We start from the raw sequence: 56614 nt of genomic DNA, 5'->3' as shown, positions 1-56614 counted from the left end.
ACTGCCCGTGTAGCGGCTGCCGTCGGGGTCGTTCCAGAAGCGGATCGGCATGGACGGCATGGGGTTGGTGACGACGAGCTCGCCGACCTCGCCGATGAGCGGTCTGCCCTGCGGGTCCCAGGCCTGGAGGTCGGTGCCGAGGCAGGCGGCCTGGAGTTCGCCGATGTGGACCGGGAGGGTGGGGACCGCCCCCGCGAAGCAGCTGCAGACGTCCGTACCGCCGCTGACCGAGGCGATCCAGAGGTCGTCGCCGACCGCCTCGTGGAGCCAGCGGAAGCCGTCGGGCGGAAGCGGGGAGCCGGTGGTGGCGACGCACTTGACGCGGGAGAGGTCGTGGTCGCGGGCGGGGTGGACGCCCGCCTTGCGGCAGGCCATGACATAGGCGGCGGAGGTGCCGAAGAGGGTGGTGCCGGTGCGTTCGGCGATGCGCCACTGCGCGTCGGTGCCGGGGAAGCCGGGGCTGCCGTCGTAGAGGACGATCGTGGTCCCGGTGAGCAGGCCGGAGACGAGGAAGTTCCACATCATCCAGCCGGTCGACGTGTACCAGAAGAAGCGGTCGCCCGGGCCGAGGTCGCAGTGCAGACCGAGCTGTTTGAGGTGCTCGATCAGGATGCCGCCCTGGGACTGCACGATGGCCTTGGGGAGCCCGGTGGTGCCCGATGAGTAGAGCACCCAGAGCGGGTGGTCGAAGGGGACCTGTTCGAACACCGGCTCCGCTTCGCCGGATGTGACGGCCGACCAGTCGAGCGCGCCGTCCGGGGCCGGGGTACCGAGCAGCGGGATGTGGATCACGGCGCGCACGGTGGGGAGTTCGGCCCGGACCTCGGCGACGGTGTCGCGCCGGTCATGGGTCTTGCCGCCGTACCGGTAGCCGTCCACGGCGAACAGGACGACCGGCTCGACCTGCTGGAAGCGGTCCAGCACACCACGGGCGCCGAAGTCGGGGGCGCAGGAGGTCCAGACCGCGCCGACCGCCGCGGTGGCGAGCAGCGCGGTGACGGCCTGCGGGATGTTGGGCAGATAGCCGCTGACGCGGTCGCCTGGGCGTACGCCCAGGGCTCGCAGTTCGGCCGCGAGCGCTCCCACCTGGCGGCGCAGTTCGGACCAGCTGACGGGCTGTGGACCCTGGCGCTCGTCGACGTACAGCAGGGCGGGCTCCTGTGCGCGTGCCGGGTCCGCGGCGGTTCGCAGGGCGTGCTCCGCGTAGTTGACGGTGGCTCCGGGGAACCACTGGGCGCCCGGCATGGAGCGGTCGGCGAGCACGCTCTCGTACGGGGTGTCGAACCGGATGCCGAACCAGTCGGCGACCGCCTGCCAGAAGGTGGCGAGCTCCTCGACCGACCAGCGGTGCAGGGCCTCGTATCCACCGTCGGCGGGTGCACCGTACCGCTCGGCGGCCCACGCCTGGAAGCGGGTGATCCTGGCGCCGTCGATCCGTTCCTGGCTGGGCTGCCAGAGGGGCGCGGCGTTCGATGGGTTCATGGGGCGGCTCCCGGGCTGTACGCGTGGTGTCGCGTGTGGGCGCGCACGTGCGAGGGGTGTGCGCGTGACACGGCTGGCAGCGACGATGCCATGTGATCGTCCCGCGCACCAGGGCGGGCCTGCGGCGCCGGCATCGTGAACATCTGGTCAAGGACGAGGTGAACGACGGTTGAACGAGCCTCGCCCGCCGGTTCCGGGGTGGCAGGGTGATCGTCATGGACGGTCGCGGCCTGGTCCGCTCGGTGAAGGCGTTCGGTTCGGCTCGTGGGCGGCTCGCCCTGCGCACCGCGCTGCGCGGACGGCGCGCGGACGCGGCTGAGCTCGCGCCGCGCGGCCGCGAGCGGGCGCGGGTGCCCGGTGCGGTGACCGGTGTGGAGCACCGGCCGGGCGGCGGTGTCATCCGGTTCACCCGCTCCGAGCTGCTGGTACGGGTCGCGGTGGGCGGGGCGGTCTTCTGGGGGTGGGACGGCGCTGAGCCGGAGCCGTCGTACGCGCTGGCCGACGGGTGTCCCGATGCGGATCCCCGGGCGGTGCTCGAACCGGACACGGCCGGCGGGTGGCGGGTGGTCTCGGAGCGGCTGACCGTCGTGGTGTCCCGGCAGGGCGCGGTGGAGCTGCTCACGCCGGGCGGTGTGCGGATCCGCCGTGAGCTGCCGCCGCGCTGGTGGGAGCCGGTGTCGGGTGGCGCGGCCCGCTGGGTGCAGCGGGCCGAGGTGCCCGCCGACGCGCGCTTCTTCGGTCTCGGCGGGCGGGCGTCGGGGCCCCGGCTGCGGGACGGCACGTACCGGCTGTGGAACACCGATCCGCGCGGTGGCTTCGGACCGGGCGACGATCCGCTGTACATCACCATGCCGGTCCAGCTGGTGGTGGCCGACGCCGGGGCCCATCTGGTCTTCCACGACAACACCCGGGACGGCCTGGTGGTGCTGGCCGAGGGCCGGGAGGGGGCGGGATCGGGACATGACAGGCCGGGCTCCAGTGAGGTGCGGATGGCCGGCGGCCCGCTGCGCTGCTGGGTGGTGGCAGGCACTCCGGCGCGGGTCCTGCTGGGCTGGACGGCGCTGACCGGCCGGCCCGCGCTGCCGCCGTCCTGGGCGCTGGGGCCGCAGCACGCCCGGTGGGGTTTCGGCAGCGCCCGGGAGGTGCGCAGGGTCGTCGCCGGATACCGGGAGCACGGGCTGCCGCTGACGGCGCTGCATCTGGACATCGACCACTACGACCGGCACCAGGTGTTCACGGTCGACAGCGGGCGGTTCCCGGATCTGCCCGGACTCGCCGAGGAGCTGCGGCGGGACGGCGTACGGCTGGTCTCGATCGTCGATCCGGCGGTGAAGGCCGACCGGCGCAACCGCGTGTACGGGGAGGGGCTGGCCGCTGACGCCTTCGTCAGGGATGCCCGGGGCGCCGCGGTGCGCGGGGTCGTGTGGCCGGGTGAGTGCGTCTACCCCGATTTCACGGCGCCGTGGGTGCGGGACTGGTGGGGCGGGCTGTACGCGGAGCGGCTCGCGCAGGGGTTCAGCGGTTTCTGGCACGACATGAACGAGCCCGCCTCCATGCTGCCGTTCGGGGATCCGACGCTGCCGCTTTCGTCGCGGCACGATCTGGAGGGCCGTGGCGGCGACCACCGGGAGGCCCACAACGTCTACGGTCTGGCGATGGCGCGGGCCGGTTACGAGGGGCTGCGGGCGCTGCGCCCCGACGAGCGGCCCTTTCTCTTCTCCCGTTCCGGGTGGGCGGGGATGCAGCGGTACGGCGGCACCTGGTCGGGCGATGTGACGACCGGGTGGGCGGGGCTGCGTGCCTCGCTCTCGCTGGTGCTGGGGCTCGGTCTGTGCGGGGTGCCGTACTCGGGCCCCGACGTGGGCGGCTTCGACGGCAGCCCCTCCCCCGAGCTGTATCTGCGCTGGCTCCAGCTGGCCGCCTTCCTGCCGCTGCTGCGCACGCACTCGGCGATCCTGGCCGGGCGCAGGGAGCCGTGGGAGTTCGGCGCGCGGACACTGGAGCACGCGAGGGCGGCGCTCATCGAACGGGAGCGGCTGCATCCGTACTTCGTGACGCTGGCGCATGTCTCCCGGCTGACCGGCGCCCCGTATGTGCGGCCGGTCTGGTGGAGCGCGCCGGAGGACCGCGCCCTGCGGGACTGCGACGACGCCTTTCTGCTCGGTGACAGTCTGCTGGTGGCGCCGGTGCTCGACCGGGGCGGCGACCGGCGGGCGGTGCGGCTGCCGCGGGGGCGCTGGTACGACACGGCGACCGGTGCGGCGTACGAGGGGCCGGGGCAGGTGGTGCTGGAGGCGCCGCTGTCACGGGTGCCGGTGCTGGCGCGGGCCGGTGCGGTGATTCCGGTACGGGTCGATGGCGGCGGTACCGGGCTGGAGGTCTGGGCGCCGGCGGCCGGGCGTACCGGGGGCGGGGTGGTCGTGCGGGACACCGGCGACGGGTGGGCGGAGCCGGAGGTCGAGCGCTACACGGCCTCGCTGGAGGACGGGCGGGTCGTGGTCGGGCGCGTGGTGGCGGAGGGCGAGGTGGAGCCGGGGTGCCCGGTGCGGGTGCGGGGGCTGGGGGCGTAGGGCGGGGCGCGGCAGCGGCTTCTGGCCGTTCCGTGGAGTTCAGCGGTGATCCGGGGCCGGCCGGGCCTCAGCCGTACTGCCCGGCGAACCAGCGCCGTACGACCGCGGTGTGCAGCGGGAAACAGAGGTCGGTGGGGGCCCGCAGGATGTGCCGGCCGGCTGTCTCGTCGGTGGGAACGGACGGCGGGAGTGTGTCCGCCGCGCACTCCGGGAGCAGGCCGAAGAGCAGCAGATGCCCGTCGGGTGAGCTGCGTGCGTCGGCCAGCCGTACGTCCTGCTGCCGGGCGGCGATGCCGGTCTCCTCACGCAGCTCGCGTACGACGGCGTGCTGCCATGTCTCGGTGCCGTCGACGAAGCCGCCGGGCAGGGCGATGCCGCCGGCCTGCGGTTCGTTGGTCCGGGTGATGACGGTGAGCCCGGCGCCCCGCGCGTCCCGTACCGGCAGCAGTGCCACGGCGACGGGCAGCGGGTTGCGGTAGGCGGTGGTCCCGCAGGACGGGCAGGTCCGGGGCCATCCGGCGGTGGCGAACGGGGCGCCACAGGCCGAACAGTGGGAATCCCTGGGGGGCTTGGCGGCAGGCTGCTCGTTCATGAGCGCGGACTGTAGCCGACCGAATCCCTTTGCGCACGCGGTCGTACGAAGGGTCGGGCGGCGCGGTCACCGACCATGATGGGGCGGTCGTCGAAACGCCGTTCAGAACACGTGGGGCGGGGTGGTGGACGCCGGTACACCGGCGTTGAACCGGGTGTCGACGAACTGGGAGAACCTGAACGGCTTCGGTATCAGCTCCAGGCGAGCGAACTCGTCCGCGATCTGCTGCTCCGATGCGATGGCGGCCCGGTCCAAGGCGACCCGTACCGTCGTGCCCGACGTCCGGCGCACCGCGTCCAGCGCCACCTTGTACGGCACTCCCGTGTCCTTCGACCACACCTTCGCCCACTGCTGCGGGTGCTGGTAGACCCACTTCCGGGCGCGCTGCAGCCGCTGCAGGTAGTCCTTCATGGCCGCCGACTTCCCCTTGTCCGCCAGCGCCGAGGGGGCGGCGACATCGAAGGTGAGGCCGTTGACCAGGCCCTGTCCGCTCACCAGGACCCGGGCGTTCCCACCGTCCAGCGCCTGCGTGGTGGTCGGGTCGGCCGCCGCCCAGGCATCGACGTCTCCCCGCTTGAAGGCGGTCTTCGCCTCTGCGGACTGGAGGTAGTCGGCCTTCACGTCCTTGACCGGCATTCCGGCCTTCTTGAGGACGGAGAGCAGCAGGTCGTGCCCGGTGGTGCCCTGCATCACCGCGATCTTCTTGCCCTTGAGGTCCTGGACCTTCTTCAGCGGCGAGTTCTTCGGCACCAGGATGGCCGTACCCGCGACCGAGCTGTGCATCGCGCCCACGACCGTGATCTTCGATTTGGACGCGGCGGCGAACACCGGCGGTGTGTTGCCGGTCCAGCCGAGGTCGACCGCCTTGGCGTTGACGGCTTCGAGGAGCAGCGGCCCGGAGGCGAAGTTCGACCAGTGGATCTTGTACGGCAGGTTGTCCAGTTCGCCGGAGGCTTCCAGCATGGCCCGGTCGCCGCCGGTCTGGTCGCCGACGTTGAGCGTGGTCCCGGTGTGTGCCGGCTTCCCTCCGCACGCCGCGGTCAGCAGAGCGAACGGGATGAGCAGGGCGCCGAGGCAGCGTCGTTTCACGGGGAGTCCTTCTTCGGGTCGAGTGGAGGTGTCCGGGGGGCTGTTGGGGGGAATCAGGAGGGGGTCGGGGTCGCCACCACGCCGAGCCCGGTCAGCAGCCCGGCACGCAGCAGGGTGAACTCAGGCGCTCCCACGTCGCGGGGGCGCGGAAGGGCCACCGGTTGCACATGGGCGATGACGCCGTCCTGCATCACCAGGACCCGGTCGGCCAGCAGCAGCGCTTCCTCCACGTCATGCGTGACGAGCAGCACGGCGCAGCCCCTGCGCTGCCACACCTCGGCCACCTGCTGCTGCGCTCTGATCCGGGTGAGTGCGTCGAGTGCGCCGAACGGTTCGTCGAGCAGCAGGAGGTCCGGTTCGCGGACCAGCGCCCGTGCCAGTGAAGCGCGTTGGGCCTCACCCCCGGAGAGCGTCTTGGGCCAGGCATCGGCCCGGTGCTCCAGGCCGACCTCGGCCAGCGCCCGTACCGCGGTCTCCCGGGCGGGGCGGCCGGGCAGGCCCAGCACGACGTTGCGCCACACCCGTTTCCACGGCATCAGGCGGGGCGCCTGGAAGGCCACCGCCCGGCGGCGGGGCACGAGCACGGTGCCGTCGATGTCCCGGTCGAGTCCGGCGAGTATCCGCAGCAGTGTGCTCTTGCCGCAGCCACTGCGCCCGAGCAGAGCCACGAACTCGCCGGGCCGTACCGCGAGTTCCAGCTTGTCGAGGACGGGCCGGCCGTCGAAGGACCGGGTCAGACCGGTGATGTCGACGACCGCCCGGTCGGCGGTCAGTTCCCCGTGAACGTGGGTCGCCATTGCAGCAACAGCCTTTCCAGCGTACGGACGACGAGATCGGCGGCCAGGCCGAGGAAGGCGTAGACGATCAGGCAGACCACGATGACGTCGGTGCGGTAGTACTCGCGGGCCTGGTCCATCAGGAAGCCGATGCCGTCGCCCGCGTTGACCGTCTCGCCGAAGACCAGGGCCAGCCACGCCGAGCCCAGCGCGAAGCGCAGCCCGGTCAGGGCTCCGGGCAGCGCTCCGGGCAGCACGACATGGCGGATCAGGCCGAAGCGGCCCAGGCCCAGCGTGGCACCGGCCTCGATCAGTTGCTCGTCCACGCCCCGGATCCCGGCGTGGGTGTTGATGTAGAGGGGGAAGGCCGTGGCGAGGGCGATCAGCGCCACCTTGACCGTCTCGTCGATACCCAGCCAGACGATCAGCAGCGGGATGAGCCCGGCGAACGGCACCGCGCGCAGCATCTGCACCACCGCGTCGATCAGGTCCTCGCCGATCCGCAGCAGCCCCGACAGCAGCCCCAGCCCGCCCCCGGCCGTCACACCCAGCACCAGTCCGACGGCGACGCGTTGCACCGAGACCGCCATCGCGGACGGCAGCGTGCCGTCGGAGATCAGCCCGCCGGCGGTACGGGCGATGGTGCCGGGGGAAGCGAGGATGTCCGACGGGAGTGCCCCGGTGGCGCTGAGCACCAGCCACAGGATCAGCAGCAGCGCGGGCCCGGTGGCACGTCGGAGCCAGCGTGGCAGGCTGCGGCGCCGGGACGATGCGGAGACGATGGGTTCCAGGTCGACGCCCGCCGCGCCGAGTGCGGCTGCCCCCTCGGCTTCAGGAGCCTGGGCCGAAATGATGGGTATGCCCTTTCCAGGGATTTTTTCGTTGGTACTCATGAGGGCTCCACGTCGGTACAGGAGGGCGCGGACCCGCGGCGCGGCGTGCGCGGGCGGCTGCCGGGGTGCTGACGGCGGAGTGCCGTCGCGGCCCGGGGCGCGGACGGGGAGCGGTGGGGAGCCTGGAGGCGTCGGCAGTCGCGGCAGCGTACGGGGAGGTCACGCTCAGCGGGTCAAAGTGACCGCCCGTGGAAAACATCTGGTAAATGCGACATGAACACGGGGCAGAAGCTAGCAGATGGGAACCTCACGCGGTCAACGGTGTCTCGCCCATCGGACGACACCCGGCGTCCATGGGACGGGATGGTCCGGTGCCGGATACCGGAGGAAGAGGCCGGACGGCCCCGGGCCAGGGGGCACGGCCTGCGAGTGCATCGGGAGACGCACGGCCGAGGTGGGATCCCGCGGTTACGGGTGGGGCGCCGCGGCTCGGACAGCGGGGATCCCTGGCAGGCCCACGAGCGATCCGTCGCGCGCGGACCGGAGCCGATCACCCTTCCCCTCCGGGCCGTTCACCTGATAGATGGAATGCCCATGACACGACTGACCCGCACCGTACGGTCCCTGGCCGCCGCCGCCCTGCTCGCCGTCGTCTCGGCAACGCCCGCCGCCAGGGCGCAGCAGGAGCCGCGGGCGCCGCGGGACTTCGTCGCGCTGAGCGCCGTGGACCCGACGATCATCCAGGAGATGCGGTATCCGTACGAGCACAACTTCACGGGTGCCCCGGTCGACGGATACGAGCAGCCGCTGTGCATCCTCACCCGCCCCGCCGCACAGGCCCTGCACCGGGCCCAGACGAAGCTGCTGCGCCGCGGGTATTCGCTGAAGGTCTACGACTGCTACCGGCCGCAGCGGGCCGTCGACCGCTTCGTGCGCTGGGCCGAGGACCCGGACGCCCTGGCGATGAAGGCGGAGTTCTATCCCCGGGTCGACAAGTCCCGGCTCTTCGCCGACGGTTACATCGCCGAGAAATCCGGCCACAGCCGCGGCAGCACCATGGATCTCACCCTGGTGAAGCTGCCTGCCCTGCCGACCCGCCCGTACCACCACGGCCAGCGGCTCGCCCCCTGCTACGCCCCGAAGGCGCAGCGCTTCCCGGACAACTCGATCGACATGGGAACCGGCTTCGACTGTTTCGACACCCTCGCACACACGGACGCCCCTCGGATCAAGGGCGTCCAGCGCGCCCACCGCGACATGCTGCGGACCGCACTCGACGCCGAGGGCTTCGTCAACCTCCCCGAGGAGTGGTGGCACTTCACCTACCAGCCGGAGGCGTACCCGGACCGCTACTTCGACTTTCCGGTCAGCCGGCGCTCGGTGGCCGGGCATCGCTGATGCTGCACGAAACCGGTGTCGCGCATGCCCCGTTCGGCATTCGGCAATAACCTGGAGGCATGGCCGAACTGGAGACCCGCGAGCTTGAGTACTTCATCGCCCTGGCCGAGGAGCTGCACTTCGGCCGGGCCGCCGAGCGGCTCTCGATCGCCCAGCCGGCGCTGTCGAAGGCGATCCGGCGGATCGAGAACCGGCTCGGTGTCCCGCTGTTCGTACGCTCCAGCCGCCATGTCGGACTCACCCCGGCCGGGGAGGCGTTGCAGGAACACGGGCGGCACGCGCTCAACGCGGTCGGCGCCGCCGCCCGGAACGCCCGGCGCGCCGGCGACACCGGGGACCAGCTGCGGCTGGTGCTCAAGCCGGGCGGTGACGCAGGGCTGCTCTCCGGGATCCTGGCCGAGTACGCCCGCCGGCCCGATGCCCGCCGGGTGGACATCCTGTTCAGCGGGCCCGCCGACCGGACCGGCTTCCTGCGTGACGGGCGGGCCGACGTCGGTCTGCTCTACGCCCCGTTCGACGAACTCGGCGGCCTGGCCCACGAGACGCTGCACACCGAGGACCGTGTGGCGGTCCTTCCGTCCGCGCACCGGCTGGCCGGGCGCGCCTCGGTACGGATGTCCGATCTGGCGGATGAGACGCTGCCGCGCTGGAAAGGGCTGGCCGGGGACGACGGCACGGGGCCCGAGGTGGCCGATGTGGTGCAGATGCTCCACATGATCACGGCGAACCGGATGATCGGGATGCTCCCCCGCTCACTGGTGGAGCCGGTCCCGGACGGCGTGACGCTGGTCCCGGTGACCGACGCCCCGCCCAGTCGCCTCGTGCTCGCCTGGAACGAGCGGGACCGCCGGCCGCTGGTCGCGTCCTTCGTGGCCGCCGCGCTCAGGGCCGCGCCGTCAAGGGAGCCGGCCGGAGACCGGCGCGGCTGACCTGCCGCCGGGCCGGTCCCGTACCCCCTTTACGTCCTCCCCGGCCGGCCGGGGGCCTTCCCGGCCGGCCACCGGGGTCACTTCCGCCAGAACAGATGGTGGGTCATCCCGCTCGGGCTGGGAACGACGTCCAGATGGAACCGGTCGCGCAGCTCGTCGGGGGAATCCCAGAGCCGCAGTCCTGACCCGAGCTTCACCGGCGAGACCGCCACATGCAGGGTGTCCACGAGGTCGGCGTCGAGGAACTCCCTGATGGTGGTGACCCCGCCGCCGAGCCGGACGTCCTTGCCCTGCGCGGCCTCCTTTGCCTGCTCCAGGACGGTGGCGGGGTCCGCTTCGACGAAGTGGAACGTGGTGTCGGAGAGTGTGAACGAAGGGCGGTGGTGGTGGGTCAGTACGAAGACCGGGGTGTGGAACGGGGGCTCGTCACCCCACCAGCCCTGCCACTCGTGGTCCTGCCAGGGGCCGCGCTGGGGGCCGAACTTGTTGCGCCCCATGATCTCGGCGCCGATGTTGTGCGCGAAGTCCCGCGTCAGATAGTCGTCCAGGCCCCGGCTCCCGCCCGGCTCGGTGCGGTTCGGCCAGCTCGCCGTGGCACCGGCCCAGGAGAACAGCTCCCCGGGATCGACATGACCGAACGGCCTTTCGAGCGTCTGGTCCTCGCCCGCGGCGACTCCGTCGCTGGAGACGGTGAAGTTCTGGACTCTCAGTAGCTGGGGCACGGTTCCTCCGGTGTGCTGTGTGTTGTCGGTATCGATAGTGAGACTCACCCGGGCGGGAAAACTCATCGCCACGTCGACGGCGGAGTAGCAGCAGAGTAAGGGAGCGGGGAGTAACGGGGTGGCGGAGTGACGGATGCCCCTTCTCCCGGTGCGCCCATGGCGCCTACCGTCTCCCCATGACGCAGCAGACATGTGATTCGTACGAGGAGTTCTGGCCCTACTACGTCGCGATGCACTCCCGGGCGGCGACCCGGTGGGTGCATCTGGCCGGCACGCTCACCGGGCTCGCCGTGACCGCCTACGGGCTTGCGCGGGGCCGGAAGCGGTATGCGGCCGCGCTGCCGCTCATCGGGTACGGGACCGCGTGGCCCGCGCACTTCCTCATAGAGGGGAACAATCCCGCGACCTTCGGCCACCCGGCCTGGTCGCTGCGGGGCGACGTACGCATGATCCGGACGATGCTGGCGGGCCGGGACCACGAACTGGCCGCCACCGCCGCGAAGTGGCTGGCGGAGAACGGCTGAACCCTGGGGCGCGGAGACGGGCCGAACCTGGGGGCACCGGAGAACGGCCGACAGGTGGCTCGCGGCGGCGGCCGGCCCGTGGCACACTTCTGACGTTCCGTCAGTTTGCTGATGCCGGGAGGGGTTTTGACGCGCACGCGCACACCCGTGGTGGCCGGATGGTTCACGGCCGAGGCCGGGGATGAGGACTTCCGGCTGCTGGGCACCCGGTGCTCGGCCTGTTCCGCCGTCTTCTTCCCGCGTGAGGACACCTTCTGCCGCAACCCGGGCTGCCCGGGCGGGGAACTGGTGGAGGTCCCGCTCTCCAAGCGGGGCCGGGTCTGGTCGTACACCGACGGCCGTTACCGGCCGCCCGCGCCGTATGTCTCGGACCCCGGCGTCGCATGGGAGCCGTACATCCTGGTCGCCGTCGAGCTGGCGGCGGAGGGCATGGTCGTGCTCGGGCAGGCGTCGCCTGGGGTGTCACTCGCGGATCTGGCGGTCGGCGCCGAGGTGGAAGCCGTACCCGGCGTGCTCAACGAGGACACGGACACCGTCTGGACCACCTGGCACTGGCGGCCGGTGCGGACACCGCGGGCGCGCTCATGACCGGCGACATAGCGGTCCTGGGGGCCGGGATGCACGCATGGGGCAAGTGGGGGCGGAGCTTCGTCGAGTACGGGACGGCCGCGGCCCGTACCGCGCTCGCGGACGCCGGGATCGGCTGGCAGGAGGTGCAGTCGGTCGTCGGCGCGGACACGGTGCGCTGCGGCTATCCCGGCTATGTGGCGGGCGCCACCTTCGCGCGGGCGCTGGGCTGGCAGGGAGTCCGCGTCACCAGTGTGTACGCGGCCTGTGCGTCCGGGGCGCAGGCCATCAGCACGGCCAGGGCGCAGATACTCGCCGGGATGGCGAACGTGGTGCTGGTGGTCGGCGCCGACTCCGCGCCGAAGGGGTTCTTCGCCCCTGCGGGCGGTGAGCGGCCCGACGACCCCGACTGGCTGCGCTTCAGGGTGCTGGGGGCCACCAACCCGGCGTACTTCGCGCTGTACGCCCGGCGCCGGATGGCCGTCCACGGCGACACCCTGGAGGACTTCGCGCGGGTGAAGGTGAAGAACTCGGCGGCGGGCGCGCTCAACCCTGGCGCCCGCTACCGCAAACCGGTCACCCTCGATGACGTGGCCGCCTCACCCGTGGTCGCCGACCCGCTGCGGCTCCTCGACATCTGCGCGACCTCCGACGGCGCGGCCGCTCTCGTGCTCACCAGCATGGAGTTCGCACGCCGGCACGGGGTGGCGCACCCGGTCCGTATCCGTGCGGTCTCCACCGTCACTCCCACGTACCCCAGGACCGTACTCGACCTGCCGGACATCGCCACCGACTCGGCGACCGCCGTGGCAGCCCCGGCGGAATCCTTCCGCGCCTCCCTCGCGCGTGCGGCGTACGAGGAGGCGGGGATCGGCCCGGAGGACATCTCACTGGCCGAGGTCTACGACCTGTCGACCGCGCTGGAGCTGGAGTGGTACGAGGACATCGGGCTCTGCGGGGCGGGCGAGGGCGCGACACTCGTACGGGAGGGCGCCACCGCGCTCGGCGGCCGGGTCCCGGTCAACCCCAGTGGGGGTCTTGCCTCCTTCGGTGAGGCGGTGCCCGCGCAGGCCATCGCCCAGGTCTGCGAGGTGACCTGGCAGCTGCGCGGCGGGGCCGGCGCCCGCCAGGTGCCGGGGGCACGCGCCGCGATCACCGCCAACCAGGGGCTGTTCGGGCACGGTTCGTCGGTGATCGCCGTCCGCTGAGCGGGGCCTTCCGCAGCGCTGAACCGGCGGCGGCGGGCACGCGGGCTCCTCAGGTGATGGCCTGTGCGGGGGCCTCAGGTGATGGCGTGCGCGCGGGGCCTCACGTGATGGCGTGCGCGCGGGCTCCGGAAGCGAGGGCCATGGCGTGCTCCACGACGGAGACCAGTACCTCCTTCACGGTCTCGCGGTCCCGCGCGTCACACATCAGGACGGGCACGCCGGGGTCGAGGTCGAGGGCGGACCGCACGGTGTCCCCGGGATATCGGTCCGCTCCGTCGAAGCAGTTGACGGCCACGGTGAACGGGATGGAGCGCCGCTCGAAGTAGTCGACCGCCGCGAAGCAGTCCTCAAGACGGCGGGTGTCGGCGAGCACGACCGCCCCGAGTGAGCCCTGCGCCAGCTCGTCCCAGAGGAACCAGAAGCGGTCCTGCCCCGGAGTGCCGAACAGATAGAGGACGAGGTCCTCCTTGAGCGTGATGCGGCCGAAGTCCATGGCGACGGTGGTGGTCGTCTTCTGCTCCACCCCTTCGGTGGAGTCCACCGGGCGGCCCGCCTCGCTCAGCGTCTCCTCGGTACGCAGTGGCCGGATCTCGCTGACCGCTCCCACCAGAGTGGTCTTGCCCACGCCGAATCCGCCCGCCACTAAGATCTTGAGGGTCACCGGCTCGACGAACTGCTGGTTGCGGCTAGAGCGCCCGAAGGCCATTGATTACCTCGCGAAGAATGCTGACGTCCGGCAGTTCCGCCGGCGGTACGGGCTGGGTGACGCGGACGAGTTCGTCGTCGACGAGGTCGCCGACCAGGACCCGTACCACTCCCACGGGCAGGTCGAAGTCGGCCGCCAGTTCGGCGATGGACTGCGGTGCGGTGGCGCACCGTTCGACGATGTCCACATGTTCGGGTGAGAGCCGCTGGTCCCTGCCCGGGTCGTCGGCGGCCGGCTCGGGGACGACCAGCGCGATCAGGTCGAGGCGGTGGCCGGGGCCGGCACCGGTACGGCCGCGTGTCATGGCGTACGGACGGACCACGGGCCCCGCGTCGTCGTCGAACCAGTGGTGCGCCGGTGGCCGGCCCACGTCACTCATGGCGTCACCCTCACCCTCCCGCGGTGAGCCCGCTCCGCGGGGCCGTCGCGAGGTGGGCACCGACCCGCTTCACCATGAGTGTCATCTCGTACGCCACCAGGCCGACGTCGGAGTCCGCGTCGGACAGCACGGCGAGGCAGCTGCCGTCGCCCGCCGCCGTGATGAAGAGGAAGGCTTCGTCCAGCTCCACGACGGTCTGGCGGACCTTTCCGGCCTCGAAGTGGCGCCCGACGCCCTTGGCCAGGCTGTGGAAGCCGGAGGCGACGGCTGCCAGATGCTCGCCGTCCTCCCGGGTCAGGTCCTTCGATGTGCCGGTCGCCAGACCGTCCCCCGAGAGGACCAGTGCCTTGCGGATGCTGCCGACCCGGTCGACGAGTTCGTCGAGGAGCCAGTTGAGCTCTCCGGGGCCACCTGGTCCGTGGTGTCCTGCTGCGTTCGGTACGGTCATCGACCGGTCCCCTCCGATGCGTTTCCTGGTGCCGTGTCGGCCGGTCCGGTGCCGACTGCGGCTGATTCTGCCGAGTCCTGTGCGGAGTTGTCGCGGCGCCCCCGCTGCCAGCCCCGCTGGAGCGATGCCATCCTGCTGCGTACTTCGTCCGGGTCGCGCTCATCGCCGTCCGCCGCCGCCGGTTCGGCAGCGGGTGCGGGCGCGCCCCTCAGCTGCGGGGCCAGACTCGCCTGGCGTACCCGGCGGGGCAGTCCGTCGGGGCCCGCGGCCGGGGGGCCGGTGCGCGGCGGGCCGGGGTCCCGGGGGGCGGACGGCCGCGCGGGCGGCTGCGGTGCGCTCCGCCAGGGTTCGGGCTGCGGCGGCTCGCTCACCGGGGGGCCGGTGCGCGGGGGCTCGGGCTGCCGGGCCGCGCCGCTCATCGGGGAACCGGTACGCGGGGGTTCGGACCTCCGGGGCCCGGTCGCCGTCTGTTCGGGGATGTCGACCCGGCGCCCGTGGTCGGATACGAGAGTCGGCTGTCCTGGTTTGCGGCGCCGGGGCAGTCCGACGGGGCCGGCGGGCCGGGTGACGCCCTGCTGCGCCGCCCCTTCGTCGGGGGTCTGCTGATGCTGATCGGGGGCCGGGGCGACCGCACGGTGGCGGAAGATCCCGCCCGGTGTGCTGTCCTCGTCCGCCAGGTCCGCGGTGTCGTCCAGCGTCAACGGGTCGGCCGGCGGCTCCAGTTCGACCGGCCCGTCGATCACCGACACGGGTGTGCGGCCCGCGGCGGGCACCGGCGCGAGCCCGGAGCGCGATCCGGACCGGTGCCCGGACCGCCGGTCGGCGCGGAACCCGGCGCCGTCGGCCCCGGAGCCCTCGGCCGTGCCGTCCTGGTCGGACCCCTCGGAGTCCGGCGCGTCGGTGAGCAGCGCCACCGGGATGAAGATGACGGCGGTGGTGCCGCCGTACGGCGAGGGCTGGAGCGAGACCCGGACGTTCTGCCGCTGCGCGAGCCTGCTCACCACGAAGAGGCCCAGCCGGTCGGTGTCGGACAGCTCGAACTCGGGGGTCTCCGCGAGCCGCAGATTGGCGTCGAGCAGCGCGTCGGGCGCGAGACCGAGCCCACGGTCGTGGATCTCCAGGGTGAAACCGTTGGCGACCCGCTCGCCCAGCACCTGGACCGCTGTGTGCGGAGGCGAGAACACCGTGGCGTTCTCCAGGAGTTCGGCGATCAGATGGGTGAGGTCGGCGACGGCGGGGCCGCCAACGCCGATCCTCGGCAGCCGCCTGACCTCGATCCGCTCGTAGTCCTCGACCTCGGCGACCGCGGCGCGTACGACATCCATCAGCTGGACCGGCTTGCGCCACTGCCGGGAGGGGGCGGCTCCGGAGAGGATCACCAGCCCTTCGGCGTGGCGGCGCATACGGGTGGTGAGGTGGTCGAGCCGGAAGAGGTCGGCAAGCTCCTCGGTGTCCTCCGTACGGCGCTCCATGCTGTCCAGCAGCGTCAGCTGGCGGTGCAGCAGGACCTGGTTGCGCCGGGCGAGGTTCACGAAGACGTCGGAGACCCCGCGGCGCAGGTCGGCCTGGCGCACGGCTGCTTCGACCGCCGCGCGCTGGACGGTGTTGAGGGCAAGGCCGACTTGACCGACCTCGTCCTTCGCGTATTCGAGGCGGGGTGCCTCGGTCTCGATGTCGACCTGTTCGCCGGCGGCGAGCCTGCGCATCACGGCCGGCAGCCGCACCCCGGAGACCTCATGGGCCTCCTTGCGCAGCCGGCTGAGGTCGCGGACCAGTTCGCGTCCGATGCGTACGGACACCACCAGCGAGACCAGCAGTCCGCCGATGCCGAGCAGCGCGGCGACACCGGCCTTGGCGAAGACCCGGAGGACGGCCGGCCTCACCCGGTCCCGGAAGTCCGCGCGGGCTGTGTCGCCGAGCGTGTCGAGGTGGCTGAGTGTCCGGCCCGCGTCGGTGGTCCAGCGGGACGCGGAGCCGGAGATGGTGGTACTGCCGGAGTTCTTGCCGAGCACGGTGGACTCCGCGGTGCGCACCGGGATGGTCGAAGGGCCGCTCCAGTAGGCGCTGAACACGTCGCCGTCCTGGTCGGGCAGCGAGGGCAGGCTGACCGTGTAGTACATCGTGCGGGCAGTGACCAGGTCCGAGATGTCGCGCAGATCGTGGGGGTCGAGCCGGCCGGATGTGAGGGCGGAGCCGAGGAGCGCGTCCTCACGCGAGAAGGCCTCACGGGCCCTGCTGACGCCGACCAGGCCCCGGGCCTCCTTGTCGAGGCCGGAGTTCTGCAGGGCGGGCAGGTCGACGAGGAAGTCGAGCACCTGGTCGCAGAGCCGGTTGTACTGCTCGTACGCCTCGCGGCGGGTCACCTCGTGGTTCCCCGCGTTGTGCCGCAGCGAGCCGAGCCCGGCGAACCCGTCCAGCACGGCCCGCAGCTGCCGTCCGGACTTCCCGCCCAGTGCGGAACGGGCGTCGCTCCGGTCCGCGCCGCGGCGCACCGCGGCCAGGCTCGCGTCGGTCCTCGCCCGCTGGGTGCGCAGTTCGGACTGGACGTCGGATGCTCCCGGGTCGACCAGCTGGCGCAGGGTGAGGGAGCGTTCCTTCTCGACATCCTGGAGTGAGACGCCGAGCGGTTCGGCCACTCTCTTGTAAACGGTGCCCGCGCGCATCAGTTGCAGGGCGTCCCGGCCGGTGAGGTAGACGGAGAACGTCCAGATCGCCGTCAACGCGACAAGTGGGACCAGCAACAGCGCCACGATCTTCCTGCGGATGGACTTCCCGCGAAAGCGCATGGCCTCCCCCAGCTCAACCCCGCCCGGCGGGGGTGGTGTTCCGTCAACAAACGGCGTGAGCCTACTACTGCGGCCCAGGCTACTCGAAGGGACGTCCGGGCTATTTTCAGCCGCCTGCACGAGAGTTGATCACCCCATGTCCTGGTATCCCAGCAGATCGTCTTCCCTGATCCGACGAGAGAACCCTGGCAGGACGGCACTTTCCACCCGTGTGCGGTTGGCTGGATTTCCATGGATGGCGGGAATCTTTTACGGGAGTTGTTCGTCATTGCGTACGAGGGGCGCACCACGGGCGGGGACGCTTGAACCGACCCAAGCCGGGCATCCGTTCTGGAGTCGGACAGCGCCGAGGCGTGAAGGTCGAGGGTGAAGTGAGCATGGCCATCGAAGAGGGCGAGGCGCCCCTGCGGACGTTGTGGACCGAGGAGCCCGTCGGGCGCTACCGGCTGCCGGATCCGGTGCGCGGAAGCGCGGTGCGTGCCGTGCTCATCGTCTCCGTGACACTGATACAGGCCGTGACGGCCTTCCTCTCCACCGTCTCCGGCTCCTGGCTGGCCTTCCCCATGGTGCTGAGCAGTGTGGCGAGCACGGTCGTCGCGACCTGGGCGGTGCTGGACGTCTGGATCACCCGGCAGGTGTGGAACCAGCGCCACGGGGTGACCTCCGCGCCCAGCAGCACCGCCCGCCGGCTCCGTAAGGAGCGGCGAGCGGCTCGGCGGGCGGCCCGCCGGCAGGAGCGGGACACCGAGCGGATACCGGCGAACCAGGCGAACCGCACCAGTCGGCTGTCGCCCCAGGCCTGAACCGCCGGGTTGTATGGGGCTTCGCGGACGGGACGGGGAGTAAGCGCCTTGGCCTAAGCGCCTTGGCCCGGCTCACCGGCCGTGACCGACGCACCGCCCTGGGCGGACGCACCGCCCGGAACCAGCTCACCGCCCGGAACCGGCTGGCCCCGCCGGAACATCCGGGTCGCGGTGATTTCGCCGTGCACCTGCTCCCCTCCGGGGTCCAGTTGCGGGAGGCCGGGCCGCAGATGCTCCTCCACGCTGATGTACTTCAGCCCCGCCCGGAGATCCGCGTCATTGCGCAATCTGATGACCAGGGGGAATTCCGCGAGGGCCGTGGTGTCGAACAGTCCCGTCGTATAGAGCAGCTGGACGCCGAGCGCGTCGGAGACCGCGCGCTGGAGTTCCAGCAGATAGGTGGCGTTCGCCCGGCCGATCGGGTTGTCCAGGAAGAGGGTCCCCGCGTGCCGGTGCCTGTCGCGGCCCCGGTCGTTGCTGCGCAGGGCGGCCATCGTGCAGTAGAGGGCGATCGCGGCGGTGAGCAGCTGGCCGCCGGAGAAGACGTCTCCCATCTGCCCGACCGGCACGCGCTCGGCCCGGAGCACGGCGTCCGGCTTGAGGATCTCGACCGCGACGCCCTTCGGTTCGAGCGCCGCGTGGACGGCCCGCAGCAGCAGTGACATCCCGTCCCTGCGCAAATCGGAGTTCTTCTTCAGAGCCGCACGGGTCGCCTCGTCGATGACCTCGCCGAGCCGCTCCGCGAGGGTGGCCTGGTCGGGCTCGTCGAAACGGATCCGCAGGAACTCCTGGCCCGACCACTCCCCGAGCCCCTCGGGCAGCCGGGAGAGCCGCTGGGCGGAGCGGAGAGTCGTGAGCGCGGACTCCACCAGGCCGCGCAGCCGGTCGACGATCGACTCGCGGTTGCGCTCCAGCTGCTCCAGCTCATCGGTGAGCACCCGCAGCCGGGGGGCAAAGGCCGCCGCCCACTTCTCGGCGTGCTCGGGCAGCGCGGCAGCGGGCAGTTCACGGATCTGCTGGCGTGCCGGGGTGCGGACCTGCTCGTAACGGGTGGCGTTGGCATGGCGTACGAGGATGTCGCTCGCCTCCCGCACCGCCGACTCGGCCGCCGACAGATCACCCGCGCAGCCGCGCAGCGAGCGGCGGGCGTCGGCGGCCGACTCGCGGGCCTCCTCCTGGCTGCCGGGGTAGGGCTCGGGCGGCGCCGGTTCGGTGCTCTCGTCGTCCTGGTGCGGGTCGCGGAGCAGATCCCGCAGCAGGGCCGCCGATTCGTCGAAGCCGCCCGCGGCGTCCTCCGACGCCCGGTGTGCGCGCAGCAGTTCGGCGTGGGCCGCCCGGGAGGTCTCCAACGCATCGGTACGGGAGGCCAGTTCGGCGGTGGCCTTGCGGAGCAGGGCCTGCGCCGCGTCCGCGTCGGCCGGGACCAGCTCGCCGGGCAGTTCGGTGTGGGCCTCCGTACCGTCGGCGGGGGCCAGCCGCTCGGCCTCACCGCGCAGCCGGCCCAGCTGTTCGCTGGCGGCCGACGCCCGGGTCTCCAGCATCTGGACGAGCGACTCCGCACGGGCGGCCGCCGCCTGCCGTGAGGGGCCGTCCGCGCCGTCGGTGGATTCGAGCAGCTGGGCGGCGCGGGTGCGGACCTTGTTGGAGAGCCGGTCGAGCTCGGCGCGGGCCGCGCTCTCGTCGCTCTCGGCCCTGGCCTGCTCGGCCCGCAGATCGGCCCCGACGCCGACCTTCTCGTACAGCTGCGAAGCGGCCCGGTACGCCTCTCGCAGAGCGGGCAGGGCGGAGCGCTGCGCGCCCTCGTCCGGTGCGGGCAGGTCCTCGGGCACCCCGGCGATCTCGGACCGTTCGGCCCGCAGCGCGCGGGCGGTGCGCCGTGCGTCGTCGGCGGCGCGCTGGGCGGCTCTGCGGTCCTCGTCGGCCGCTCGGGCGCGCTCCAGGCAGGTCGCGGCGCGGGACTCCGACTCGGCGGCCTCTTCGCCCAGTTCGCGCAGGGTGACCTGCCAGCCCGCCCGTTCGCGGAGGCGGAAGGCGAGCCCGGAGAGCGCGTCGGCGACCCGCCGGGCGCGCTGGGCTGTTTCCTGGCGTTCGTCGCGCACCCGGCCGGCGTCGGCAGCCGCCTCGTCCGCCTCGGTACGGTCGGTACGCGCCTCCTCCAGTGCGGTGGCGGCGGCCTCGGCGGCCTCCTTGGCACTGCTCGCGACCGCCTCCAGCTCGGCGAGGGTGCCGGGCGGGCAGGCGGACCGCCAGGAGCCGAGCCGGGCGGCGAGGGTCCGGTCGCCACTCAGCCGGGCGGCGAGCGTGCGGATCTCCTCGTCGCGCCGGCCCGCGCGGGTGCGCAGCGCCTGCCGCTCCTCATCGGCGGCATGCTCGTCGTGCATGGCCGGGTTCGGCCGTACGAGGAAGACCTCGGCATCCGACGTACCGGACGGCCCGGGCCCCGGGACCGGGGCGAGCAGCGCGGACGCGGTGCCCACGGCGACCGCGGAGCGCGGCAGCAGGGCGGCGCCGCCGAGTACCGCACGGGCCCTGCCGTGTGCGGCCGGATCGGTGATGACCACACCGTCGACCAGTTCGGGCCGGGCGGCCAGCACCGCCGCGTGGTCCGCGGGGTCCACCGACTGGGCGAGATAGCGCCATCCGGGCAGCGCCGGGATGCCGTGTTCGCCCAGGAACTCGACGGTGGCCAGCACATCCGGGCCCGGGGGCAGCAGCCCGCCGTCGCCCAGGGCGCCGAGGATACGGGAGTCGTCCGCGGCCGCCGTGCGCAGTTCGAAGAGCTGCCGTTCGGCCGATGCGACGCCCCCGTCGAGCAGTTCCCCCAGCTCTTCGGCGTTGCGGTCCAGTTCGGCCGCGGTGAGCGGACCGCGCGCCAGGGTGTCCGGGTGGCTCTCCGGCTCACGGGCTGTGGTGCCCGCGGCGGCCGGGGCATCGTGCGGTCCGCCGGTTCCCGGCTCTCCGCTCGTCGTGCTGTCGGCCGTGGCCGCGGTGACCGCGTCGCGTGGCCGGTCCGCTGCCGGTGCCCCGCCGTTGCGGGGCTGCGGCAGCCCCGCGACCGTGGTCACCGTCGTCGGCAGGCCGAGCAGTTCGGCGAGCCGGGGCTCCGCCGCGATGGATTCGGCGGTGCGCAGCTCCGTCTCGTAGGCGCGCTCGGCGGCGCGTGCCGCGTCCGCCGCGCGGGCGGCGGCGAGGTCGGTCCTGCTCTCCCGGGAGGCCGCTTCCCTGGCCTCGTCCGCCGTGCTGCGGGCCTGCTCGCGGGCCGTGTCCCAGGCGGCGACCGCCGCCTTCTCCGCGTCGCTGGCCGCCAGGGCGGCGCGCGCCGGGTCCGCGTCGGGCGCGGTGTCGTCGAGCCAGCCCGCGCGGACGGCCTCGGAGGTCTCCTGGGCGACCTCGGTGAGGCGCTGGCGCAGATGCCCGGCCTCGCTGCGGGCGCGCTGGGCCTCGGTGGCGGCCGCCGTCGCGTCGCGGTGTGCGGCCTCGCCGGCCGTCTGGAGCTCCGCCGCGCGCTCCTCCTCCTCGTTGGCGAGCTGTTCGCCGCTCTCGGCTGCCGAGTGGAGTGCGCGGACCAGGTCGGCCGCCGCGGTGCTGCGGGCGGCCAGGGCCGGGGCGGCGTCCCGCTCGGCCTCCCTGATGGCGACGGCGACCCGGGCCGACCGGTCGGCCGCCGCCCGGTGGCGCAGCACCGCCTCGGCGGCCTGCCACGCGGAGTGGAAGGTCCGTGCGTCGGCCAGCTCCCTGCGCTGCGCCGCGGCGGACTTCTCGGCGACGGTGAGCGCCAGCGAGGCGTGCCGGTAGGCCAGTTCGGCGGCGATCAGCGCGCTGCGGCCACGGGCCTCATCGGCCCGGGTGACGGTGTGGGCGGCGGACGTGACCTGCTGGGCCAGGTCGGACGCACGGCCCCGCTCGTCGGCGGCGCGGGCGGAGAGCCTGCGGGCGAGGGTGCGGGTACGGCGCTCGGCGCCCGCGTGAACGTCCCGGGCCCGCGAGCGTGCCGAGGCGGCGTCGACGATACGGCCGAGCAGATCGACCGAGCCGGCGGTGAAGTCCCGTTCCGCGGTGAGTTCGGCGCGGCGGCCCAGCTTGCTGCCGAAACTGCCGACGAGGTCGGCCAGGCCGTCCGTGTCACGGGTGTCGGTGACGGCGCGCAGCAGCAGATCGGTGAAGTCGGAGTCCTTCTTGACGGCGAAGAGACCGGCCGCCTCGCCCTCGTCCGCGTTCATCTCGCGCTGGTAGCGGAAGAGTTCCGGGTCGAGTCCCAGCTCGCCGAGGTGCTCGTTCCAGCGGTCGTGGATCTCCTCCCAGTGCACGTCCAGGTGGGGATAGAACTTGCCGGCCTCGGTGATCGCGTCGCGGAAGCCCTTCATGGTGCGGCGCCTGCCGCGCGCCCCCGACACTCCTTCCACCGGCGGCCGTACGGTGGTGGCTTCGGCGACCGGGAGTGAGTCGAGGCTCAGCCCGGGGCCCGGCCGGAACGAGTACCAGGCCTCGGCGAACTTCCGGGGGTCGTTGGAGACCTGCCGGCCCCGCCACTCGCTGGCCTTGCCGACGACGACGAGTTCACCGGTGAGGGTGTGCTGCCACTCCAGGGCGACATGGCCGCAGTCGTCGGCGAGCAGGAACTTGCGCAGGACGCCGGAGCTGGCGCCGCCGAGCGTGTTGCGGTGGCCGGGCAGCATCACCGAGAAGATCAGCTTCAGCAGGACCGACTTGCCCCCGCCGTTCTCCAGGAAGAGGACGCCCGCGGGCGCGGGACGGCGCGGCGGCCCGACCGGCTCCTCCTCGAAGAACTCCGCCTGGGCCGGGGCCGGGTGGGGGACGGGCGCTCCCACTCCCCGCAGGTCGAGCACGGTGTCGGCGTAGCGGGCACCGGCAGGTCCGATGGAGTAGAGGCGGACCCGGGACAGCTCGTACATGGCGGCGGACTCTCGTCGTTGTGGTGCGGGATCTTGCTCGGGGCTGTTCGGGCCTGGCCCGGCGCTCTCTCGGCCGGCCGGGCGCTGTTCAGGAGTGGAAGGGCAGTCCCGCGTCGGCGGTGAGTTCGAGGTCGTCCGCACCGGAGGGCGGCAGCAGCGTGGCCGAGCCGTCGGTCACCGGCACGACCCCCAGGTCGAGCAGCTCGGCCAGGGCGGCGCTGCCCGCCATGTCGCGCACCTGGAGCTGGTAGCGGGCGGTGGTGCGGTACGCGCCTCCGGCGTCGTCACCGGTGCGTTGCAGGAATCCCGAATCCGTGAGGAAGACAACGGCCTTGGCGACGATGCCGGTGGTGGATCCGGCCAGCCGCCTGGCGTCCTTGGTGGCTCCGGTGGAGCTGCGCCTGGCATAGATCCGCCAGGCGGATTCGAGCCCGGGGGCGTCGGTGGCCGGGTCGCTGTTCTCGCCCTGCTCCTCGGCCCGTTCCTCCAGGCGGCGGCACGCCTGGCGGACGAACGCGTCGACGCCGTTGACCGTGATCCGGCCGATGTAGCCGTCGTCGGCGAGGTCTTCGGGGCGCGGGAAGGCCATGGCGGCGACGGCGAGATGGGCCAGTCCGTGCAGGAAGCGGTCGGCGGAGTCGGCGGCGGCGCGGCGCGCGTAGTCCCCCATGCGTACGGCGAAGACCGAGTCCTCCCCCGCGGCGACCGCCATGCCCGCCCGGGTCGAGACCTCCAGGACCACCAGGCCGAGCCCGGTGGCGACGGCGTCGGCGAGCCGGGCGAAGGCGGGCGCCTCCCGGTAGCGGCGCAGCAGCTCCCCGTACTCGGCGTCGCGGGCGGGCAGCAGCTTCGGCTGGAGTCCGAAGGCGACGAGCCGCGCGGCGTCGGCTGCGTCGGCCGGGGTCACCGCCGGGCCGGCCGGCGGCGCGGTGGTGCCGGCCGGGTCGGGCTCGCTCCACGCGGTGTGCTCGGCGTGGGTCTCGCTCACAGCTGCTGCTCCTCGGTCGGTGTCTTTCGGCGCTGCCCGGGGCCCGGCGGGCGGGCTTCCGGACCTCCCGGCTTCCTGGTCCGGGCCTTCCCGGCGCCCGGGGCGGAGGGGGCGGCCCCACGGCGGTTCATGCGGACTCCGTACGGCCCGCGGCCATGCCGACGGTGTCCAGGAGGGCCGTCCCGACGATCAGATCCGCGCCGCCGAACTCGCAGTCGTCCAGCTCGGTGCCGTCGTCCACGGCGAAGAGCAGGCGCTCCTCGCCCTGCCGGTAGGCGGTGCCGACCGGCGGGCTCGCCGCGTGGAAGGCCAGCAGGGCGACCAGATAGGGCAGTTCGGGAACGGGCAGACGGCGGGCTTCGGCCAGCAGCCCGGAGAGGCGGCGCGGGGCGTCGTGCTCCAGGTCGAGCAGGTCCGTCGCGGCTGCCAGCTGCTCCTCGCTGAAGCGGCTGTCGTCCGGTGTGGCGATCAGGTCGGGCTCGGGCATCTCGGCGCCCAGGTGCTCCCGCTCGGCGGGCGGGGTCAGCAGAATGTCGGCCAGGTCCCCGACGCGTACCGCCACGGGTGTCCGCAGGCCGGTGCCCCGTGCGAAGAACGCGTCGGTGACCCGGATGGCCTGCTCCAGCGGGAGCGGCAGCACGGGGGCGACGAGCTGTCCGTAGAGGTCGAGTCCGGAGGTCGCCGCGGGCGGGGCGAAGGCCTGCCGGTCCTGCTCGGCACGGAAGAGCGGTCCCGCTTCGAGGAGCCGCGACTGGAGCTGGGTGTGGCGGCGGATGCAGTCCTTGACGATGTCGACCAGCTCGGCCGCGCGCCGCTTGTGCTCGGGCTCCTCCGTCTCGTCCCTGGCCTTGCGGATGTTGGTGAGGATCGCGTTCTCATGGCGGTAGCGGTCGGCGACATGGCCGAGGGCTTCGTCGATCATGTCGGGGACGGTCCTGAGCCAGTCGACCGCGCGGACATTGCGCCGGGTCGCCTCCAGCGTCCTGCGCAGGGTCTCCGCGTACTGCACGGTGCGGTACCTGGCCTGCTCGGCCGCGAGCTGGGCGTCGGCGAGCCTGCCCCGGCTGATCAGCACCTCCAGCTTCACCTCGGCGGCGATCTGCGCGCTGGTGACGTCCGTGTCGAGGGCGCCCACCAGGACGTTGACCGCTTCGTCCGTGGTGCGCAGATAGACCGTGCCGCCCTGGCCGGGGACTTCTTCGACCAGCTTGAAGTCGTAGTCGCGGCGGACGTACTCGCCGTCGGGGCCGAAGGTGCCGTAGACCGCGCGGAAGCCGCGGTCCACGCTACCGACGTTGATCAGGTTCTCCAGGACCCAGCGGGCGACCCGCTCGTGCTCGTCGGCCGGGCGGCGCGGGGCCTGGGCCGCGACGCGCGGCAGCAGCCTGGCCACTATCTGGTCGTGGTCGGCTCCCGTGTCGAAGTCCATGTTGAGCGTGACCAGGTCGATCGCGGCGAGGGCCACCTCGGCCATCGCGTAGACCGTGTACTCGCCGGCCAGATTGGCCTTGCGCACATCGAGGTCGTGCAGCGGCGCCGTGCAGGCGAGCGCGCGCAGCCGCCGCGCCAGCCCTTCGTCGGCGGCCGGGCCCGGTGCGGGGCGCGGCCCCGCGCTGAGCTGGGGCGGAACGAATTCCGTCGGGGCAGGCGAAGTCACGCTGCACAGATTAGGTCCTCCCACTGACAACGGTCGAAACGGCGCGGATGGGGCGCCTGTCCACCGGGCCCGCGCGGACCCTGGCGGCTAGGCTTCATGTCCCCCCGGAGGGAGCCCGTATGAGCCCGACCGCACCGCCCTCACCGACCGCACCGACCGCCGCCGCCCCGGCCGTGGTCGATCTCAACGCCGACCTCGGCGAGGGGTTCGGCCGCTGGACGCTCACCGACGACGAGGCGCTGCTCTCCGTCGTCACCAGTGCCAATGTCGCCTGCGGCTTCCACGCGGGCGACCCCTCGACCATGCGCCGGGTCTGTGAACTGGCTGCCGCCGCCGGTGTACGGATCGGCGCCCAGGTCTCGTACCGCGACCTGGCGGGTTTCGGGCGGCGGGCGATGGATGTCCCCGCCGATGAACTGGCCGACGAAGTCGCCTACCAGATCGGCGCGTTGGACCTCTTCGCGCGGGCCGCCGGCAGCCGGGTCTCGTACGTCAAACCGCACGGCGCGCTCTACAACCGCACCGTCCACGACGAGGAGCAGGCGGGCGCGGTCGTCGCGGGCGTACGGCTTGCCGGGGGCGCTCTGCCGGTGCTCGGGCTGCCCGGCTCCCGGCTGCTGGCGGCGGCATCGGACGCGGGGCTGCCCGCGGTGCCCGAGGCCTTCGCGGATCGCGCGTACACCGCGCGGGCCACACTCGTTCCGCGCGGTGAGCCGGACGCGGTGGTGCACGACCCGGAGACGGTGGCCGCCCGCGCGCTGGGCATGGTCCGCGACCGTTCGGTGGCGGCGGTCACCGGGGAGCGCGTCACCGTCGACGCACGGTCGCTCTGTCTGCACGGCGACACCCCGGGAGCCGCCGGCACCGCGCTGCGGGTCCGCCGTGAACTGCTCGCCGCGGCGGTCGTCCTGGAGCCCTTCGCATGAGGGCCCGGGTACCCGGCACGGCGCCCGGACCGCACGGACGGCCGCTCCGGTGAGGGTGCTTCCGGTGGGGGAACACGCCCTGCTCGTCGAGTTGGCTTCGGCCTCCGACACGGAGGTCTTCCACGCGGAGCTGCTGCGCCGGCGCGACACCGGCGACCTGCCCCCGGTGACGGAGATCGTGCCGGCCGCCCGGACCGTACTGCTGGACGGTCTGGCCCACCCCCGGGAACTGGCCGCCCGGCTGCCCACCTGGACCGTTGCGCCGTCCGCGGGGAAGGGCGGTCCGGAGATCGAGATCGCCGTGCGCTACGACGGGCCCGATCTGGCGGAGGTGGCGCACCACTGGCAGTTGGCGCCCGAGGAGGTGCCCGGCGTCGTCGGCGGTCTCGTGTTCCGGGTCGCCTTCTGCGGTTTCGTCCCGGGCTTCGGCTATCTGTCCGGGCTCCCCGACCGGCTCAGGCTGCCGCGTCGGGCGACGCCCCGTACGGCTGTCCCCGCCGGTTCCGTCGCGCTCGCCGACACCTATGCGGGCATCTACCCCCGTTCGTCCCCCGGCGGCTGGCAGCTGATCGGCACCACCGACGCGGTCCTGTGGGACGAGGACCGGGAGCCGGCGGCTCTGTTGGTACCGGGCGCGCGGGTGCGGTTCACCACCGAGGAGCCGGTATGAGTACGCCGGGCAGGCGGGATCAGGGTGCCGCCGACCCGAAGACCGGAGTTCCGGAAGCCGGGGCTCCCGGCGCGGAGGATCCGGAAGCCGGGGCTCCAGGGGCTGGGTTTCCGGACGGCGGGGTTCCGGAGGCTGGGGTTCCGGATACCGGGAGCCCGGATCCTGGCTTCCCGGCGGCTCTGGAGGTCGTACGCCCCGGGGCGCTCACCACCGTGCAGGACCTCGGCCGCCCCGGCTACGCGCATCTCGGCGTACCGCGCTCGGGCGCCCTGGACCCGGCCGCGCACCGGCTGGCGAATCTGCTCGCCGGGAACACGGCGGACGCCGCCACCCTGGAGACCACTGTCGACGGCACCGCGGTGCGGGTCCGTACGGATGTCACCGCCGCCGTGACCGGCGCCCCCTGCCCGGTACGGATCGACGGCAGCCCCGCGGCGTGGGGCGCGCCGGTGCGGGTGCCCGCGGGGGCAGTGCTCGATGTGGGGCCGGCCGTCGGGGGGCTGCGCAGCTATGTGGCGTTCGGTGGTGGTATCGCCGTGCGGCCGGTGCTCGGCAGCCGGGCCACCGATGTGCTCTCCGGGCTCGGGCCGGCGCCGCTGGATGCCGGGCAGTTCCTGCCGCTCGGCGTCCCGGGGGAGACGCCGGACGCGGTGGACGCGGCCCCGCTGCCCGCTCCCCCGGCCGAGTTGGTGCTTCCGCTGATCCTGGGCCCGCGTGCGGACCGGATCACGGATGCGGCGCTGCGGGCCCTGCCGGAGAAGGGCTACCGGGTCTCGGCGGCGAGCAACCGTATCGGCCTGCGCACCGAAGGCCCGCCGCTTGAGCGTTCGGGCGGCGCCGAACTCCCCAGTGAGGGAATGGTGCTGGGCGCGGTGCAGGTACCGCCGGACGGACTGCCCGTGCTCTTCCTCGCCGATCATCCGGTGACCGGGGGCTATCCGGTGATCGGTGTCGTACCCGAGTACCGGCTCGGCGCGGCGGCGCAGGCGGTGCCGGGGACTCCGGTGGTGTTCGTTCCCGTACACAGCCATCCGGCTCCGCCGCCCGGCGCCCCTGGCCCGCAGCGGAGCTGACCGGGCCGACCGTCTCCCCACGTCGGCACGTTCCGGAGGAGTGCGGACGGACGGGCGGGCATTCGCGGCCGCGTCGGACGGCTCCCCCGGCACCGGGCCACTGGACTGCGGCCGGGTCGGTACCGGCCGTCAGACCGCGGTCCCCTCCGTACCCACCGTCAGACCGCGGTCCCCTCCGTACCGATCCGGCTGCGGACCGCGGTCTGCACCTCGGCCTCCTCCGCGGGATCGGCGGCCAGCCGCCGGAGGCGGTCGACCACCCGGATGTCGCCGGTCGCCGCGTGCAGGGCGGCCACCTCGCGGGTGGTCTCCTCGCAGTCCCACAGGCATTCGACGGCGAATCCGGCGGCGAAGGACGGGTCGGTGGCGGCGAGTGCGCGGGCCGCGCTGCCGCGCAGATGGGAGGAGGCCGTCTCGCGGTACACATGGCGCAGGACCGGCGCCGCACAGCCGATGCCGAGCCGGCCGGCCCCGTCGACGAGCGTCCAGAGCAGGGCCGCGTCGGGGCCGTCGGCCCGCACGGTCTCGCGCAGCGCGCCCAGCACGAGTGGTGCGTCCTGGGCTCCGCCGCGCCCGGCGAGTACACCGGCGGCGGACGCCCCCAGGGCGTCGGGGCGCTGCACCCAACGGCGCGCGCGCTGCACCGCCTCGTCGCCGCACATCCGCTCGAAGGCGGCGACGGCCGTCTCCGCGACCGTACGGGAGGGGCTGTCCACCGCCGCTTCGATCAGGTCGAGCACCGCCGGGTCACGCGCTTCGGCGAGATAGTGCAGCGCCGCACAGCGGGCTCCGTCGGTACCGCTGCGGGCGGCCTCCACGATCGCCGCCCGGTCGCCGGGGCCGGCCACGGCGGTGAGGCAGCGGGCGGCGGGCAGGTGCAGTTCGCTGCCGCGCTCCAGGCCCTGCTGCGCCCAGTCGAAGACGGCCTGCACGCTCCAGCCGGGGCGGGGGCCCGTCGGACGCATCTGCCGCTGCCAGCGGTCGAAGGAGCCCTGCTCGCCCGCGGCCCGGATCCGGGCGCCGACCGACTCGCGCGGGTCGTCGGCCCACAGCCGCCAGGGCCGGGGCTCGTAGGCGTCGCGCACGGCTGCGGCCAGTGCGGCATCGCCCTGCGGAGTGGCGGGGAACCGGCCGAGCACGGGCACGGCCAGGGCACGCAGCCCGGTGTCGTCGTCACGCAGGGCGAGTTCGTCGAGCGCCCAGGCCCAGTTGGCGCCGGTCGCCGCGTACCGCCGCAGCAGCGCGAGGGCGTCGCCCCTGTCGTACGAGGCGAGGTGCCCCAGCACGGCGAGCGCCAGCCCGGTCCTGCTGTCCTCCGTGACGATGTGGTCGTCCGGGAGGAAGAGGTGCCGCTCGATCTCGCCGAGTCCGCCGTCGAGGTCGAGGTAGAGGCGCGCGTAGTAGAGCGAGCGGTTCTCGACCTGCCAGTCGTGGCGTGGGTCGCTCAGGACGCAGTGGTCCAGGGCGGCCAGCGCTTCCCTGCGCGGTGCGGCGAGCGCGTGCAGCGTGCCGTCGCCGCGGCCCCGCTGGAGGAGGCCGAGCAGGGTGCCGCTCGGCGCTATGACTGGATCGATCATGGAAGAGGCCTCACATCAAGCTGTAGACGCAACCGGGACGGGGGGATTACCTGGCCACGCAACAACATGTCCGGCCGCCCGTTGCCATCTGCTTGGTGCAGTTCATCTTCCTCTGCCTCTCGTCGGTGGTCCGATGTGGACCCGCGACGTCATGATGACCCAGCCATATCGCCACCGCGACCACATTTACGACAGGCCGGTCAACGTGCGCCGAACAGCTCCACCAGCTCTGTCTTCCCAAACATCCGCGCGGTATCCACCGCGGACGGAGTCCCGGCCTCCGGATCGGCCCCGCCGGCGAGCAGGGCGCGGATCACCGCGTCCTCCCCCTTGAAGACCGCCCCGGCCAGCGGGGTCTGCCCCCGGTCGTTGGCCCGGTCGGCCTCGGCGCCACGGGCGATGAGGGCCTCCACCGTCACCGCGTGACCGTGGTAGGCGGCGAGCATCACGAGCGTGTCCCCGCGGTCGTTGGTGAGGTTCGCCGGAACCCCCGCGTCGACATACGCGGCGAGCGCGGTGGTCTCCCCCTGCCTGGCGAGGTCGAAGACCTTCGTCGCCAGCTCGACCACCTCGGGGTCCGGAGCCTCGCTCATCGCGCGTACCGCCTTCCATGCTGACCGCCATGACTGCCATGACTGTTTGTGACTGCTGTGGCTTTTGTGACCGACGTGACCGGCGCGGCGTGTGCGGCATGCCAGCCGTACGAGTGAACCGACAGGTTACTGCCAGCCCCCCGTGCCCGGCCCGACCCGTATACCCACGTCGGCCAGTCAGGTGAATTAGGGGCCATTTCACCCATTTGCACCTTTTATCGTATAGATACTTTCTGTGAACCTGGAAGAACTCATGGTGACTGTCCCCCCAACCAGGAGAACACTCATGATCCTTTCCATCTCCGGCGTCGTACTGCTGGGAGTCATCGCCTTCCTCTTCTTCAAGAAGGACGGCCTCAAGGCGTCCCACGGACTCGTCTGCGCCCTCTTCGGTTTCTATGTCGCGGGTACCGCCATCGCGCCGAGCATCACCGCCGGCGGGGCGAGCCTCGCCAGCATGCTGGGCGGAATCAAGTTCTGACCCTCGGCAGCCTCTTCCCCCACCCACCCCAGGAGACAGACGTGGCCCGGCGACCACTCCCCCGCATTCTGAGCAGCAGCAGCGCATCCCTCACCCGCAGCCGCGAGATCGCGCGGACGGCCGCCGACAGCGCCACCGACGTCCTCCACCCGCTGATCACCATCGGACGCGGCCTGCGCAGGCTGGCGGCGTCCGGGCGGCAGCGGTGGGCCGCGACACCCAAGGACCGGCGCGGTCCCGCGCTGTTCCTCGTCGCGGCCTGTGTCCTGGTGGTCGCGCTCATCCCGTACGGGCCGCTGCTCGCCCTGATCACGGTGATGGCCGCGGCCGCCTGGAAGGGGCACGAGCGGACCGTGGCGAAGACCGGGCCCGACGAGGCGGAGACCGCCCGGCTCAAGGCGCTGTACGAAGCGCTGGTGCCCTACTTCTCCGTCCCCGACGACCCGGCTCCCCTCTACAGCCACGGGGGCGCCTGGGACGAGGCGTTCAGCGACTTCACCTTCGACGGTGACGGGCGGCTCACCGCGCTGCACGTCGCGTACCCGGCACACTTCACCGACGGCGAGGCCGAGTCCCGGGCCCGCATCGAGCAGCTTCTGCACGCGAAGTCCGGGCGCGGACGCGAGTACCGCTTCGACTGGGACGAGGAGGGCAACCGGCTCGTGATGAGTGTGCTGCCCGCCCTGTCCACCACGATCGCGGCTCAGCCCTTCGTCACCGGGCCCGGCGAGACGGTGCTCGGCTTCACCGACCAGGACGCGGTACGGCGCACCGTGCCGGTGCGGGACGGTACGGAGCAGAGCGACGCCCCGCCCGTCATCTGGCGTACGGGCCCGCGTTCGACCGAACCGCACCTGCTCGTCGCGGGCGAACCGGGCAGCGGGACCACCACACTGCTGCGCTCGGTCGCCCTGCAGGCCCTGCGGTGCGGCGATGTGGTGATCATCGAGGGCAGCGGGACCGGCGAGTACGCCTGTCTCACCGGTCGCAGCGGGGTGCTGGCCGTCGAGTGCGGGCTCTCCGGGGCCCTGTCCACGCTGGAGTGGACGGCGCACGAGACCGAACGGCGGCTGATCGCGGCCAACCGGGCCAGGCAGTCCGGGCATCCCGCGCCCGACGACACCAGGCGCCCGCTGTGGATCCTCTTCGACCGGCCCGGCGTACTCGGTCATCTGGCGGCGGCCGACGGGCGCACCGACCCGCAGGAACTGCTGCAGGTCCCCCTGCGGCACGGCAGGGCGGCGAGCGTCACGGTGGTGGTGGCCGAACAGCTCGACTCGGTGGACGCCCTGAGCGACGCCGTACGGCACCACACCCGCGCCCGGGTCGTACTCGGACCGGCGCCCGAAGACCGGCTCGGGGACCTGCTCGGCGCGCCGCCCCGGACCACTCCGGCCCCCGGCACCCCGCCGGGGCGCGGCTATGCGCGGCTCGGGGCGGGCCCGGTGCTGCGGCTCCAGGTGCCGGCCACGCCCGACCCGTACGACGACGCGACCAGCGAGGCGCACCGCAAGGCCGTACTGGATCTGCTCCCGGACCGGCCGGGGGCGGCGGAGCAGGCTCCGGTGGAGGCCGCACCCATGGAGAAGGCTCCGGTCGGGACGGCACCCGTCGAGACGGCGCCGCCGGCCGCCCACCGGCCCATGGAGGCGGCGCCGGTGGCGGCCGAGGGCTGACAGGGCCGACGGGGCCGTCCGGGCTGTCGAAGCCGACAGAGCCGACGGGGCTCGGGCGGGCCGCCGGGCTCGACGGGACCGGAAGACTTCGGGCGACAGTGCCTCAGGCGACGAACGTCCGCGGGGCGTCCGCCCCGGTGCCCGTGCCGGTCTCGACCAGCCGTGCGGCGGCCGCCAGCCGCTGGGCGGCCTCATCGGCCACCCGGCCCCCCACGGTGAACGGCAGCCGTACGTACCCCTCGAACGCCCCGTCGACCCCGAACCGGGGCCCGGACGGCACCCGGACACCCACCCGTTCGCCGGCCTCGGCGAGCCGGGAGCCGGAGAGCCCGCCGGTGCGCACCCAGAGCGTCAGCCCGCCGTGCGGCACATCGAACTCCCAGCCGGGCAGCTCCCTGCGGACGGCGCCGACCAGTGCGTCCCGGTTCTCCCTGGCCTGTGAGCGGCGGATCCCGACGGCCTCCTCCCAGCCCCCGGTACTCATCAGCCAGTTGACGGCCAGCTGTTCGAGGACCGGGGTGCCCAGGTCGGCGTAGGCCCGTGCCGAGACGAGACTGCGGATCACATCGGGCGCGGCGCGCACCCAGCCGATCCGCATACCGGCCCAGAACGCCTTGCTCGCGGATCCCACCGTCAGCACCGTGCTGCCTGCCGGATCGAAGGCGCAGACCGGGCGCGGCATCTCGGTCTCGTCGTCGAGGAGCAGCTCGGTCATGGTCTCGTCGACGACCAGGACCGTGCCGGCCGAGCGGGCCGCGTCCACCAGGCCCCGCCGCTGGTCCTCGTCGGCGAGTGCGCCGGTCGGGTTGTGGAAGTCGGCCACGACATAGGCGATACGGGGGGCGGCGTCGCGCAGCACCTGCCGCCACCGGGGGACGTCCCAGCCGCTGAGCCCCTCGGCCATCGCGACCGGCACCAGCCGGGCCCCCGCCTCACGCATCAGCTGGAGGATATTGGCGTACGAGGGCGACTCGACGGCGATGCGCTCGCCGCGCCCGGCGAAGAGGTGGCAGATGGCGTCCATGGCGCCCATCGCCCCGGTGGTCACCATGATCTGCTCGGGCATGGTCGGGATGCCCTGCTCGGTGTAGCGGTCGGCGAGCTTCTGGCGCAGCGCGGGCAGCCCCGCGGGGTAGTCGCCGTGCGTATGGGCGTACGGCGCGAGTTCCTCAAGGGCTCCCTGGACCGAGCGGGTCAGCCAGGGCTCGGGGGCGGGCAGCGCCGCGGTGCCCAGGTCGATCACCGAGCCGAGGGTCTCGGGGGGCAGTGGCTCAAGGCCGCGGGCGGGCAGCGGGTTGCCGGCCGGGACGGCGGTCCAGCTGCCCGCGCCCCGGCGGGACTCCAGGAAGCCCTCGGTGCGCAGCGCCTCGTAGGCGGCGGCCACCGTGGTACGGCTCACCGCCAGCGCGACCGCCAGTTCCCGCTCGGCGGGAAGCCGGGCGGCCACCGGTACCCGGCCTTCGAGGACGAGCACCCTGATGCCGTCGGCGAGCGCCCGGTAGGCGGGCGGCCTGCGTGTGCCGGGTCCTGCCGGGCGCGACTGCTGGCTGCTGAGCTGGCGGGCCAGCTGGGCCGCACCGACCGCCGAAGTCCACTGCGTCATGGAATTCAGTCCACCTTCCCCGAATTGGCCATGGTTGGCCTCGCATTCCAAGCCACAGAGTGTCACGCACCAGTCCACCTGGTCCACTGCGACGACCCACCACCACGGAGGCCCCTATTGTCCAGATCACCCAGGGATGTCACGCGCAGGCTCGTACAGCTCTACGTGGGTCTGGCGCTGTACGGCGTCAGCTCGGCCCTTCTCGTCGACGCGGGCCTCGGCCTTGAGCCCTGGGGTGTGCTGCACCAGGGGCTGTCCCGGCTCACCGGTCTGACGATCGGCACCGTTTCGATCATCGTCGGGGCCGCCGTACTGCTGCTGTGGATACCCCTCAGGCAGCGGCCCGGACTCGGCACGGTCTCCAATGTCTTCGTCATCGGCCTCGCCATGGACTCCACCCTCGACCTGGTCCCCTCCGTCCACGGCCTCCCGGGCCGGATCCCGCTGATGGCCGCGGGCATCCTGCTCAACGGCGTGGCCACCGGCCTGTACATCTCGGCCCGCTTCGGCCCCGGCCCGCGGGACGGTCTGATGACCGGGCTGCACCGCCTCACCGGTCTCTCCATCCGGCTTTCGCGCACCGCCATCGAGATCGCCGTCGTCGCCACCGGCTTCGCCCTGGGCGGGACCCTCGGGGTGGGCACGGTGGTGTACGCCCTCGCCATCGGGCCGCTCGCCCAGCTCTTCCTGCGCCTGTTCGCGCTGCCCGATCCGGCCGCCGACCGGCCGTCGCTGGCCGGCGCCGCGCCGCAGGCGATACTTCCCGAGTGACGAGGACCCGACACCCCTATCTGGACCACCCGGGCCCGATCCCGTTCGCCCACCGGGGCGGCGCGGCGGACGGCCTGGAGAACACCGCCGCGGCCTTCCGGCGGGCGGCCCGAGCCGGTTACCGGCACTTCGAGACCGATGTGCACGCCACCGCCGACGGCCGGCTCGTCGCCTTCCACGACGCGACGCTGGACCGGGCGACGGACGCCCGGGGCCCGATCGCGGCCCTGCCGTGGAGCGAGGTCGGGCGGGCGCGGGTGGCGGGCACCGAACCACTGCCGCTCCTCGCGGATCTCCTGGAGGAGTTCCCCGACGCCCGCTGGAACATCGACATCAAGGCCCCGGCCGCGCTGGCCCCGCTGATCGCCCTGATCCGCTCCACCGACGCCTGGGACCGGGTCTGCGTGGGCTCCTTCTCGGAACGGCGGGTGGCCGCTGCGGCCCGCCTGGCCGGGCCGCGGCTTGCCACCTCGTACGGCATGAGCGGCATCGCGGCGCTGCGGCTGCGCTCCTACGGCGCCCCGGCCGCACTGCGCCCCGGGGCTGTCTGCGCCCAGGTTCCGGAGTTCCACGGCCGGATCCGGGTGGTCGACCGGCGCTTCGTCCGTACCGCGCACGGCCGCGGGCTCCAGGTGCACGTCTGGACGGTGAACGACCCCCGGCGGATGGCCGCCCTCCTCGACCTGGGCGTGGATGGCATCATGACCGATCATCTGGAGTCGCTGCGCACGGTTCTCACCGAGCGGGGGGCGTGGAACTGACGATCAGGGAGCGCGGTTTGAGCGCCGGCACCGCGAACGGCACAGCAGACACGGCAGACAGCGCCGAGGGGGCCACCGCGGCCGACCGGAGGCGCGAACAGCACGGCTGGTACTTCTACGACTTCGCGTCATCCGTCTACTCGACCAGCGTCCTCACCGTCTTCCTCGGCCCCTACCTGACCTCGGTCGCCAAGGCCGCCGCGGACACCGGGGGGTACGTCCATCCGCTGGGCATCCCGCTGCGGGCGGGGTCCGTGTTCCCGTACACCGTCTCGGTCTCGGTGATCGTCGCCGTGCTCGTCATGCCGCTCGCGGGGGCCGTGGCCGACCGGACGGGGCGGAAGAAGCCACTGCTCGCGGGAGCGGCGTATCTGGGGGCCGCGGCCACGACCGGGATGTTCTTCCTGGACGGCGACCGCTATCTGCTGGGCTCGCTGCTGCTGATCGTGGCCAACTCCTCGCTGGCCGTCTCGATGGTCCTCTACAACGCCTATCTCCCGCAGATCGCGGAGCCCGAGGAGCGCGACACCGTCTCCTCGCGCGGCTGGGCCTTCGGGTACACATCGGGCGCCTTCGTCCTGGTGCTGGACCTGGTGCTCTACACGGGCCACGCGCGTTTCGGGGTGGCGGAGTCCACCGCCGTGCGGATCTGTCTGGCGACGGCCGGTGTGTGGTGGGGGGCCTTCGCCCTGATACCCCTGCGCAGACTGCGGGACCGCCGGACGGGCCCGGCCCGGGAGCGCGGGGCGGTCGGCGCCGGGTGGCGCCAGCTGATCGGGACGCTGCGGGACATGCGCCGCTATCCGCTGACACTGTCGTTCCTGCTCGCGTATCTCGTCTACAACGACGGTATCCAGACGGTGATTTCGCAGGCTTCCGTGTACGGGTCCGAGGAGCTGGGCCTCGGCCAGACCACCCTGATCACCGCGATCCTGCTGGTGCAGGTGCTGGCGGTGGCGGGCGCGCTCTCCATGGGCCGGCTGGCGCGTACGTACGGCGCGAAGCGCACCGTGCTCGGCTCCCTCGCGGTATGGACGCTGATCCTCTGCGCCGGGTACTTCCTGCCCGCCCGCGCACCGGTCTGGTTCTTCGCGCTGGCGGCGGCGATCGGCGCGGTGCTCGGCGGCAGCCAGGCGCTCTCGCGCTCGCTCTTCTCCCATCTGGTGCCGGAGGGCAAGGAGGCCGAGTACTTCTCGGCGTACGAGATGAGCGACCGCGGGCTGAGCTGGCTCGGCCCCCTGGTGTTCGGCCTCGCCTACCAGCTGACCGGCAGCTACCGCGCCGCGATCATCTCGCTGGTGATCTTCTTCGTACTGGGTTTCTTCCTGCTGGCACGGGTACCTGTGAGGGAGGCCGTGGCAGCGGCCGGAAACGCGGCACCGCAGCGGGTTTAGGCATTGAAGTGAAAGGCCGGTAGTGTACGCCTTTGGCTCACCGGACGGACCGTTACTGCGGGATCATCAGCCGAAATCGCAGGGTGACATCTCTGAGCAGATGTGACAAAGAGGGCACTGGTGGGTACAACAAGGGGCGGCACGACGGGCGACGTATGACCCGCAACGGGAATCTTTACCGCCGACCGGACGTTGACCGGATGACGACGACAGCGACACCTGTCCTGTGGGCGACAAGCCCGGGAGGCACGATTCATGAGTGAGCGAGCTCTTCGCGGTACGCGCCTCGTGGTGACCAGCTACGAGACCGACCGCGGCATCGACCTGGCTCCGCGCCAGGCGGTGGAGTACGCATGCGAGAACGGACATCGATTCGAGATGCCGTTCTCTGTGGAGGCGGACATTCCGCCGGAGTGGGAGTGCAAGGCGTGCGGCGCCCAAGCACTCCTGGTAGACGGGGACGGCCCTGAGGAGAAGAAGGGCAAGCCCGCGCGCACGCACTGGGACATGCTCATGGAGCGGCGCACCCGCGAGGAGCTGGAGGAGGTGCTGGCCGAGAGGCTGGCCGTCCTTCGTTCCGGCGCCATGAACATTGCCGTGCATCCGCGCGACAGCCGCAAGTCCGCGTAACGCCCAGGCGTTCGCGTACCGCACCACCGGATCAGGGGCTGAGGGCTCCGGCACACTTCAGGGTGTGCCGGAGCCCTCAGCTCTTTTCTGCGGGGCCTCGGCGCTCTTGCCTGCCGGAGCCCGCAGCTCTTTTCTGTGGGAGCCCTCAGCTCTTGCCTGCCTGGCTTCCGGCTGATCCGCCCCGTCTGCGGTCCGGCTCCGCTCTGCGCCGGTCAGGGCGTCAGCTCGGGACGTCAGCTCAGGGCGTCAGCGGCGGGCGCGGGCCCCCGTCGTCCCCGCGGGGGTCCGGCCGCTCGTCGTCCTTGATGACCTCGCCCTGGACGACCTTGCCGTCCGGGCGGTGCATCCGCGCCTGCTGGAAGGCGTCGCCGACCGTGCCCGGTGCGGCCCTGCTCATCCGGCGCTCCAGCGTCCGCTCGGTGTACCGGCTCAGCGCCGACCGCAGCGGCGGCACCAGCAGGACCAGCCCCACCACGTCGGTGATCAGCCCCGGCAGCATGATCAGCAGTCCGGAGAGCATCAGGAAACCGTTCCCACCGCTCTCGCGCTCCCCTGCCGGATCCGCCGCCCCCGACTGCTGTCGCTGGACCGTCTCCGTCAGATTGCGGAAGGCCCGGCGCCCGGCCCGCTTGACGACGGCGGCACCGAGCACGAGACCGCCGACGAGCAGGAGGAGAACGGTGAGCCCGCCGGCCACGTCGGCCACCAGGATCAGCAGCCAGATCTCCAGGACCACCCAGACGGCGATGCCCAGCGGTACGAAGGTGCGCGCCCGGGAGCGCCTGGGAGCGGTCGGGGGCTGTGTGCCGGTCGTCATGTTCCCAGTGTGCCTGCAGGCGCGCACGGATGACGTGCTGGGGAGATCAGGACGGCTCACGCCCCAGCAGCCGGCCGACGCGCGAGCCGACCCCCCAGGCCGTCACCCGCCAGAGCGCCTCGACCACGATGTCCTTGCTCATCTTGGAGTCGCCGATCTCGCGCTCGACGAAGGTGATCGGCACTTCGACGACATGACAGCCCGCCTCGACGGCCCGCCTGGCGAGATCCACCTGGAAGCAGTACCCCTGGGACGACACCTCGTCCAGGCCCAGCTCTTCCAGGGTCTCCTTGCGGAACGCCCGGAAACCACCGGTGACATCGCGGATCGGTACGTCGAGGAGCAGCCGCGAGTACGTGCTGCCGCCCCGCGAGAGCAGTTCCCGGGACTTGGGCCAGTTGACGACCCGTCCGCCGGGCATCCACCGCGAGCCGAGCACCAGGTCGGCGCTCTTCAACGCGGTGAGCAGCCGGGGAAGTTCCTCCGGCTGGTGCGAGCCGTCCGCGTCCATCTCCACCAGGACGCCGTACCCGTGCTCGATACCCCAGCGGAAGCCCGCGAGGTAGGCGGCGCCGAGTCCCTCCTTGCCCTTCCGGTGCAGGACCTGGACCTGCGGGTCGTCCGCTGCCAGTTCGTCGACGATCTTCCCGGTGCCGTCCGGGCTGTTGTCGTCGGCGACCAGGATGTCCGCATCCTGGACCGCGGCGCGCACCCGGGCAACGATCGGCTTGATGTTCTCGGCCTCGTTGTAGGTCGGAATGATGACCAAGGCCTTGCCGAGCGGACCGAACCGCCGCTCACCGCCGTCGTTCACTACTGCCCCTCACTGTGTCCCTACGCCTGGCCATCACCTTATCCAGCGTGGAGGGGCGGAACGCAGCCGCGTCGGCGGGGCAGGGATCCCGGGGCGCCGTCGGCGAACTGCCCGGGAGGGCGGGGAACTTCGGATCGGGGCCCGGCGTCCTTCGGGCCGACCTGGGGCCCGCTGGCTGCGGGTCGACCGAGAGCCGTTGTCTACTGAACGTCCGGGCCCCACCCGGGTCGCACCTGCCCGCGAACTCCTGAGGAGCAGGGCGGACCCCCTTCCGGCTGAAACCTCCCTCGCCCCCGAGGCGCGGGCGCTGAACCTGGCTCCCGGTGGTGGCGCGCCTTCCGGCGTACCGCCCCATGACCCAGCGGCGTTCGACGACTGCGTGGAGGTTTGCCGGTCGGACGTCCTGTGGTGGACTCGGCCGAACCTACCCGCCGGTGGCCGCTTTCTGTCAATACTTGTCCGACCTGCGGTGTTCTGGTGAATGGGCAGGTCAGTACGGATGAGCCGCAGGTGGCGGGGAAGAATTTCCGGCATCGATCGGCCGCACGAAATGCTGCGATGTCACTCGTTCGGCCTCACGAAGACAGTCTGTCCGGAGACCACCGTCCGCAGGCAGACCGGGAGTTCGGCGCCCGGCGTGAGGTCGGGGAGCCCCGGAGTGCCGGAGCGCGGGTCGGTCGACCAGCGGGCCACCCGGTCGTCGGGGGCCTGCACCACCAGATCGGCGGTGCGCCAGACCGCGTAGTCGGCGGGGGCGCCGGGCACGAGGGCGCCGGTGTCGTCCCGGCCGATGGACCGCCAGCCGCCCCGGGTGTGGGCGGCGAACGCGGCGCGTACGGAAATCCGGTGTGCGGGGGTCCGGTGGAAGGCCGCGGCCCGCACACTCCCCCAGGGATCGAGCGGGGTGACCGGGCTGTCGGAGCCGAAGGCGAGCGGCACACCGGCCCGCAGCAGGGCCGCGTACGGGTTGAGGGTGCGGGCCCGCTCGGCACCGAGCCGCTGGGCGTACATCCCGTCGTCGCCGCCCCACGCCGCGTCGAAGGCCGGCTGCACCGATGCGGTGAGCCCCAGCTCCGCGAAGGCGGCGACGGTCTCAGGGGTGAGCATCTCGGCGTGCTCGATCCGGTGGCGGGCGGCGCGCACCCGGGCCGGGCCGAGCTTCTCGGCGGCGGCCCGCACCCCGTCGACGACCGCGGTGAGTGCGGCGTCCCCGATGGCGTGGAACCCCGCCTGGAGCCCGGCCTCGGTGCAGGCGGTGACATGGGCGGCGATGTCGGCGGCGTCCAGGTGCGCGGTGCCGGTGTGCGCCTCGTCCGCGTACGGCTCGTGCAGGCAGGCGGTGTGCGAGCCGAGCGAACCGTCGACGAAGAGGTCGCCCGCCGCACCGATCGCCCCCAGCTCCGTGATGCGCCGGGCGTCCTTGGCGTCGGCGACGCGCTCGGCCCAGTAGCCGAAGACGCGCGGCCCCTTCTCCTGTCCGGCGAGGGCGAGCAGGCCGGTGAAGTCGTCCTCGTCGGAGATGTCGGGCCCGCCGCACTCGTGGAGCGTGCCGATACCGAGCGACGCGGCATGGGCGCGGGCCGCGCGCTGGGCCTCGGTGCGCTGCTCCGGAGTGATCTGTGCGTGGGCAGCGGCCCGTACGGCGTGGTGCGCCGCGCCGGTGAGGGGGGCGTCCGCCCGGTAGCCGGGCAGCGAGGTGATCCGCGGGACCAGGTTGAGCAGGGCCGTGGAGACCACGGCCGAGTGGACATCGACCCGCGGCAGATAGACCGGCCGGCCGCCGGCCGCCTCGTCGAGAGCGGTACGGGACAGCTGCTGCCCGTCCGGCCAGCCGGACGAGTCCCAGCCGTGGCCCAGCAGCACCCCGTCGTCCGGACGGACCGCCGCGTGCTCCCGTACGAGACGCAGCGCCTCCTGTGCGGTGCGGGCCGCCGACAGGTCGAGGCCGGTGAGGGCGAGCCCCGTGGACGTCGTGTGGACATGCGCGTCGGTGAACGCCGGGGTCACCAGGGCCCCTTCGAGGTCGACGGTCTCGTCGACCCCCTTGGCGAAGGCGTCGGCCGCCCCTTCGGAGCCCACCCAGGCGACGTGCCCGCGTTCCACGACCATCGCGGTGGCGAAGGGGTCGGCGGGGCTGTGGATGTCCCCACCGCGCAGCAGTACGGTGCGGTGGTCGGCCTGGGGGGCGGTGCTCTCGGTCATGGAGAACAGTCTCCCGCCTGCGGGGCACCGGTCGCGCAGGGGGCCCGTGCACGGGGGCGGAGCCCGCTCAGATCTCCGGGGGGCGCGCCTCGTACGGGGTGGAGAGCACGACGGTGGTACGGGTGGAGACGCCTGCCAGGGAGCGGATCCGCGTCAGCAGGTTCTCCAGGGCCAGCGGGGTCGGGACACGCACCTTGAGGATGTAGTTCTCGTCGCCCGCCACGCTGTGGCACGCCTCGATCTCGGGGACGCCGGCGAGCCGCTCGGCGATGTCGTCCGGTGCGCTCGGATCGAAGGGCTTCACCGAGATGAACGCGGTGAGCGGCAGCCCGACGGCCTCCGGGTCGACCACGGCGGCGTAGCCGCGGATGACTCCGCGCTGTTCGAGACGGCGTACACGCTGATGCACCGCCGATGTGGACAGGCCGGTGGCCTTGCCCAGGTCGGTGTAGCTCATCCGCCCGTCCTTGACGAGCAACTCCACGATGCGGCGATCCAGCTCCTCCATACGGATCAACCTATGGCCCCGGCCCCCTCCGGCACAGCCGGAGAGGGCCGGTAAGGGTCCCCTGACGGCTGCATGTGACGAAGGCCACAGGGCTGACGCGGTGTCGGCGGGGAACGCGCGATTACCGCGGACGCCGGGCGGGAAGTGCTTGCTGTGGTCGAGACCACACGTTTCTGGTCGGCCCACCCGAGGGGGAGAAACTCCATGCACAAACTGAAGAGCGCCGATGCCATCGAGCCCGCAGAGCTCGCGGCCATCGAGAACGATCCGGGGCTCGCGGCCTACGCCACCTTTGAGATGTACCGGGTGATCTGCCCGGACTGCGCACAGCCGATCGCCCTCCTCGCGGGCGAGGTCGTGCTGCCGGAGCACGCGCTCTGCGCCAGCCCCTGGGACCCGTTCGGGCTCACCGCGTGCGCGGGTACCGGCCGTGCGGCGTCCGACGCCAGGCCGGCCGACGCGACGCTCCGGGCCCAGGAGCAGGACACCGCACTGCTGCTGACGCTTCCTCAGGGGCTCGACTGGCGCAAGCAGCCCTTCTCGCACGTCGGCGGGCCCGGCTCACGCCCCGTCAAGGCCGTCCGTCCGGTGCGCGAAGCCGCCTGACCAGTCGTACTCCCCCCGTACCAGGGCCTCCAGGGAGGCCCGGTGCAGGATCATGGCATCCGGGTCCGCGGGGACCCGGACCTCGCCGAAGTACACCTGCCGGTAAGCGATCCGCAGCATCACGATGGCGTGCCGCAAGGCCGCGTAGAGCAGGTGGAAGTCCATGTCGCGCGGGGTGTGGCCGGTGAGTTCGGCGTAGCGCCGCTCCGCGTTCTCCCGGCGCAGCAGTCCCGGGAGCCCGGGCAGCCCGGATCCCTCGGTGAGGTCCTGGAAGAAGCGGTGCAGATAGACGGTCCAGCCGAGGTCCAGTTCGCAGGGGCCGCAGGCCGCCATCTCCCAGTCGAGCACGGCGGCGGGCTCGAAGCCGTCGTAGACGATGTTGCCGATCCGGGCATCTCCCCAGCAGAGCACGGCGGGTCCCTCGTCCCCGGGCCAGAGCGCCTCCAGCCGCTCGAAGGCGCGCTCGATCAGCGGTGACGGCGGGAGCCCGTCCACCACCCAGGCGTAGTAGGCCCGTTGCTCGTCCACATGGCGGCGCAGCGGGCCGCCCTCCCCCGGTGGAAGCAGGAACTCGGCCCGGCCGGAAGGGAACTGACGGTGCAGCTCCGCGAGCACCCGCAGGGTGGACTCCTCCAGCGCGGCGCGCTCCGCCTCCGTCGCCGCGTACAGCCAATTCCCTTCGTACGTATAGGGCATGACGTCGGGCGGGACCCTGCCGTGGGCCTGTTCCATCACGAAGAACGGCGCGCCGAGCGGCCCCGGATCCGTCTCCAGCCACAGGACGCGCGGAACCGGTACGGCGGTGTGCTCGGCGACCAGGCTCATCACCCGGTACTGCCGCTCCATGTCGTAGGAGGGGAAGACGGTGTAGGCGGCGGGGTCGGCGGCCAGCCGCAGGGCGCAGGAGGTGACCGGGGCCGCGGGGGCGGTGATGTCGAAGAGGAGGGTCTCGCTCGACATGCCGTTGGACGCCGGGGTGCGCAGATCGCCGATGCGGGCGCCCGGCAGGCGGGTGTCCAGCCAGGCGGCCAGACTGCGGGCCAGCTCCTGCGGGTCCCGGGTGGTGGTGCGGGGGCGTGGTGCCGTGGTCATGGCGGTGCTCCTCGCTCAGGAAGGGGCGGCCGGGTCAGGGGGCGACCGACGCGTACCCGGTGAATCCGCTGGGGTCGTGACGGCCGAAGCTGCCGTGCTCGAAAATGCCGTGCCCGACCTGTCCGTCGAGGGTGAAGCGGGCGGCGTGGTCGGTGACGCCGTAGACGGTGGCCGGATGCGCCGCGGGGTCGCTCATGTCGTAGCTGCGCCGGTCGGTCCAGCCCCTTCCCTGCCAGGTGCCGTGCTGCCAGTCGGCGGCCGGCGGGTAGCCCGCGCCGAGCGCCAGCGGGGACGAGCAGAGCGTCTCCGCGGTCAGCTTCATCGGCCGGCCGTCCGGGCCCGTGAGGTGGACGACGGCCCGTTCGGGGTGGCGGGTGCCGTGGCGGTAGTTGATCTCCGTACGCGGCCAGCCGAGCTGGGTGTCGTGGCCCCCTTCACGGACCAGGAGCGCCTCGTTGAGCGTCCGGTAGCCGTCGGCGTCCTCCTGCGCGATCACCAGCACGAAGCGGTCGTCGAAGCGGACCGGGATCCAGAGCCAGTGAAACCCTTCGGGCCGGTACTCGGCCTCGGCACGTCCGCCCTCCTCGCCCGGGATGGGCCGCACGCCCCAGCTCCGGTCGCGGGTGCCGGTCCACTCCCCGGGCACGACCGGTATCTCGTCGCCGCCCGCGCGTATGACACCGGAGCAGTGGCCCGCCTGTACGAAGCGGCGGCCTTCGAGCATCAGCCGCTCGCCGCGCCGCTGCACATGGTGCGGTTCCCAGACGGCCGGGAAGTCCGCGGTCCACTCGATGTCGTACGAGAGCGATTCCGGGTCGGCGGGGTCGGCCGCGCAGTGCAGGGTCAGCCGTTGCAGCGGGATGTCGACGGTGATGCGCAGCGGGCCGACGGAGAGGTTCATCCGGTCGTCGGTGAGGGCGTCGGACGCGCGCACGGCGTGCAGCCGGTCACCGGTGCGCAGCGTCGCGTACGCGTCGATCACCCCGGCGTTGGGATAGACGCCGAGCCCCGCGACGAGCAGCGCCCTGCCCCGGTGGTCGAAGACATGGAAGATGCAGCGGTCATAGGCGTTGCGGTCGCCCGTCGCGACGTGCTTCATGGACAACGGCACCTGGTGGACGGGGTATTCGTCGAGCGCGATGGGTCGGTCGTCGGCCACGGCATCCTCCTGCTGAGGGGAATGTGACGGTACGTCAGAACGTCGTGGACGGCCAGACCCGGGCCGGACGGGATCACCACGGCCTCGGACCCCGGACCGCCTCGGCTTCGAGAACGATCACGGGTGTGCGCGGCCCGGCCGTGGACCCGGGTCCACGGCCGGCCATGTCCGGGACCTAGCATCGGGAGGAACACCAGCGGGGGCAGGCAGGGCAGGCAGGGGACGATGGCGCGACAGGATACGGCGGCGGACGAGGGCGCCTCCCCGCCCGGCGGAGTTCACCGGGTGGCGGACACCCTCGGCTATCTCGCCGGACGCTGGCGGGTCGAGCGGACCGTGTACGACCTGTCCCAGGACCGGACCGGCACATTCCGGGGTACGGCCGACTTCACCTGGGGCGAGCACGGCGCCGGACTACGGCACGTCGAGCACGGCGAGTTCACCTGGGGCGGGGTGACCCGGCCCGCCTCCCGTGAGCATCTCTTCGAGCCGGCCGATGACGGGGCGGCCTTCGTGCGGTTCGCGGACGGCCGCCCGTTCCACCCTCTGGACCTGCGCGCGGGACACTGCGTCGCCGACCATCCATGCGCCGAGGACGTCTACCGGGGCGAGTTCAGCGTACTCAGCGAGGACAGCTGGCGCGTGACGTGGACGGTGCTCGGCCCGGCCAAGGACCTGCGGCTGGTGACGCTGCACCACCGTCAGTAGGCGGAGTTGACGTTGTCCATCGAGCCGTACTTGTCGGCGGCGTAGTTGGCTGCGGCGACGATGTTGGCGACCGGGTCGGTGAGGCTGTCCTTGGTGCCCTTGACGTGGTAGGTGTCGAAGGTGGGCTGGATGACCTGGAGGAGTCCCTTGGAGGGGATGCCGTTCTGGGCGTTGACGTCCCAGTTGTTCTGGGCGTGGGGGTTGCCGCTGGACTCGCGCATGATGTTGCGGTGCAGGCCGTCGTAGCTGCCGGGTATGTGCTTGGCCTTCATGATGGCGAGGGATTCCTTGATCCAGCCGTCGAGGTTGTTGCTGTACTTCTTGTCCTTGACGATCGCGGCGACGGTGTCGACGTGCTTGGCCTTGGAGCCGTGCTTCACCGCCGTGGTGGCGTGCGCGGTCTTCTTGGTGTGGGCGGCCTTCTCGGCGTGGTGGGCCTGCTTGGCGACCTGGGCGGTGACGGCGGAGGCCGCTACGGCCGCGGGGGTGGGCTCGGCGGCGTGCGCGGAGTGCGGGACCAGGGTCAGCGCGAGGGCTGCGGCGCCGGCGCCGGCGATGCCGGCGACAGAGGACTTGCGGAAGTTCAGGGTGCGGGTGGCAGTCATGGGGGTACCTCTCCAGGTGGTGGGACGTTCGCTTGGGGAGGGCCGACTGGGGGTCGGCGGCACGGGTGGGGCGCTGGGGCCGTGGTCCGTGTCGTGGGGCCGGTGCCGGGATGGCGGGCGGTGTGGTGTGCCCGGTCCGGCGCTCGGCTCCCCGGTACGTCCAACACCGTGCGGGAGGCCCCCTGCCGCTGGCAATGATGTGACCTACGACCTTATGTAGTGACAAAACGGACACGGGTGGGATGGGAGCCCGTACAGGAGGGGGAGGCCCGCCGCGGGTCTACTAGGCGGCGTCCTATGTGACGCGGGCCCTATGCGCGGGCTCACACGACACCGGCCCCAGAGCCCCGAATTCCCACTCTCCGTAACACCCCGTACACAGCAGTTCCGCCCCCGGACGGCGTACCTGGTGCCCGGCGCGCGTGCTCGCCGCTGTCGCCGGGGACGGTCACATCAGCCGGTCCGCGTACCGGGCCCGGCCCCGCTTGACCGCGCGAACAGACGCCCGACGCCGGGCAGCGGTGACCGCGCGCCGCCGCCCGGCGTTGTCCGTGCATGACTCCTCTGCGCTACGGGACCGGGACAGGGAACAGACTCCGGCGGCTCACCGCGTCCGCCCCCGAAGAATCGCTTCCGCAGTACGTGGACGCACCGATCTACCAGGCGCTGATCCGCCAGTGGGGAGGGGCTGGGCGCACCCTGCCGGGCCGCCGCGACCAGGAGTGGGCGCACCTGACCGCGACGACCGTTCAGCCGGGGCAGTTCAGCGCGACTCCGGACCCGCGAGGTGGCGTGCGATGACCATCCGCTGGATCTGATTGGTGCCCTCGACGATCTGCAGCACCTTGGCCTCCCGCATGAACCGCTCGACGGGGAAGTCCGCCGTGTACCCGTAGCCGCCGAGCACCTGCACCGCGTCGGTGGTGGCCCGCATCGCCGCGTCCGTGCAGAACAGCTTGGCCATGGCGGCCTGCCGCGAGAAGGGGAGCCCGGCGTCCCGCAGCCGCGCGGCCGTGAGATAGAGGGAGCGGCCCGCCTCGATCTGGGTGGCCATGTCGGCGAGCATGAAGCGCAGCCCCTGGAAGTCCGCGATGGGGTGGCCGAACTGCTGCCGCTCGCCGGCGTACAGCACCGCCTCGTCCAGCGCGGCCTGGGCAACTCCGATGGCGCAGGCGGCGATTCCCAGCCGGCCCGAGTCGAGGGCGGAGAGCGCGATGGCAAAGCCCTGGCCCTCGTCGCCGATCAACCGCGCGCCGGACACCCGTACTCCGTCGAAGTGGAGCTGGGAGGTGGGCGAGCCCTTCATCCCCATCTTCTTCTCGGGGACGGCCGCCGTGAGCCCTTCGGCGTCACCCGGCACCAGGAACGCCGAGATCCCGCGCGCCCCTTCGCCGCCGGTGCGCGCGAGCACGGTGCAGAAGTCCGCGATACCGCCGTGCGTGATCCAGGACTTGGTACCGGTGATCACCCAGTCGTCACCCTCCCGTACGGCCTTCGTACGGAGCGACGCCGCGTCGGAGCCCGAGGTGGGCTCGGAGAGGCAGTACGCCCCGAGCAGTCCGCCGCCGAGCATCGCGGGCAGGTGCTCGGCCCGCTGCTCCTTGCTGCCGAATCCGGCCAGCGCGTGGCAGGCGAGCGAGTGGACACTGACGCCGAGGCCGACGGTGAGCCGCGCCGCCGCCAGCTCTTCGAGCACCTGGAGGTAGACCTCGTACGGCTGGTCTCCGCCGCCGTACGCGGAGTCGTAGGGGAGGCCGAGCAGTCCGGCATCCGAGAGCAGGGTGAAGACCTCGCGGGGAAAGCGGCCTGCTTCCTCCTCGGCGGCCGCACCGGGCACGATCTCCCGCTGGACGATGTCGCGCACCAGCGCGAGCAGGTCCCGGGACTCCTCGGTGGGCAACTGGCGGTCCACCAACTGCGGGGCGCGGTCGGGCATGGCGACGGCTCTCCTCCCTGTCGGGCGCTGCGGCGTACGCGTGGCCAGGGTGTGGCAACGCCGCCGGGTCTCGCCTTCAGCCGATGCTGCCCTCCCGGATCGCGGAAGAGGCTGACCAGAGGCTGTGGCGGCTTGAGTATGCCCGATCGGCGGACTTCCGTCACGGGGCGGAATTGGTCCGAACCATTGACCTCACTGGTCTAGTCCATCTACCTTCCCCCTACTGGCTTTCCGCGTTCATGCCAAATTCGGCACCGGACGGCCTCCCTCTTCCGTCCCCCTCCCCCACGAGGAGACAGCATGTTCGGACGATTCCACCCACGGGCCCGGGTCCGGGCTCTGCTCGCAGGCGTCTGTACGGCGGCGCTCGGGGTCACTCTGCTCGCGGGCGCCGGTACGGCGTCCGCCGGCGAGCGGCACGCCCCGGCGGCAGCCGCCAAGTCAGCCGCAAGCACCCGGGCGGGCACCGCTGCCGCCGCGGGCAGCAAGGTCGTCGGATACTACGCGGACTGGGACGTCTACCAGCGGAACTACCAGGTCAAGAACATCCAGACCTCGGGGTCCGCCGACAAACTCACCCACATCAACTACGCGTTCGGGAACGTCACCGGCGGCAAGTGCGCCATCGGCGACGCCTACGCCGACTACCAGAAGACCTACGACGCATCCTCCAGCGTGGACGGCACCGCGGACACCTGGGACCAGCCGGTGGCGGGCAACTTCAACCAGCTGCGCGAGCTGAAGAAGCTGCACCCCAACCTCAAGATCCTCTGGTCCTTCGGCGGCTGGACCTGGTCCGGCGGCTTCGGCGAGGCAGCGAAGGACCCGGCGGCCTTCGCGCAGTCCTGCTACGACCTGGTCAAGGACTCGCGGTGGGCCGATGTGTTCGACGGCATCGACATCGACTGGGAGTACCCCAACAACTGCGGTCTCTCCTGCGACACCAGCGGTGCGGAGGCCTTCAAGAACGTGCTGGCCGCACTGCGCGCCAAGTTCGGCTCGTCGTCGCTGGTCACCGCCGCGATCACCGCTGACGCCTCGGACGGCGGCAAGATGGACTCCGCCGACTACGCGGGCGCGGCCCAGTACGTCGACTGGTACAACCCGATGACGTACGACTACTTCGGCGCCTGGGACGCGAAGGGGCCGACCGCCCCGCACTCCCCGCTCACCTCGTACACCGGTATCCCGAAGGCCGGCTTCAACACCGACGCCACGATCACCAAGCTCAAGGGCCTGGGCGTGCCCGCGGACAAGCTGCTGCTCGGCATCGGCTTCTACGGCCGCGGCTGGACCGGCGTCACGCAGGACGCTCCCGGCGGTACGGCGACGGGCCCGGCGCCCGGCACCTACGAGCAGGGGATCGAGGACTACAAGGTCCTCAAGACCAGCTGCCCGGCCACCAGCACGATCGCCGGTACCGCGTACGCCAAGTGCGGTTCCAACTGGTGGAGTTACGACACCCCGGCCACGATCGCGGGGAAGATGGCCTACAAGGACAAGCAGGGCCTCGGCGGCACCTTCCTCTGGGAGCTCAGCGGGGACACCTCCAACGGCGAGCTGATCCACGCCGTGAGCTAGCCGGCACCACGCCTCCCGCATCAGGGGGTGGAAGGCCGGGCGGCCTTCCACCCCCTGAGCCCGTTTCCAGCCTTACTCGGGAGGCGGCGGCGACGGGCACTCGACGACGAACTCACCGATGGTGTCGAGGGTGTTGCGCAACATCCGGACCAGCAGCTCCCGGATCTGCGCGCGGTCGATCTCCTGGTGGCCGAGCCAGTCGAGCGTGATGCCCTCCACGGCGCTCAGCCAGCCGAGCAGTGCGAGCCGGGCCAGGGTGGGGATGTCGCGGCGCCCGTAGGCGCCCTCCGCGATGGTGGCGATGAGTTCCTCACGGACTGCCCCGCGCAGCGCCTGCACCTCGGTGTCGAAGCCGACGCCACCGGTGACGATGGTGCGGAAGGCCGCCCTGTTGTGCTGCGCGTAGAGCAGATAGCCCTCGACGGTGCGGTGCACGCGATCGGCCCGGGGCAGCTCGGTCTCGCCGGCCGCGCGGGCGACGAGATCGGCCACCGACTCCTCGACGACGGCGAGGTAGTAGCCGCGTTTGCTCTTGAAGTAGTAGTAGATGAGCCCCTTCGCGACCCCCGCGTGCCGGGCGATGTCATCCATCGACAGGGCGTCGTACGACGTATCGGCGAACAGCCGCCGCCCCGTGGCGATGAGGTCGCTGCGACGGAGCTGGGAGCGCTCGGTCGGGGTGCGCTGTTGTATGTACGGTCCGTTCTGGTTCACGTCCGGCCCTGTTCCGCCACTGCCTCAGGAGGCTGCCACAGCCTCGGAAGCCCGAAGTATGGCAGACCTCCGGGGCCAAGTGCGCTCCCCCGCATCGGCGTTGACCTGGGACGGGGCCCCGGGACAGCCCTCAGCCGGCTTCGCGCATCCGCAGGACGTACGCCGCCGTCAGCGCGACAGCACGGTCCTCGTCCTGGGCCAGCCGCGCGAGGGCGTGTGACGCCGTGGGCCCGGGGATGTCCGCGAGCGCCTGGGCCAGCCGTCTCCGTGCGGAGGGTTCGACGGTCTCGTGGGCGAGGCGGCCGACGAGCCCGGCGGCGATCCGGTCCGCCACGGCGGGGACGGCCGCCAGTGTGCTCAGCGCGTCGGCCGCACCGACGTCGTTCGTCCCTTCGACGACCATGGCGATGAGCGTCGGGACCGCGTCGGCCACCCCCCGTCCGGCGAGCGCCGGGGCCGCGCATCTGCGGACCTCCGGGTCGGGATCGTCGAGGGCCTCCCGCAGCAGTGCGGTCGCCCCGCCGTGCCCCATCCCGGCGACGGCCCGCACGGCACGTACGCGCACCGCGGCCACCGGTGAACGCAGACCGTCCGCCAGCAGCGCCCGTCCGTCGTCGCCCGACTGCGCCAGCGCCCACCGGAGGGCTCCGGCCACATGGGGGTCGGTCTCGCTCAGTACCGCCTCGACCAGGGCCTCCACCGGCACCGGGACCTCACCGGCCGAGGAGAGTGCGGCGCGCTGGCGCGTCCCCCGCGCTTGCCGACCCCAGCGCCTGGAGCAGTGCGACGCTCTGGAGTACGTCCTCCCAGCCCGCCGGTTCCGCGGCGCCGATCCGGCGGAGCTGGGTGAGCAGCGCCTCCTCGTCCGCGATGCGTTCCCGCGTCCGGCTGATGAGATCGTCCACGAGCTTCGACGGCGCGAAGCCGGGGTCGTCGAGCGCGGAGCCGACTTCACGGAGCGACAGCCCCAGCGACCGCAGGCTCTCGATATGGAAGATCCGCCGGATGTCCTCGCCCGAGTACTCCCGGTAACCGGCGGCGGTCCGCCCCGAAGGCCGCGCCAGACCCAGCGACTCGTAGTGCCGGAGCATGCGGGCGCTGACCCCCGAGCGTCGTGCCACCTCACCGATCAGCACTGCCTGTCACCCCTCCTGGCCGACCGTGGGGCCGAGGGCCACGACACGCTTCGCCTCCTCGACCGCCGACTCGAACGCGGCCTCCGGGTCGCGCAACAGCCGTTCCGTGGCGGACGCGTGCGCGCGTACGCCAGGGTCGGGATCCTCCATCGCGGCGCGCAGCTCCGGCACCACCATCTCACCGAGCGCGATCAGCGCCCGGCTGAGGCTGAGCTGCGTCTCCCGTCCGCCGCGACCGAGCTGGGCCGACAGTACGGCGGCCAGCCCGGGCTCCGCACCTTCGGGCACCAGCACCACGGCTGCCCGCCAGGCGCTCCGCGCCACCTCGTCGTCGGCGTCGCCGAGAAGCGCCGGGGTGATCGCCGGCCAGGCCCGCCGGTCCCCGATCTTGGAGAGCGTGTGCAGAGCCTGGCTCCGCGCCTGCGGCCGCTCCGAACGGAGCTGCCCCACCAGGCCGGGGACGGTCGCGGACGGCGGGTGGCGGGTGAGCGCCCAGGTCAGCATCTCGCGTACGGAGAAGTCCGGCTCGCTCCCGCAGCGTTCGACGAGCTTGTCGATGAACGCCGGGTCGGGCGCCGAGCCGGCCGCCATCGCCGCGCGCAGCCGTACGGACGAGCGGCTGTCCTCCAACGCCTGAAGGGCGCGCGCCGTCCCCGGGTCCTGTCCTGGCATGGTCATCGGTACCACCTCCTGGACGGAGTGAAGACCTTGCCACCGTGTCAAGGTCAAGCGGAGGCGCGCCCCCTGGCCTTCCCGGGGTCAGGGGGTGTGGTGGGGCTCCCTGCCGTGGGGCTGCCGGGGCGCGGGCCGCAGGGCGAGACGGGGGATGCTCCGGACCTCCGGTGTCCCGTGGGAGACGGTGAGCGGTTCGCCGTGGTGGCGCAGCTCCAGCGACCCACCCTCCAACAGGGTGTACGTGGCCTGGGAGCCCGTGATCTCGACCCGCAGGCACCGGTTCGTGATCTTGACCTTGAAGGCGAGACGGCTGAACTTCTCCGGCAGTCTCGGGGCGAACTCCAGCGTCCCGCCCCGGTGGCGCATACCGCCGAATCCCGCGACCAGAGCCGTCCAGGTGCCCGCAAGCGAGGCGATGTGCAGCCCGTCGCGGGTGTTGTTCTCGCGGTCTTCGAGGTCCATCAGCGCCGCCTCGACCAAGTAGTCGTAGGCGAGCCGCAGATGGCCGACCTCGGCGGCCATGACCGCCTGGGGGCTGGCCGACAGGGACGAGTCCCGGACGGTCAGGGGTTCGTAGTAGTCGAAGTTGCGGGCCTTCTGCTCCGCGTCGAAGCGGTCACCCCGTACGTACATGGCGAGTACGAGGTCGGCCTGTTTCACGACCTGCCTGCGGTACAGGTCGAAGTAGGGGTGATGGAGCATCAGCGGATAATGGTCGGGAGGCGTTCCGGCGAAGTCCCAGGTCTGGTGGCCGGTGAATCCGGCGTGCTGCTCATGCACCCCCAGCTCCTCGTTGTACGGCACCGACATGGCTTCGGCGGCGTCCCGCCAGGCGGCGCTCTCCTCGTCGTCGGCTCCGAGCCGCCCGGCCTCCTCCGGATGGCGCTCGACCATGTCGGCGGCGGCGTGCAGATTCGCCTGGGCCATCAGATTCGTATAGACGTTGTCGTCCATGACGGCGCTGTACTCGTCCGGCCCGGTGACCCCGTCGATATGGAAGCGCCCGTGGTGGTCGTGGTGCCCGAGGGAGCTCCACAGCCGGGCCGTCTCCACCAGGATGTCCACCCCCACCTCACGCTCGAACTCCGTGTCGCCGGTCGCGGACACGTACCGTACGACGGCGTCGGCGATGTCGGCGTTCACATGGAACGCCGCCGTACCCGCGGGCCAGTAGGCCGAGCACTCGGCGCCGTCGATGGTCCGCCACGGGAACGCGGCCCCCTCAAGGCCCAGCTGGCGCGCGCGGTCCCGGGCGGCCGGCAGGGTCTCGTGGCGCCAGCGCAGCGCCTCCTGCACCGCCCGCGGCGATGTGTAGGTCAGCAGCGGCAGTACGTAGGACTCGGTGTCCCAGAAGGAGTGGCCGTCGTAGCCGGAGCCGGTCAGTCCCTTGGCCGGGATGGCCCGTTTCTCCGCTCGTGCCCCGGCCTGCAGAACATGGAAGAGGGCGAACCTGACCGCTTGCTGGATCTCGCCGTCGCCCTCCACCTCCACGTCCGCGCCGGCCCAGAACTCGTCGAGGTAGGCCCGCTGGTCCCGGGCCAGCCCCTCCCAGCCGGTACTGCGCGCCGCGGCGAGCGCCGCGTCGACCTGGTCGTGCAGAGCGGGCAGCGAGCGGACCCCCGACCAGCCGTAGGAGACCATCTTCTCCATCCGCAGGCGCTCCCCCGGGGCGAGTACCGAAGTGACGGTCAGCCGGCTGACGTCCTCGCTGCTCTCCGTGCTCGTACGGACGGACTCGGGGCCGTGCACGACATGGTCGGCCGCCGCCGCGACCCGCAGCCCGCTGCGCGAGGTGCAGTGCACCAGCCGCAGACGCATCCCGTCGGCGAAGTCCTCCTCCGGGGTCAGGACGGTCTCCGGGCCCGCGGCGCCGCGCGGGTCCCCGCTGTTGCGCGGCAGTTGTTCGTTGGCCACGAGCTCCGACTGCACGACGACGCGCACTTCCTCGCCGACCGGCTCCACCTCGTAGAGGACCGCGGCGATGGCACGCTGCGTGAAGGAGACGAGCCGGGTCGAGCGCACCCTGACCGTCCCGCCCGCGGGTGAGGTCCACTCACAGGTCCTGCGCAGGAGACCGCTGCGCAGGTCGAGTACGCGCTCGTGGGAGTGGAGTTTGCCGTACCGCAGATCGAACGGCTCGTCGTTGACGAGGAGCCTGATGATCTTCCCGTTGGTGACGTTGATGACCGTCTGGCCGGACTCGGGGTATCCGTACCCCGCCTCCGCGTAGGGCAGCGGGTGGAGTTCGTGCACCCCGTTCAGATAGGAGCCGGGCAGGCCGTACGGCTCCCCCTCGTCAAGATTTCCCCGCCAGCCGATATGGCCGTTCGACAGCGAGAACACCGACTCGCTCTGCGGGAGTACGTCGAGACCGAGCGCGCTCTCACGCAGCTGCCAGGGCTCGACCACATAGGCGGAATGAGTGATCACGTACGGTTCTCCAACTCGGCGAGATCCTGGACGACCCGGTCGGCGCCGTGGGCCCGCAGCGCGTCGGCCTGGCCGACGCGGTCGACCCCCACGACATACCCGAAGCGGCCGGCTCTCCCGGCCTCCATACCGGCCAGGGCGTCCTCGAAGACCGCCGCCGCGGAGGCTCCGACGCCCAGTTCGCGCGCGGCCTCCAGGAAGGTGTCGGGGGCGGGCTTGCCGGGGATGTTCCGCTCGGCGGCCACCACCCCGTCGATGCGTACGTCGAAGAGTGACTCGGCGCCGACCGCCCGCAGGATCGCACGGCAGTTGGTGCTGGACGAGACGACAGCCGTGCGCAGGCCCGCGGCTCTGACGGCTTCGATGTACTTCAGGGACCCCGGGTAGGCGTCGACTCCCTGGGTGCGGATCTTCTCCAGCACCAGGTCGTTCTTGCGGAGGCCGAGGCCGTGCACCGTGTTCTGCTCCGGCCCGTCGTCCTTGCTTCCGTCGGGGAGCGAGATGGAGCGGGACGCCAGGAAGGTACGGACACCGTCGTCACGGGGCCGCCCGTCGACGTACTCGTCGTAGTCGGACGCCGAGTCGAACGGACGGAAGCCGGGGCCGTCACGCTCCTGGAGGAAGGCGTCGAACATCTCCTTCCAGGCGGCTGCGTGCACGACGGCGGTCTTGGTGATGACACCGTCGAGATCGAACAGGCAGGTACTGATGTCATCCGGCAGTCCATGTGTCATGGAGGGCGCCTTCCCCGTGCGATGCCACCCGCATACCTGCCGGGACCGATTCCGCCCGCACGCACGCACTCCGGTCTCCGCGGTGCCGGTACATGCCGGTATGTACCGGTACATGCCGTTACGTCATGCGGTCCTGGAGCGTTTGTCGCGCCTGGGCTTGTCACGCTCGTCCACCTGGAGTTCACGTTCCGCCCCCGGCACGCCCTCGGCCAGCTGACGGCTGCGCTCCCGCTCCGCGTTGAACTCGGCACCCAGCAGAATGGCGAGGTTCGTGATCCACAGCCACACCAGGAAGACGATGATGCCGCCGAGGGTCCCGTACGTCTTGTTGTAGGAACCGAAGTTGGCCACGTAGAAGGCGAACCCGACTGAGGCGACCAGCCAGAGGACCAGGGCGAGCACCGCACCCGGGAGCACCGCCTTGAGCCCTCTCAGGCGGGCGTTGGGTGAGGCGTAGTAGAGGATGCCGAAGATCAGCACGACGACGATGAGCAGCACGGGCCATTTGGCGTAGTTCCACGCGGTCACCGCGGCGTCGCCTGCCCCGATCGCCGACCCCACCTTCCTCGCGAGCGGGCCGGTCACGACCAGGGCGACCAGCACGAGCGCCTGGAGGAGCACCAGGATCAGGGTGACGAGCAGTTGCAGCGGACGCAGCTTGAGGAAGCCCCGGCCCTCCTCCACCTCGTAGATACGGTTGGAGGCCCGCATGAAGGCCCCCACGTACCCGGACGCCGTCCACAGCGCCGAGGCCAGGCCCACGATCAGCAGGACGATGCCGGTGCCTCGGTTCGAGGCGAGGCCCTCGATGGGGCCCTTGAAGGTGTTCACCGCGGAGGCGGGGCCGATCGAGCTGATGAGGTGCGTGGCCTTGTCGATGATGGTCCTGGGATCCATGACGAGGCCGACGAGGGAGACCAGCGCGATCAGGGCGGGGAAGACGGAGAGGACCGAGTAGTAGGTCAGCGCCGCCGCGGAGTCGGAGAGGTTGTCCTCCTTGAACTCCGCCAGCGTGCGTTTGACGGTCTCCGCCAGACCCGGCTTCCTCGGGTGCGGCGGACCCTCCGGGCGCCGTCCGGAGGTCTTCTCGTCATAGCGGTGGATACCGCCCTCGCCCTGGGGCTGCGCGTCTGGCATGGCTCTCCGTTCTCGGCTCTCGGATCCCGGTCACCGGCTTCCCGGTCCGCTGCCTCCGGCTCCCGGTCCCTGCCTCCGGCTTCGCGGCTCCTGCCTCCGGCCGAACGCCGCCGCACAGTGCGGGGACCGGCGTTCCATCGAAACGGATACCGGCCGCTCCTGCGACGGGCGGGACCCGGATGGGTGAACCCGTCCGACGTCTGAGCGGCTCCGGACGGGTTCACCCGTCCGGAGC

Annotated in this window: 48 protein-coding genes and 1 pseudogene (1 of these 49 cut by a window edge); 19 read left to right on the top strand and 30 right to left on the bottom strand. The window is 72.3% G+C overall.

Annotation, left to right across the window (positions count from 1 at the left end; all coding sequences use genetic code 11):
* Window positions 1–1482, bottom strand: partial view of an acetoacetate--CoA ligase gene (locus tag ACWGKJ_RS31800; protein ID WP_385024301.1) — the 5' portion only. It extends 492 nt beyond the left edge of the window; the window shows 1482 of its 1974 coding nt (coding positions 1–1482); the start codon lies at window positions 1480–1482; the stop codon falls past the left edge of the window.
* 215 nt (window positions 1483–1697) lie between these two features.
* Here ACWGKJ_RS31800 and ACWGKJ_RS31795 point away from each other — a divergent pair, with 215 nt between their 5' ends.
* A complete protein-coding gene (locus ACWGKJ_RS31795; RefSeq protein ID WP_385024299.1) occupies window positions 1698–4052 on the top strand; it encodes a glycoside hydrolase family 31 protein in 2355 nt (784 codons plus the stop codon).
* A 67-nt stretch (window positions 4053–4119) separates the two neighbouring features.
* On the opposite strand, the gene ACWGKJ_RS31790 is transcribed toward ACWGKJ_RS31795, so the two are convergent.
* The 4 genes from ACWGKJ_RS31790 to ACWGKJ_RS31775 all read right to left on the bottom strand — a co-directional run bounded on the left by ACWGKJ_RS31790 (window position 4120) and on the right by ACWGKJ_RS31775 (window position 7402).
* Window positions 4120–4644 carry an NUDIX domain-containing protein gene (locus ACWGKJ_RS31790; protein WP_385024297.1) on the bottom strand — a complete coding sequence of 175 codons (525 nt, stop codon included), beginning with the start codon at window positions 4642–4644 and terminating at the stop codon, window positions 4120–4122.
* Window positions 4645–4746: 102 nt separating this feature from the next.
* Window positions 4747–5733, bottom strand: a complete 987-nt coding sequence (locus tag ACWGKJ_RS31785) for an ABC transporter substrate-binding protein (RefSeq protein ID WP_385024295.1) — start codon at window positions 5731–5733, stop codon at window positions 4747–4749.
* Between the two features lie 53 nt (window positions 5734–5786).
* Window positions 5787–6530, bottom strand: a complete 744-nt coding sequence (locus tag ACWGKJ_RS31780; RefSeq protein WP_385024293.1) for an ABC transporter ATP-binding protein — start codon at window positions 6528–6530, stop codon at window positions 5787–5789.
* Complete coding sequence (locus tag ACWGKJ_RS31775; protein ID WP_385024291.1) at window positions 6503–7402, bottom strand: ABC transporter permease; 900 nt, start codon at window positions 7400–7402, stop codon at window positions 6503–6505. The genes ACWGKJ_RS31780 and ACWGKJ_RS31775 overlap by 28 nt, the downstream gene beginning before the upstream one ends.
* A 534-nt stretch (window positions 7403–7936) precedes the next feature.
* Between ACWGKJ_RS31775 and ACWGKJ_RS31770 the strand changes: the two genes are divergently transcribed.
* Window positions 7937–8740 (top strand): M15 family metallopeptidase, encoded by an 804-nt coding sequence (locus ACWGKJ_RS31770; protein WP_385024289.1) that lies wholly within the window; start codon window positions 7937–7939, stop codon window positions 8738–8740.
* A gap of 59 nt (window positions 8741–8799) precedes the next feature.
* Window positions 8800–9669 (top strand): LysR family transcriptional regulator, encoded by an 870-nt coding sequence (locus ACWGKJ_RS31765; RefSeq protein ID WP_385024287.1) that lies wholly within the window; start codon window positions 8800–8802, stop codon window positions 9667–9669.
* A 77-nt stretch (window positions 9670–9746) separates the two neighbouring features.
* Here ACWGKJ_RS31765 and ACWGKJ_RS31760 read toward each other — a convergent pair whose 3' ends face one another.
* Window positions 9747–10391, bottom strand: coding sequence for a dihydrofolate reductase family protein (locus ACWGKJ_RS31760; RefSeq protein WP_385024285.1), 645 nt, complete (start codon window positions 10389–10391; stop codon window positions 9747–9749).
* Window positions 10392–10567: 176 nt separating this feature from the next.
* On the opposite strand from ACWGKJ_RS31760, the gene ACWGKJ_RS31755 reads away from it, so the two are divergent.
* The 3 genes from ACWGKJ_RS31755 to ACWGKJ_RS31745 all read left to right on the top strand — a co-directional run bounded on the left by ACWGKJ_RS31755 (window position 10568) and on the right by ACWGKJ_RS31745 (window position 12690).
* Window positions 10568–10915 (top strand): Mpo1-like protein, encoded by a 348-nt coding sequence (locus ACWGKJ_RS31755; RefSeq protein WP_385024283.1) that lies wholly within the window; start codon window positions 10568–10570, stop codon window positions 10913–10915.
* 126 nt (window positions 10916–11041) lie between these two features.
* Window positions 11042–11503 carry a Zn-ribbon domain-containing OB-fold protein gene (locus ACWGKJ_RS31750; protein WP_385024282.1) on the top strand — a complete coding sequence of 154 codons (462 nt, stop codon included), beginning with the start codon at window positions 11042–11044 and terminating at the stop codon, window positions 11501–11503.
* Window positions 11500–12690 carry a lipid-transfer protein gene (locus ACWGKJ_RS31745; RefSeq protein ID WP_385024280.1) on the top strand — a complete coding sequence of 397 codons (1191 nt, stop codon included), beginning with the start codon at window positions 11500–11502 and terminating at the stop codon, window positions 12688–12690. The genes ACWGKJ_RS31750 and ACWGKJ_RS31745 overlap by 4 nt, the downstream gene beginning before the upstream one ends.
* A 100-nt stretch (window positions 12691–12790) precedes the next feature.
* Here ACWGKJ_RS31745 and ACWGKJ_RS31740 read toward each other — a convergent pair whose 3' ends face one another.
* Genes ACWGKJ_RS31740 through ACWGKJ_RS31725 form a run of 4 tightly spaced genes read right to left on the bottom strand, consistent with a single transcriptional unit; the run spans window position 12791 to window position 17009 of the window.
* Window positions 12791–13396: a GTP-binding protein gene (locus ACWGKJ_RS31740; protein ID WP_385024278.1), complete on the bottom strand. Its 606-nt coding sequence runs from the start codon at window positions 13394–13396 to the stop codon at window positions 12791–12793.
* Window positions 13377–13775, bottom strand: coding sequence for a DUF742 domain-containing protein (locus tag ACWGKJ_RS31735; RefSeq protein ID WP_385024276.1), 399 nt, complete (start codon window positions 13773–13775; stop codon window positions 13377–13379). Before ACWGKJ_RS31735 ends, ACWGKJ_RS31740 begins: the two co-directional genes overlap by 20 nt.
* Window positions 13776–13785: 10 nt before the next feature.
* On the bottom strand, window positions 13786–14223 hold the full coding sequence (locus ACWGKJ_RS31730; protein WP_385024274.1) for a roadblock/LC7 domain-containing protein: 438 nt from the start codon (window positions 14221–14223) through the stop codon (window positions 13786–13788).
* Window positions 14220–17009 carry a nitrate- and nitrite sensing domain-containing protein gene (locus ACWGKJ_RS31725; protein WP_385024272.1) on the bottom strand — a complete coding sequence of 930 codons (2790 nt, stop codon included), beginning with the start codon at window positions 17007–17009 and terminating at the stop codon, window positions 14220–14222. Before ACWGKJ_RS31725 ends, ACWGKJ_RS31730 begins: the two co-directional genes overlap by 4 nt.
* A 377-nt stretch (window positions 17010–17386) precedes the next feature.
* Here ACWGKJ_RS31725 and ACWGKJ_RS31720 point away from each other — a divergent pair, with 377 nt between their 5' ends.
* Window positions 17387–17812: a hypothetical protein gene (locus ACWGKJ_RS31720; RefSeq protein ID WP_385024270.1), complete on the top strand. Its 426-nt coding sequence runs from the start codon at window positions 17387–17389 to the stop codon at window positions 17810–17812.
* Between the two features lie 53 nt (window positions 17813–17865).
* On the opposite strand, the gene ACWGKJ_RS31715 is transcribed toward ACWGKJ_RS31720, so the two are convergent.
* The 3 genes from ACWGKJ_RS31715 to ACWGKJ_RS31705 form a co-directional block, all read right to left on the bottom strand.
* A complete protein-coding gene (locus tag ACWGKJ_RS31715) occupies window positions 17866–22725 on the bottom strand; it encodes a hypothetical protein (RefSeq protein ID WP_453315883.1) in 4860 nt (1619 codons plus the stop codon).
* A gap of 88 nt (window positions 22726–22813) precedes the next feature.
* A complete protein-coding gene (locus tag ACWGKJ_RS31710; protein ID WP_385024266.1) occupies window positions 22814–23713 on the bottom strand; it encodes a hypothetical protein in 900 nt (299 codons plus the stop codon).
* A 127-nt stretch (window positions 23714–23840) separates the two neighbouring features.
* On the bottom strand, window positions 23841–25370 hold the full coding sequence (locus ACWGKJ_RS31705; RefSeq protein ID WP_385024265.1) for a hypothetical protein: 1530 nt from the start codon (window positions 25368–25370) through the stop codon (window positions 23841–23843).
* A 119-nt stretch (window positions 25371–25489) separates the two neighbouring features.
* Here ACWGKJ_RS31705 and ACWGKJ_RS31700 point away from each other — a divergent pair, with 119 nt between their 5' ends.
* The 3 genes from ACWGKJ_RS31700 to ACWGKJ_RS31690 all read left to right on the top strand — a co-directional run bounded on the left by ACWGKJ_RS31700 (window position 25490) and on the right by ACWGKJ_RS31690 (window position 28039).
* Entirely contained in the window at window positions 25490–26296 is an 807-nt protein-coding gene (locus ACWGKJ_RS31700; protein WP_385024263.1) for a LamB/YcsF family protein, read from the top strand.
* 49 nt (window positions 26297–26345) lie between these two features.
* The gene (locus ACWGKJ_RS31695; protein WP_385024261.1) at window positions 26346–26966 is read left to right on the top strand and encodes a 5-oxoprolinase subunit B family protein; all 621 of its coding nucleotides are present in this window, start codon (window positions 26346–26348) and stop codon (window positions 26964–26966) included.
* 179 nt (window positions 26967–27145) lie between these two features.
* Complete coding sequence (locus tag ACWGKJ_RS31690; protein WP_385024316.1) at window positions 27146–28039, top strand: 5-oxoprolinase subunit C family protein; 894 nt, start codon at window positions 27146–27148, stop codon at window positions 28037–28039.
* A 158-nt stretch (window positions 28040–28197) separates the two neighbouring features.
* On the opposite strand, the gene ACWGKJ_RS31685 is transcribed toward ACWGKJ_RS31690, so the two are convergent.
* Both ACWGKJ_RS31685 and ACWGKJ_RS31680 read right to left on the bottom strand, forming a co-directional pair.
* Window positions 28198–29616, bottom strand: a complete 1419-nt coding sequence (locus ACWGKJ_RS31685; protein ID WP_385024259.1) for a HEAT repeat domain-containing protein — start codon at window positions 29614–29616, stop codon at window positions 28198–28200.
* Between the two features lie 200 nt (window positions 29617–29816).
* A complete protein-coding gene (locus ACWGKJ_RS31680) occupies window positions 29817–30209 on the bottom strand; it encodes an ankyrin repeat domain-containing protein (RefSeq protein WP_385024257.1) in 393 nt (130 codons plus the stop codon).
* A gap of 286 nt (window positions 30210–30495) precedes the next feature.
* Between ACWGKJ_RS31680 and ACWGKJ_RS31675 the strand changes: the two genes are divergently transcribed.
* Window positions 30496–30690: a hypothetical protein gene (locus ACWGKJ_RS31675; RefSeq protein WP_164267853.1), complete on the top strand. Its 195-nt coding sequence runs from the start codon at window positions 30496–30498 to the stop codon at window positions 30688–30690.
* Between the two features lie 41 nt (window positions 30691–30731).
* Window positions 30732–32366 (top strand): hypothetical protein, encoded by a 1635-nt coding sequence (locus ACWGKJ_RS31670; RefSeq protein WP_385024255.1) that lies wholly within the window; start codon window positions 30732–30734, stop codon window positions 32364–32366.
* Window positions 32367–32469: 103 nt separating this feature from the next.
* Here ACWGKJ_RS31670 and ACWGKJ_RS31665 read toward each other — a convergent pair whose 3' ends face one another.
* On the bottom strand, window positions 32470–33969 hold the full coding sequence (locus tag ACWGKJ_RS31665) for an SCO1417 family MocR-like transcription factor (RefSeq protein WP_385024253.1): 1500 nt from the start codon (window positions 33967–33969) through the stop codon (window positions 32470–32472).
* A 30-nt stretch (window positions 33970–33999) separates the two neighbouring features.
* Between ACWGKJ_RS31665 and yczE the strand changes: the two genes are divergently transcribed.
* From yczE to ACWGKJ_RS31645, 4 genes are all read left to right on the top strand, one after another.
* A complete protein-coding gene (gene yczE, locus ACWGKJ_RS31660; protein ID WP_385024314.1) occupies window positions 34000–34740 on the top strand; it encodes a membrane protein YczE in 741 nt (246 codons plus the stop codon).
* Window positions 34737–35501, top strand: coding sequence for a glycerophosphodiester phosphodiesterase family protein (locus ACWGKJ_RS31655; RefSeq protein ID WP_385024251.1), 765 nt, complete (start codon window positions 34737–34739; stop codon window positions 35499–35501). The genes yczE and ACWGKJ_RS31655 overlap by 4 nt, the downstream gene beginning before the upstream one ends.
* Before the next feature lie 17 nt (window positions 35502–35518).
* Entirely contained in the window at window positions 35519–36895 is a 1377-nt protein-coding gene (locus ACWGKJ_RS31650; RefSeq protein WP_385024249.1) for an MFS transporter, read from the top strand.
* A 255-nt stretch (window positions 36896–37150) separates the two neighbouring features.
* Window positions 37151–37525: an RNA polymerase-binding protein RbpA gene (locus ACWGKJ_RS31645; RefSeq protein WP_161311542.1), complete on the top strand. Its 375-nt coding sequence runs from the start codon at window positions 37151–37153 to the stop codon at window positions 37523–37525.
* Window positions 37526–37763: 238 nt separating this feature from the next.
* On the opposite strand, the gene fxsA is transcribed toward ACWGKJ_RS31645, so the two are convergent.
* The 4 genes from fxsA to ACWGKJ_RS31625 all read right to left on the bottom strand — a co-directional run bounded on the left by fxsA (window position 37764) and on the right by ACWGKJ_RS31625 (window position 41866).
* On the bottom strand, window positions 37764–38342 hold the full coding sequence (gene fxsA, locus ACWGKJ_RS31640; protein ID WP_385024247.1) for an FxsA family membrane protein: 579 nt from the start codon (window positions 38340–38342) through the stop codon (window positions 37764–37766).
* A 46-nt stretch (window positions 38343–38388) separates the two neighbouring features.
* Entirely contained in the window at window positions 38389–39156 is a 768-nt protein-coding gene (locus ACWGKJ_RS31635) for a polyprenol monophosphomannose synthase (protein WP_385024245.1), read from the bottom strand.
* 561 nt (window positions 39157–39717) lie between these two features.
* Window positions 39718–41358: an amidohydrolase gene (locus tag ACWGKJ_RS31630; RefSeq protein ID WP_385024243.1), complete on the bottom strand. Its 1641-nt coding sequence runs from the start codon at window positions 41356–41358 to the stop codon at window positions 39718–39720.
* Window positions 41359–41425: 67 nt separating this feature from the next.
* Complete coding sequence (locus ACWGKJ_RS31625) at window positions 41426–41866, bottom strand: Lrp/AsnC family transcriptional regulator (RefSeq protein WP_164266613.1); 441 nt, start codon at window positions 41864–41866, stop codon at window positions 41426–41428.
* A gap of 204 nt (window positions 41867–42070) precedes the next feature.
* Between ACWGKJ_RS31625 and ACWGKJ_RS31620 the strand changes: the two genes are divergently transcribed.
* Window positions 42071–42472 carry a hypothetical protein gene (locus tag ACWGKJ_RS31620; protein ID WP_385024241.1) on the top strand — a complete coding sequence of 134 codons (402 nt, stop codon included), beginning with the start codon at window positions 42071–42073 and terminating at the stop codon, window positions 42470–42472.
* Here the strand turns inward: ACWGKJ_RS31620 and ACWGKJ_RS31615 are convergent.
* Window positions 42428–43564 (bottom strand): phosphotransferase family protein, encoded by a 1137-nt coding sequence (locus ACWGKJ_RS31615; protein ID WP_385024239.1) that lies wholly within the window; start codon window positions 43562–43564, stop codon window positions 42428–42430. The genes ACWGKJ_RS31620 and ACWGKJ_RS31615 overlap by 45 nt on opposite strands.
* A 34-nt stretch (window positions 43565–43598) precedes the next feature.
* Window positions 43599–44723 (bottom strand): hypothetical protein, encoded by a 1125-nt coding sequence (locus ACWGKJ_RS31610; RefSeq protein WP_385024237.1) that lies wholly within the window; start codon window positions 44721–44723, stop codon window positions 43599–43601.
* A 225-nt stretch (window positions 44724–44948) separates the two neighbouring features.
* On the opposite strand from ACWGKJ_RS31610, the gene ACWGKJ_RS31605 reads away from it, so the two are divergent.
* Complete coding sequence (locus ACWGKJ_RS31605) at window positions 44949–45431, top strand: DUF6314 family protein (RefSeq protein ID WP_385024235.1); 483 nt, start codon at window positions 44949–44951, stop codon at window positions 45429–45431.
* Here ACWGKJ_RS31605 and ACWGKJ_RS31600 read toward each other — a convergent pair.
* Together ACWGKJ_RS31600 and ACWGKJ_RS31595 are read right to left on the bottom strand one after the other, a co-directional pair.
* Window positions 45425–46036 (bottom strand): transglycosylase SLT domain-containing protein, encoded by a 612-nt coding sequence (locus ACWGKJ_RS31600; RefSeq protein WP_385024233.1) that lies wholly within the window; start codon window positions 46034–46036, stop codon window positions 45425–45427. The genes ACWGKJ_RS31605 and ACWGKJ_RS31600 overlap by 7 nt on opposite strands.
* 763 nt (window positions 46037–46799) lie before the next feature.
* Complete coding sequence (locus ACWGKJ_RS31595) at window positions 46800–47972, bottom strand: acyl-CoA dehydrogenase family protein (protein ID WP_385024231.1); 1173 nt, start codon at window positions 47970–47972, stop codon at window positions 46800–46802.
* A gap of 300 nt (window positions 47973–48272) precedes the next feature.
* Here ACWGKJ_RS31595 and ACWGKJ_RS31590 point away from each other — a divergent pair, with 300 nt between their 5' ends.
* A complete protein-coding gene (locus tag ACWGKJ_RS31590; protein ID WP_385024229.1) occupies window positions 48273–49553 on the top strand; it encodes a glycoside hydrolase family 18 protein in 1281 nt (426 codons plus the stop codon).
* Window positions 49554–49625: 72 nt separating this feature from the next.
* On the opposite strand, the gene ACWGKJ_RS31585 is transcribed toward ACWGKJ_RS31590, so the two are convergent.
* The 6 genes and pseudogenes from ACWGKJ_RS31585 to ACWGKJ_RS31560 form a co-directional block, all read right to left on the bottom strand.
* Complete coding sequence (locus ACWGKJ_RS31585) at window positions 49626–50267, bottom strand: TetR/AcrR family transcriptional regulator (RefSeq protein ID WP_385024227.1); 642 nt, start codon at window positions 50265–50267, stop codon at window positions 49626–49628.
* 130 nt (window positions 50268–50397) lie between these two features.
* Window positions 50398–51403, bottom strand: a pseudogene (locus tag ACWGKJ_RS31580) (HEAT repeat domain-containing protein).
* A gap of 6 nt (window positions 51404–51409) precedes the next feature.
* Window positions 51410–52081: a HEAT repeat domain-containing protein gene (locus ACWGKJ_RS31575; protein WP_385024225.1), complete on the bottom strand. Its 672-nt coding sequence runs from the start codon at window positions 52079–52081 to the stop codon at window positions 51410–51412.
* Window positions 52082–52162: 81 nt separating this feature from the next.
* Window positions 52163–54508 carry a glycoside hydrolase family 65 protein gene (locus ACWGKJ_RS31570; RefSeq protein ID WP_385024223.1) on the bottom strand — a complete coding sequence of 782 codons (2346 nt, stop codon included), beginning with the start codon at window positions 54506–54508 and terminating at the stop codon, window positions 52163–52165.
* Complete coding sequence (locus tag ACWGKJ_RS31565; RefSeq protein WP_385024221.1) at window positions 54505–55242, bottom strand: HAD family hydrolase; 738 nt, start codon at window positions 55240–55242, stop codon at window positions 54505–54507. Before ACWGKJ_RS31565 ends, ACWGKJ_RS31570 begins: the two co-directional genes overlap by 4 nt.
* A 123-nt stretch (window positions 55243–55365) precedes the next feature.
* Window positions 55366–56379 carry a YihY/virulence factor BrkB family protein gene (locus ACWGKJ_RS31560; RefSeq protein ID WP_385024219.1) on the bottom strand — a complete coding sequence of 338 codons (1014 nt, stop codon included), beginning with the start codon at window positions 56377–56379 and terminating at the stop codon, window positions 55366–55368.
* Between the last annotated feature and the right edge of the window lie 235 nt (window positions 56380–56614).

The sequence above is a fragment of the Streptomyces sp. NPDC054757 genome, from assembly GCF_053612185.1.
This window is presented reverse-complemented; position numbering and strand designations above follow the sequence as displayed.

Excerpts from the sequence above, each read along its gene's own strand:
- ACWGKJ_RS31795 (WP_385024299.1), top strand. The coding sequence starts at position 1,698 with ATGGACGGTCGCGGCCTGGTCCGCTCGGTGAAGGCGTTCGGTTCGGCT.
- ACWGKJ_RS31790 (WP_385024297.1), bottom strand. The coding sequence starts at position 4,644 with ATGAACGAGCAGCCTGCCGCCAAGCCCCCCAGGGATTCCCACTGTTCG.
- ACWGKJ_RS31780 (WP_385024293.1), bottom strand. The coding sequence starts at position 6,530 with ATGGCGACCCACGTTCACGGGGAACTGACCGCCGACCGGGCGGTCGTC.
- ACWGKJ_RS31775 (WP_385024291.1), bottom strand. The coding sequence starts at position 7,402 with ATGAGTACCAACGAAAAAATCCCTGGAAAGGGCATACCCATCATTTCG.
- ACWGKJ_RS31770 (WP_385024289.1), top strand. The coding sequence starts at position 7,937 with ATGACACGACTGACCCGCACCGTACGGTCCCTGGCCGCCGCCGCCCTG.
- ACWGKJ_RS31765 (WP_385024287.1), top strand. The coding sequence starts at position 8,800 with ATGGCCGAACTGGAGACCCGCGAGCTTGAGTACTTCATCGCCCTGGCC.
- ACWGKJ_RS31755 (WP_385024283.1), top strand. The coding sequence starts at position 10,568 with ATGACGCAGCAGACATGTGATTCGTACGAGGAGTTCTGGCCCTACTAC.
- ACWGKJ_RS31745 (WP_385024280.1), top strand. The coding sequence starts at position 11,500 with ATGACCGGCGACATAGCGGTCCTGGGGGCCGGGATGCACGCATGGGGC.
- ACWGKJ_RS31740 (WP_385024278.1), bottom strand. The coding sequence starts at position 13,396 with ATGGCCTTCGGGCGCTCTAGCCGCAACCAGCAGTTCGTCGAGCCGGTG.
- ACWGKJ_RS31735 (WP_385024276.1), bottom strand. The coding sequence starts at position 13,775 with ATGAGTGACGTGGGCCGGCCACCGGCGCACCACTGGTTCGACGACGAC.
- ACWGKJ_RS31730 (WP_385024274.1), bottom strand. The coding sequence starts at position 14,223 with ATGACCGTACCGAACGCAGCAGGACACCACGGACCAGGTGGCCCCGGA.
- ACWGKJ_RS31725 (WP_385024272.1), bottom strand. The coding sequence starts at position 17,009 with ATGCGCTTTCGCGGGAAGTCCATCCGCAGGAAGATCGTGGCGCTGTTG.
- ACWGKJ_RS31720 (WP_385024270.1), top strand. The coding sequence starts at position 17,387 with ATGGCCATCGAAGAGGGCGAGGCGCCCCTGCGGACGTTGTGGACCGAG.
- ACWGKJ_RS31715 (WP_453315883.1), bottom strand. The coding sequence starts at position 22,725 with ATGTACGAGCTGTCCCGGGTCCGCCTCTACTCCATCGGACCTGCCGGT.
- ACWGKJ_RS31700 (WP_385024263.1), top strand. The coding sequence starts at position 25,490 with ATGAGCCCGACCGCACCGCCCTCACCGACCGCACCGACCGCCGCCGCC.
- ACWGKJ_RS31685 (WP_385024259.1), bottom strand. The coding sequence starts at position 29,616 with ATGATCGATCCAGTCATAGCGCCGAGCGGCACCCTGCTCGGCCTCCTC.
- ACWGKJ_RS31680 (WP_385024257.1), bottom strand. The coding sequence starts at position 30,209 with ATGAGCGAGGCTCCGGACCCCGAGGTGGTCGAGCTGGCGACGAAGGTC.
- ACWGKJ_RS31675 (WP_164267853.1), top strand. The coding sequence starts at position 30,496 with ATGATCCTTTCCATCTCCGGCGTCGTACTGCTGGGAGTCATCGCCTTC.
- ACWGKJ_RS31665 (WP_385024253.1), bottom strand. The coding sequence starts at position 33,969 with ATGACGCAGTGGACTTCGGCGGTCGGTGCGGCCCAGCTGGCCCGCCAG.
- yczE (WP_385024314.1), top strand. The coding sequence starts at position 34,000 with ATGGTTGGCCTCGCATTCCAAGCCACAGAGTGTCACGCACCAGTCCAC.
- ACWGKJ_RS31645 (WP_161311542.1), top strand. The coding sequence starts at position 37,151 with ATGAGTGAGCGAGCTCTTCGCGGTACGCGCCTCGTGGTGACCAGCTAC.
- fxsA (WP_385024247.1), bottom strand. The coding sequence starts at position 38,342 with ATGACGACCGGCACACAGCCCCCGACCGCTCCCAGGCGCTCCCGGGCG.
- ACWGKJ_RS31630 (WP_385024243.1), bottom strand. The coding sequence starts at position 41,358 with ATGACCGAGAGCACCGCCCCCCAGGCCGACCACCGCACCGTACTGCTG.
- ACWGKJ_RS31625 (WP_164266613.1), bottom strand. The coding sequence starts at position 41,866 with ATGGAGGAGCTGGATCGCCGCATCGTGGAGTTGCTCGTCAAGGACGGG.
- ACWGKJ_RS31620 (WP_385024241.1), top strand. The coding sequence starts at position 42,071 with ATGCACAAACTGAAGAGCGCCGATGCCATCGAGCCCGCAGAGCTCGCG.
- ACWGKJ_RS31615 (WP_385024239.1), bottom strand. The coding sequence starts at position 43,564 with ATGACCACGGCACCACGCCCCCGCACCACCACCCGGGACCCGCAGGAG.
- ACWGKJ_RS31605 (WP_385024235.1), top strand. The coding sequence starts at position 44,949 with ATGGCGCGACAGGATACGGCGGCGGACGAGGGCGCCTCCCCGCCCGGC.
- ACWGKJ_RS31600 (WP_385024233.1), bottom strand. The coding sequence starts at position 46,036 with ATGACTGCCACCCGCACCCTGAACTTCCGCAAGTCCTCTGTCGCCGGC.
- ACWGKJ_RS31595 (WP_385024231.1), bottom strand. The coding sequence starts at position 47,972 with ATGCCCGACCGCGCCCCGCAGTTGGTGGACCGCCAGTTGCCCACCGAG.
- ACWGKJ_RS31590 (WP_385024229.1), top strand. The coding sequence starts at position 48,273 with ATGTTCGGACGATTCCACCCACGGGCCCGGGTCCGGGCTCTGCTCGCA.
- ACWGKJ_RS31575 (WP_385024225.1), bottom strand. The coding sequence starts at position 52,081 with ATGACCATGCCAGGACAGGACCCGGGGACGGCGCGCGCCCTTCAGGCG.
- ACWGKJ_RS31565 (WP_385024221.1), bottom strand. The coding sequence starts at position 55,242 with ATGACACATGGACTGCCGGATGACATCAGTACCTGCCTGTTCGATCTC.
- ACWGKJ_RS31560 (WP_385024219.1), bottom strand. The coding sequence starts at position 56,379 with ATGCCAGACGCGCAGCCCCAGGGCGAGGGCGGTATCCACCGCTATGAC.